This window comes from Pseudomonas sp. NBRC 111123, assembly GCF_001320205.1.
Lineage (GTDB): Bacteria > Pseudomonadota > Gammaproteobacteria > Pseudomonadales > Pseudomonadaceae > Aquipseudomonas > Aquipseudomonas putida_J.
On sequence record NZ_BCAZ01000001.1, the window covers coordinates 113318 to 169889 of the forward strand.

At 63.6% G+C, this 56572-nt stretch carries 53 protein-coding genes (2 of these 53 cut by a window edge); 25 read left to right on the top strand and 28 right to left on the bottom strand.

The window, feature by feature from the left end:
* The 3 genes from APH27_RS00515 to APH27_RS00525 all read right to left on the bottom strand — a co-directional run.
* Positions 1 to 364, bottom strand: the beginning of a protein-coding gene (locus APH27_RS00515; protein ID WP_027918129.1) for an SDR family oxidoreductase. 395 nt of this gene lie to the left of the window's left edge; 364 of the gene's 759 nt are visible here — the first part of the coding sequence; the start codon lies at positions 362 to 364; its stop codon lies beyond the left edge, outside the window.
* Positions 365 to 382: 18 nt separating this feature from the next.
* Positions 383 to 1093 (bottom strand): fumarylacetoacetate hydrolase family protein, encoded by a 711-nt coding sequence (locus tag APH27_RS00520; protein ID WP_060483714.1) that lies wholly within the window; start codon positions 1091 to 1093, stop codon positions 383 to 385.
* Positions 1094 to 1312: 219 nt separating this feature from the next.
* Entirely contained in the window at positions 1313 to 2653 is a 1341-nt protein-coding gene (locus APH27_RS00525) for an MFS transporter (protein ID WP_060483715.1), read from the bottom strand.
* A gap of 414 nt (positions 2654 to 3067) precedes the next feature.
* Here APH27_RS00525 and APH27_RS00530 point away from each other — a divergent pair, with 414 nt between their 5' ends.
* From APH27_RS00530 to APH27_RS00555, 6 genes are all read left to right on the top strand, one after another.
* On the top strand, positions 3068 to 3997 hold the full coding sequence (locus APH27_RS00530; protein WP_027918132.1) for an AraC family transcriptional regulator: 930 nt from the start codon (positions 3068 to 3070) through the stop codon (positions 3995 to 3997).
* Between the two features lie 10 nt (positions 3998 to 4007).
* Positions 4008 to 4940 carry a pca operon transcription factor PcaQ gene (gene pcaQ, locus APH27_RS00535; protein ID WP_027918133.1) on the top strand — a complete coding sequence of 311 codons (933 nt, stop codon included), beginning with the start codon at positions 4008 to 4010 and terminating at the stop codon, positions 4938 to 4940.
* A gap of 249 nt (positions 4941 to 5189) precedes the next feature.
* The gene (locus APH27_RS00540; RefSeq protein WP_027918134.1) at positions 5190 to 5945 is read left to right on the top strand and encodes an FKBP-type peptidyl-prolyl cis-trans isomerase; all 756 of its coding nucleotides are present in this window, start codon (positions 5190 to 5192) and stop codon (positions 5943 to 5945) included.
* Positions 5946 to 6223: 278 nt separating this feature from the next.
* The gene (locus APH27_RS00545; protein WP_027918135.1) at positions 6224 to 6664 is read left to right on the top strand and encodes a YkvA family protein; all 441 of its coding nucleotides are present in this window, start codon (positions 6224 to 6226) and stop codon (positions 6662 to 6664) included.
* 101 nt (positions 6665 to 6765) lie between these two features.
* Entirely contained in the window at positions 6766 to 7104 is a 339-nt protein-coding gene (locus APH27_RS00550; protein ID WP_060483716.1) for a helix-turn-helix transcriptional regulator, read from the top strand.
* Positions 7101 to 7469, top strand: coding sequence for a hypothetical protein (locus tag APH27_RS00555; protein ID WP_027918137.1), 369 nt, complete (start codon positions 7101 to 7103; stop codon positions 7467 to 7469). The genes APH27_RS00550 and APH27_RS00555 overlap by 4 nt, the downstream gene beginning before the upstream one ends.
* A 7-nt stretch (positions 7470 to 7476) precedes the next feature.
* Here the strand turns inward: APH27_RS00555 and APH27_RS00560 are convergent, their stop codons facing one another.
* Positions 7477 to 8529, bottom strand: a complete 1053-nt coding sequence (locus APH27_RS00560; protein WP_256250537.1) for an EAL domain-containing protein — start codon at positions 8527 to 8529, stop codon at positions 7477 to 7479.
* Positions 8530 to 8647: 118 nt separating this feature from the next.
* A complete protein-coding gene (locus APH27_RS00565) occupies positions 8648 to 10729 on the bottom strand; it encodes a carboxy terminal-processing peptidase (protein ID WP_177331622.1) in 2082 nt (693 codons plus the stop codon).
* Between the two features lie 142 nt (positions 10730 to 10871).
* Between APH27_RS00565 and APH27_RS00570 the strand changes: the two genes are divergently transcribed.
* Positions 10872 to 11834, top strand: a complete 963-nt coding sequence (locus tag APH27_RS00570) for an NAD(P)H-quinone oxidoreductase (protein ID WP_060483718.1) — start codon at positions 10872 to 10874, stop codon at positions 11832 to 11834.
* A gap of 104 nt (positions 11835 to 11938) precedes the next feature.
* Here APH27_RS00570 and APH27_RS00575 read toward each other — a convergent pair whose 3' ends face one another.
* The 6 genes from APH27_RS00575 to APH27_RS00600 all read right to left on the bottom strand — a co-directional run bounded on the left by APH27_RS00575 (position 11939) and on the right by APH27_RS00600 (position 17249).
* Complete coding sequence (locus tag APH27_RS00575) at positions 11939 to 12592, bottom strand: HAD family phosphatase (RefSeq protein ID WP_027918140.1); 654 nt, start codon at positions 12590 to 12592, stop codon at positions 11939 to 11941.
* A 14-nt stretch (positions 12593 to 12606) separates the two neighbouring features.
* A complete protein-coding gene (locus APH27_RS00580) occupies positions 12607 to 13596 on the bottom strand; it encodes an ABC transporter ATP-binding protein (RefSeq protein WP_060483719.1) in 990 nt (329 codons plus the stop codon).
* Between the two features lies 1 nt (position 13597).
* Positions 13598 to 14392 carry an ABC transporter permease gene (locus APH27_RS00585; RefSeq protein WP_060483720.1) on the bottom strand — a complete coding sequence of 265 codons (795 nt, stop codon included), beginning with the start codon at positions 14390 to 14392 and terminating at the stop codon, positions 13598 to 13600.
* Positions 14382 to 15221 carry an ABC transporter permease subunit gene (locus tag APH27_RS00590; protein ID WP_027918143.1) on the bottom strand — a complete coding sequence of 280 codons (840 nt, stop codon included), beginning with the start codon at positions 15219 to 15221 and terminating at the stop codon, positions 14382 to 14384. Before APH27_RS00590 ends, APH27_RS00585 begins: the two co-directional genes overlap by 11 nt.
* Positions 15218 to 16024, bottom strand: a complete 807-nt coding sequence (locus APH27_RS00595) for an alkaline phosphatase family protein (RefSeq protein WP_027918144.1) — start codon at positions 16022 to 16024, stop codon at positions 15218 to 15220. Before APH27_RS00595 ends, APH27_RS00590 begins: the two co-directional genes overlap by 4 nt.
* Before the next feature lie 160 nt (positions 16025 to 16184).
* Positions 16185 to 17249, bottom strand: coding sequence for an ABC transporter substrate-binding protein (locus APH27_RS00600; protein ID WP_027918145.1), 1065 nt, complete (start codon positions 17247 to 17249; stop codon positions 16185 to 16187).
* A 317-nt stretch (positions 17250 to 17566) separates the two neighbouring features.
* On the opposite strand from APH27_RS00600, the gene APH27_RS00605 reads away from it, so the two are divergent.
* Positions 17567 to 18280 (top strand): UTRA domain-containing protein, encoded by a 714-nt coding sequence (locus APH27_RS00605; protein ID WP_060483721.1) that lies wholly within the window; start codon positions 17567 to 17569, stop codon positions 18278 to 18280.
* A gap of 38 nt (positions 18281 to 18318) precedes the next feature.
* Here the strand turns inward: APH27_RS00605 and APH27_RS00610 are convergent, their stop codons facing one another.
* The 7 genes from APH27_RS00610 to minC form a co-directional block, all read right to left on the bottom strand.
* Entirely contained in the window at positions 18319 to 20472 is a 2154-nt protein-coding gene (locus tag APH27_RS00610) for a mechanosensitive ion channel family protein (RefSeq protein ID WP_060483722.1), read from the bottom strand.
* 44 nt (positions 20473 to 20516) lie between these two features.
* Entirely contained in the window at positions 20517 to 20684 is a 168-nt protein-coding gene (locus APH27_RS26525; protein ID WP_165837385.1) for a hypothetical protein, read from the bottom strand.
* A gap of 207 nt (positions 20685 to 20891) precedes the next feature.
* Positions 20892 to 22181, bottom strand: a complete 1290-nt coding sequence (locus APH27_RS00615; protein ID WP_027918148.1) for a M18 family aminopeptidase — start codon at positions 22179 to 22181, stop codon at positions 20892 to 20894.
* Between the two features lie 168 nt (positions 22182 to 22349).
* Positions 22350 to 22985: an RluA family pseudouridine synthase gene (locus APH27_RS00620; protein WP_027918149.1), complete on the bottom strand. Its 636-nt coding sequence runs from the start codon at positions 22983 to 22985 to the stop codon at positions 22350 to 22352.
* A 179-nt stretch (positions 22986 to 23164) separates the two neighbouring features.
* The gene (gene minE, locus APH27_RS00625) at positions 23165 to 23419 is read right to left on the bottom strand and encodes a cell division topological specificity factor MinE (protein WP_003252572.1); all 255 of its coding nucleotides are present in this window, start codon (positions 23417 to 23419) and stop codon (positions 23165 to 23167) included.
* Between the two features lie 3 nt (positions 23420 to 23422).
* Entirely contained in the window at positions 23423 to 24235 is an 813-nt protein-coding gene (gene minD, locus APH27_RS00630) for a septum site-determining protein MinD (RefSeq protein ID WP_027918150.1), read from the bottom strand.
* A gap of 100 nt (positions 24236 to 24335) precedes the next feature.
* Positions 24336 to 25100, bottom strand: coding sequence for a septum site-determining protein MinC (gene minC, locus APH27_RS00635; protein WP_060483723.1), 765 nt, complete (start codon positions 25098 to 25100; stop codon positions 24336 to 24338).
* A gap of 111 nt (positions 25101 to 25211) precedes the next feature.
* On the opposite strand from minC, the gene APH27_RS00640 reads away from it, so the two are divergent.
* Positions 25212 to 26147 carry a lipid A biosynthesis lauroyl acyltransferase gene (locus APH27_RS00640; protein ID WP_027918152.1) on the top strand — a complete coding sequence of 312 codons (936 nt, stop codon included), beginning with the start codon at positions 25212 to 25214 and terminating at the stop codon, positions 26145 to 26147.
* A gap of 146 nt (positions 26148 to 26293) precedes the next feature.
* Positions 26294 to 27442, top strand: coding sequence for a patatin-like phospholipase family protein (locus APH27_RS00645; RefSeq protein WP_060483724.1), 1149 nt, complete (start codon positions 26294 to 26296; stop codon positions 27440 to 27442).
* 337 nt (positions 27443 to 27779) lie between these two features.
* Here the strand turns inward: APH27_RS00645 and APH27_RS00650 are convergent, their stop codons facing one another.
* A complete protein-coding gene (locus tag APH27_RS00650; protein WP_027918154.1) occupies positions 27780 to 28610 on the bottom strand; it encodes a VacJ family lipoprotein in 831 nt (276 codons plus the stop codon).
* On the bottom strand, positions 28603 to 29901 hold the full coding sequence (locus tag APH27_RS00655; RefSeq protein WP_060483725.1) for a serine/threonine protein kinase: 1299 nt from the start codon (positions 29899 to 29901) through the stop codon (positions 28603 to 28605). The genes APH27_RS00650 and APH27_RS00655 overlap by 8 nt, the downstream gene beginning before the upstream one ends.
* Positions 29902 to 30090: 189 nt before the next feature.
* On the opposite strand from APH27_RS00655, the gene APH27_RS00660 reads away from it, so the two are divergent.
* On the top strand, positions 30091 to 30456 hold the full coding sequence (locus APH27_RS00660; RefSeq protein WP_060483726.1) for a hypothetical protein: 366 nt from the start codon (positions 30091 to 30093) through the stop codon (positions 30454 to 30456).
* Positions 30457 to 30584: 128 nt separating this feature from the next.
* Here APH27_RS00660 and APH27_RS00665 read toward each other — a convergent pair whose 3' ends face one another.
* Positions 30585 to 32153: a hypothetical protein gene (locus tag APH27_RS00665; RefSeq protein ID WP_060483785.1), complete on the bottom strand. Its 1569-nt coding sequence runs from the start codon at positions 32151 to 32153 to the stop codon at positions 30585 to 30587.
* Between the two features lie 197 nt (positions 32154 to 32350).
* On the opposite strand from APH27_RS00665, the gene APH27_RS00670 reads away from it, so the two are divergent.
* From APH27_RS00670 to APH27_RS00680, 3 genes are all read left to right on the top strand, one after another.
* Positions 32351 to 33211: a glycine betaine ABC transporter substrate-binding protein gene (locus tag APH27_RS00670; RefSeq protein WP_027918158.1), complete on the top strand. Its 861-nt coding sequence runs from the start codon at positions 32351 to 32353 to the stop codon at positions 33209 to 33211.
* 222 nt (positions 33212 to 33433) lie between these two features.
* Positions 33434 to 33745, top strand: coding sequence for a DUF485 domain-containing protein (locus tag APH27_RS00675; RefSeq protein ID WP_027918159.1), 312 nt, complete (start codon positions 33434 to 33436; stop codon positions 33743 to 33745).
* Positions 33742 to 35406: a cation acetate symporter gene (locus tag APH27_RS00680; RefSeq protein WP_027918160.1), complete on the top strand. Its 1665-nt coding sequence runs from the start codon at positions 33742 to 33744 to the stop codon at positions 35404 to 35406. The genes APH27_RS00675 and APH27_RS00680 overlap by 4 nt, the downstream gene beginning before the upstream one ends.
* A gap of 52 nt (positions 35407 to 35458) precedes the next feature.
* On the opposite strand, the gene APH27_RS25485 is transcribed toward APH27_RS00680, so the two are convergent.
* Positions 35459 to 35611: a DUF3309 family protein gene (locus tag APH27_RS25485; RefSeq protein ID WP_012271016.1), complete on the bottom strand. Its 153-nt coding sequence runs from the start codon at positions 35609 to 35611 to the stop codon at positions 35459 to 35461.
* 312 nt (positions 35612 to 35923) lie between these two features.
* On the opposite strand from APH27_RS25485, the gene APH27_RS00685 reads away from it, so the two are divergent.
* Entirely contained in the window at positions 35924 to 36733 is an 810-nt protein-coding gene (locus APH27_RS00685; protein WP_027918161.1) for an SDR family oxidoreductase, read from the top strand.
* 127 nt (positions 36734 to 36860) lie between these two features.
* Positions 36861 to 37043, top strand: a complete 183-nt coding sequence (gene csrA, locus APH27_RS00690; RefSeq protein ID WP_027918162.1) for a carbon storage regulator CsrA — start codon at positions 36861 to 36863, stop codon at positions 37041 to 37043.
* Between the two features lie 150 nt (positions 37044 to 37193).
* Here the strand turns inward: csrA and APH27_RS00695 are convergent, their stop codons facing one another.
* From APH27_RS00695 to mnmC, 5 genes are all read right to left on the bottom strand, one after another.
* Entirely contained in the window at positions 37194 to 37421 is a 228-nt protein-coding gene (locus APH27_RS00695) for a YheU family protein (RefSeq protein WP_003252629.1), read from the bottom strand.
* A gap of 55 nt (positions 37422 to 37476) precedes the next feature.
* Positions 37477 to 38661, bottom strand: coding sequence for an osmoprotectant NAGGN system M42 family peptidase (locus tag APH27_RS00700; protein WP_060483727.1), 1185 nt, complete (start codon positions 38659 to 38661; stop codon positions 37477 to 37479).
* A gap of 97 nt (positions 38662 to 38758) precedes the next feature.
* Entirely contained in the window at positions 38759 to 40504 is a 1746-nt protein-coding gene (ngg, locus tag APH27_RS00705) for an N-acetylglutaminylglutamine synthetase (protein WP_060483728.1), read from the bottom strand.
* Between the two features lie 3 nt (positions 40505 to 40507).
* The gene (locus APH27_RS00710) at positions 40508 to 42295 is read right to left on the bottom strand and encodes an N-acetylglutaminylglutamine amidotransferase (protein WP_060483729.1); all 1788 of its coding nucleotides are present in this window, start codon (positions 42293 to 42295) and stop codon (positions 40508 to 40510) included.
* Between the two features lie 408 nt (positions 42296 to 42703).
* Positions 42704 to 44671 (bottom strand): bifunctional tRNA (5-methylaminomethyl-2-thiouridine)(34)-methyltransferase MnmD/FAD-dependent 5-carboxymethylaminomethyl-2-thiouridine(34) oxidoreductase MnmC, encoded by a 1968-nt coding sequence (gene mnmC, locus APH27_RS00715; protein WP_060483730.1) that lies wholly within the window; start codon positions 44669 to 44671, stop codon positions 42704 to 42706.
* Between the two features lie 106 nt (positions 44672 to 44777).
* Here mnmC and pap point away from each other — a divergent pair, with 106 nt between their 5' ends.
* Together pap and APH27_RS00725 are read left to right on the top strand one after the other, a co-directional pair.
* Complete coding sequence (pap, locus tag APH27_RS00720; RefSeq protein ID WP_060483731.1) at positions 44778 to 46271, top strand: polyphosphate:AMP phosphotransferase; 1494 nt, start codon at positions 44778 to 44780, stop codon at positions 46269 to 46271.
* A 117-nt stretch (positions 46272 to 46388) separates the two neighbouring features.
* Complete coding sequence (locus APH27_RS00725) at positions 46389 to 47342, top strand: DMT family transporter (RefSeq protein ID WP_060483732.1); 954 nt, start codon at positions 46389 to 46391, stop codon at positions 47340 to 47342.
* A gap of 132 nt (positions 47343 to 47474) precedes the next feature.
* Here APH27_RS00725 and APH27_RS00730 read toward each other — a convergent pair whose 3' ends face one another.
* Positions 47475 to 48869 (bottom strand): class II fumarate hydratase, encoded by a 1395-nt coding sequence (locus APH27_RS00730; protein WP_060483733.1) that lies wholly within the window; start codon positions 48867 to 48869, stop codon positions 47475 to 47477.
* A 155-nt stretch (positions 48870 to 49024) separates the two neighbouring features.
* On the opposite strand from APH27_RS00730, the gene APH27_RS00735 reads away from it, so the two are divergent.
* The 7 genes from APH27_RS00735 to APH27_RS00765 form a co-directional block, all read left to right on the top strand.
* Positions 49025 to 49549, top strand: coding sequence for a DUF2059 domain-containing protein (locus tag APH27_RS00735; RefSeq protein WP_027918170.1), 525 nt, complete (start codon positions 49025 to 49027; stop codon positions 49547 to 49549).
* A 10-nt stretch (positions 49550 to 49559) separates the two neighbouring features.
* On the top strand, positions 49560 to 49856 hold the full coding sequence (locus APH27_RS00740) for a BolA family transcriptional regulator (RefSeq protein WP_027918171.1): 297 nt from the start codon (positions 49560 to 49562) through the stop codon (positions 49854 to 49856).
* A gap of 205 nt (positions 49857 to 50061) precedes the next feature.
* Entirely contained in the window at positions 50062 to 50994 is a 933-nt protein-coding gene (locus APH27_RS00745; protein ID WP_027918172.1) for a rhodanese-related sulfurtransferase, read from the top strand.
* A 3-nt stretch (positions 50995 to 50997) separates the two neighbouring features.
* The gene (locus APH27_RS00750; RefSeq protein ID WP_027918173.1) at positions 50998 to 51630 is read left to right on the top strand and encodes a DsbA family protein; all 633 of its coding nucleotides are present in this window, start codon (positions 50998 to 51000) and stop codon (positions 51628 to 51630) included.
* Positions 51623 to 53455 (top strand): ABC transporter ATP-binding protein, encoded by a 1833-nt coding sequence (locus APH27_RS00755; RefSeq protein WP_060483734.1) that lies wholly within the window; start codon positions 51623 to 51625, stop codon positions 53453 to 53455. Before APH27_RS00750 ends, APH27_RS00755 begins: the two co-directional genes overlap by 8 nt.
* Before the next feature lie 186 nt (positions 53456 to 53641).
* A complete protein-coding gene (locus APH27_RS00760) occupies positions 53642 to 56098 on the top strand; it encodes an EAL domain-containing protein (protein ID WP_060483735.1) in 2457 nt (818 codons plus the stop codon).
* A gap of 39 nt (positions 56099 to 56137) precedes the next feature.
* Positions 56138 to 56572: the 5' portion of a TenA family transcriptional regulator gene (locus tag APH27_RS00765; protein ID WP_060483736.1), read on the top strand. 351 nt of this gene lie beyond the right edge of the window; only the first 435 of its 786 coding nucleotides appear in the window; it begins with the start codon at positions 56138 to 56140; the stop codon falls past the right edge of the window.

Sequence of the window (56572 nt, forward strand, 5' to 3'; positions counted from 1 at the left end):
CGCACAGGAACACGCCGTCGACGTTGGTGGCGATGACGTTGCGCCAGTTCTCCAGCGGCAGCTCGTCGACCGGTACGGCGGGGGCGTTGATGCCAGCGTTGTTGAAGATCACATCGAGGCGGCCATGCACCTCTTCGATGGTGGCGAACAGTTGCTCGACGCTTTGTTCATCGCGCACGTCGGTGGGCACGGCCAGGGCTTGACCGCCCGCTGCCAGTGCCTGTTCAACCACCGCTTGCAGCGGCTCTGCGCGGCGCCCGGCGAGGACCAGGCTGAAGCCGTCCTCCAGCAGGGCGAGGGCGACGGCCCGGCCGATGCCGCTGCCAGCGCCGGTGACCAGGGCGATTTTCTTGTTCTGATTCATGTTGGAGCTCCGCAAGGTTCAGGCTGCGTTGGCTGTTTGCCCGGCAGGGCGGGGGCCGACGCGCAGGTGCAGTTCGCCGATGCCATCGATGCCTGCGTGGATCGTGTCGCCTGGGTTCAGTGGCGCGACGCCGGGTGGGCTGCCAGTCATGATCAGGTCGCCCGGGCGCAGAGGTAGCTGGCGGGACAGCCGGCTGATCACCTCGGCCAGAGCCCAGGTCTGCTGGCTCAGGTGGGCGCGCTGGCGCTCCTGGCCATTGACCTGCAGCCACAGCGAGGCATCCAGTGGCCAGGGGCATTCGCTGGCGGGGACGATGGCGGTCATCGGTGCCGAGGCTTCGAACACCTTGGCACCTTCCCAGGGCAGGCCCTCGGCCTTGGCCTTGCGCTGGTGATCGCGGCGGGTCATGTCGAGGCCCGCGGCAAAGCCGAACACGTGTTCCAGGGCATGTTCCGGAGCAATGTCGGCCCCACCCTTGGCGATGGCGGCTACCAGCTCGATTTCGTGGCAGAACTCATCGGTCTGCGGCGGGAAGGGCAGTTCGCCCTGTGCCTCGACCACATTGCTCGCGGGTTTCATGAAGAACACAGGCTCTTGTGGCGCCGGCCCGTAAGCCGCTGGCCAGGGGTAGTTACGGCCCAGGCAGAACACCCGGCCGACCGGGAAGCGCGCAGCGCTGCCGCGGATCGGCAGACTGACGATGGCCGGCGGGTTGAACAGGTAGGTCATGGGTGAATCCTCCGTACTGGAGTGGCCAGCGTAAGTCAGAGGCTGGCCGGCAAAGTTGGACGAAAACGGGGTTGGCTTGGACTATCCAAGTAACCTGCGCCGGCCTCTTCGCGGCTAAAGCCGCTCCTACAGGTACAGCGCTGTCCTCAGGCTTGGCGCTATCCCTGTAGGAGCGGCTTTAGCCGCGAAGGGGTCGGCATGGCCAATGCATTGCTTGGATCAGGCTGCAGTTTTCAGCTCGATGCGGTACAGCTTGCCGAGCAGCAGCGAGTAAGACAGGGTGCCCATCAACGCCACCCCACCGATGAACCAGAACGCCATGGCAAACGACCCGCTGGCATGCACGATCGCGCCAATCACGATCGGCGTGACGATGCCGCCGATGTTCGCCGCCAGGCTGGTGACCCCGCCGGTCAGGCCGATCAGTTGCTTGGGCGCCACTTCCGACACTGCTGCCCACGACGCCGAGGCGATGCCCTGGGCGAAGAACGCCAGGGTGAGGATGGCGATGCACAGCACATTGGAGTCGGTGAAGTTCACCAGCACGATCGACATGCCCAGCATCGAGCCCACCACCAGCGGCAGCTTGCGGGCGAACGACAGCGAGTAGCCCTTGCGGATCAGCAGGTCCGAGACGATCCCCGCCAGAAGGATGCCGACCGTGGCACCAATGAACGGCATGACCGCGAAGATGCCGACCTTGATCAAGGTCAGCTGGCGCTCTTCGATCAGGTAGGTGGGGAACCAGGTGAGGAAGAAGTACAGCGCCGAGGTGCTGGCGAACTTGCCCAGGCAGATGGCCCAGACCTGGCGATAGCGGAACAGCTCGGCGACCTGGCGCCAGTCGAAGCGGGTGCGCTCCTGGCTGCTCTTCACCAGCCCACCGCCGTCTTCGATGTAGGCCAGCTCTTCCTTGCTGACCTTCTTGCAGTTCAGCGGGTCGCGGTACAGCCACAGCCACACCACGCCGAACAGGATGCCGACCAGGCCGGTGCTGTAGAACACGTGGCGCCAGTCATAGGTGGTCGCCAGCCACAGCAGGGCGCCGGTGAACAGCGCGGTGCCCAGGTACTGGCCGCACACGTAGATGCTGCTGGCCATGCCGCGTTCGCGGGCGGGGAACCACACCGTGACCGCGCGGCTGTTGGCCGGGAAGGCCGGGGCCTCCATGGCACCGACTGCCAGGCGCAGGCCGAACAGCGAAGCGAAGCCGCTGGCCAGGCCTTGGGCCACGGTGACTGCCGACCAGCTGATCAGGGATACGCCGTAGGTCAGGCGCGAACCGAAACGGTCGGCGATGAAGCCGGCAGGTACCAGGGCCAAGGCGTAGGTCCAGGCGAAGGCGGAGAAGATAAGGCCCATCTCGACCTTGTCCAGGCCCAGGTCCTTGCCCATGAACGGCGCTGCGATGGAAATGTTCACCCGGTCGACGTAGTTGATGATGGTCGCCACCAGCAGCAGCGACAGCATGAACCAGCGGCGGCGGGTGGGCAGGCGCTGGGCAGGGGCCGCGTCCAGCGCGTACGACGACGCGGCGCGGGGGGTAGGCGTGCTCGACATGAGTCGACCTCGTTTGTTGTTGTTGGTAGAGGTTGGGCTGCAGTCCCTTTTCTAAGGTGGTCGTACAACATCTCGAATGCAACGGCTGTTTTAGACCGTTTTTTTCATACGAGGCGGGGGATGGTGGCCCTGTCCAAGAAAATCAGCGGGCAGGGTTTTGCTCGGATTTCATGCTGCAGGGCGCGATTTTTGAGGGTTGCACAGTTTTCTGGTTGCGCTGCTTTTTGTAGACGGGTTTAAATTGGTAAGTCTAGACATCGTACAACTTGGCTTTGCCTGCCCAGGCCTCTCACGGGCAAGCCCGCTCCCACAGGTACTGCGCAGTCTTGAAGCCCTGTGGAGACCTTGTGGGCGCGGGCGTGCCCGCAAAGAGGCCTGGACAGGCAGCGCCACACACCGATTGGAGCAAGCTGAATGCCCCCCAAACGCGAGGTCCCGACCTACGTCATGCAGCAGCGCAGCGAGCTGATGGATTTCTACATCCGCGATCAGCGCGGCCGCCCCGCCGAGACCGCGCCGCATCGTCACGAGTACTTCCAGATTCAGGTCAATTTGGGTGGTGACACGGTGCAGCATATTGGCAGCGTGCAGCGCCCCTTCAGGCGCAACACCCTGGCCTTCATCCTGCCGCACCGGGTGCATGTGATTCCGCACCCGGCAGACAGCGACTTCGTGGTGATCAATTTCTCCCAGACCTTCCTGCTGCCGCACCTGGCCTGCGACCCGATGGACCTGGAAGAGGTGTCGATCCTGCAGGCGCCGGAACTGTCACCGTTCCGCTTCCAGGAGCATCTTGATTTCTGCCTCGATGAGGCCGACTTCGCCGAGGTGCGGCAGCTCCTCGAACGCATGCGGGCGCTGGACGGCAACCGCCGCTTCGGGAGCCGCGAAATGCTCAAGGGCCTGTTGCTGCAGCTGATCGGCCAGGTCTGCGGCCTGTACGCCGAGCCGCTGCGCGAACTGGCCGACAGCAATGCCGCCCAGCTCAGCCGCCGTGCCGCGCTGGGCCGCATGAGCGAGTACCTGCGCCGGCATATCGACGACCCCGACCTGAACCTGCATAAAGTCGCCGCCGCTACCTACCTGTCGCCGACCTACCTGACCCACTGGTTGCGCAAGGAAATCGGCAAGACCTTCAGCGAGTTGGTACTGGAGCGGCGCATGCACACTGCGCGCAACTACCTGCTCAATGGCAGCCGCCCGGTGGGCGAGGTGGCGCGGCTTTGTGGCTTCGCCGATGAAGCCTACTTCTCCCGGCGCTTCCGCCAGATCCACGGCCTGCCACCGGGGCAGTTCCGCCGCCAGCAGCGCGACCCGGATACGCCGCAGGTTGCGATGCGGTAAGCTTGCCGGCATGAACCTCGACACCCGCATCAAGTACCGCCACCTGCTGTGTTTCCTGGAGATTGCCCGGCAGGGCAGCCTGGCCAGGGCGGCCGATATTCTGGCGATCAGCCAGCCAGCGATTTCCAAGACCCTAAAGGAGCTCGAGGACCTGCTCGAAGCGCGCCTGTTCGAGCGCAGCCGCCAGGGCGTTGAGCTGACCCCGGCCGGCACCCGCTTCATGCGTTATGCCGGGCCCAGCGTGCAGGCACTGCGTGATGGCGTCAGCAGCCTGCGCGGTGAAGCGCGGGCACCGTCGCAGGTGCGCATTGGCGTGCTGTCGACGGTCGAGGGGCTGCTGATGCCCGAGGTGCTGTGCCGGCTGCATCAGCGCCACGACGCTTTGGTGATCAGCGTGGTGACTGGGGTCAGTGCGCAGTTGCTCGGGCAACTGCACCTGGGCGAGCTGGAACTGGTGGTCGGGCGCATGACCGACAGCCCGCAGATTCAGGGGCTGTCATTCGAGCATCTGTACAGCGAGTCCATGGCCGTGGTCGTGCGCCCCGGCCACCCCTTGCTCGCGAGCGCACCCGTGGAGCGGCAGCGGGTCGGGCAGTATCCATTGGTGCTGCCACCACCTGGCACCACCATCCGCCAGCATGCTGACAGCCTGTTCGTGCAATGCGGGATCCAGATGCCGGCGCAGCGCCTGGAGACCTTGTCGCTGGCGTTGAGCCGGCGTTATTTGCTGGGTAGCGATGCGTTGTGGGTGGCGCCGCGTGATGCGGTACTGCTCGACTTGCGCCGAGGGGAGTTGGCGGAGCTCGACCTGGGCGTGAGTGAACCGGGTGGTTCGGTGGGGATCTGCCGTAATGCGGCCTTGCCGTTGAGCTTGCCGGGGCAATGGGTTTGCGAGGTGCTGCGCGAGCTCGCCGAGCAGTATCGCGAGGGGCGGTACCCTTGAGGAGCCGGGGACAACCTCACCCTCACACCAGCTCAGAACCTGCAGAAATAAAAAGCCACAAAAACCCGGAAAACCCGCCACAAACGGTCAATACTGGCCAATGGCTGTAAAGCTTCCATGAAGAAGCCTTTACCTACTGAACTTCCTTACGAAAACCCGCTCTTATGCCGGTAGCCATTGGTGATGGCCGCCTGATAAGCTCGCGGCTTTACCCTGATTGCCCTTATGGCGCATGAACAAGGAAATAGCATGAAACAGCATCGTCTGGCGGCTGCGGTTGCCCTGGTAGGCCTGGTACTGGCTGGCTGCGATCAACAAGCCAGCAGCCCCGAGCTGAAGACTCCGGCACAGAAAGCCTCCTACGGTATCGGCCTGAACATGGGCAAGAGCCTGGCTCAGGAAGGCATGGAAGACCTTGATTCGAAAGCGGTCGCCCTCGGCATCGAAGACGCCGTTGGCAAGAAGGAGCAACGCATCAAGGACGAAGAGCTGGTAGAAGCCTTCACCGCGTTGCAGAAGCGCGCTGAAGAGCGCCTGGCCAAGGCCAGCGAAGAAGCCGCCAGCGCTGGCAAGAAATTCCTCGAAGAAAACGCCAAGAAACCTGGTGTGGTCACCACCGCCTCGGGCCTGCAGTACGAAGTGGTGAAGAAGGCCGACGGCCCACAGCCGAAGCCGACCGACGTGGTCACCGTTCACTACGAAGGCAAGCTGATCGATGGCAAGGTGTTCGACAGCTCGGTCGAGCGTGGCAGCCCGATCGACCTGCCAGTCAGCGGTGTGATCCCAGGTTGGGTCGAAGGCCTGCAGCTGATGCACGTTGGCGAGAAGTACAAGCTGTTCATCCCGGCTGAGCTGGCCTACGGTGCCCAGAGCCCGAGCCCGCTGATCCCGGCCAACTCGGTCTTGGTGTTCGACCTGGAACTGATCGCCATCAAAGACCCGGCCCAGCTGCAAGGTGGCGAAGCGCCGGAAGCTGAAGCCCCGGCCGAAGCACCTGCCAAGTAATACTGCCGGTACCTGCACAACGCCCCGTTCTGACGGGGCGTTGTCGTTTCTGGGTGATCATTTGCCGAACCTCATGCGGCTGGCATTGTCCGAGCAAGAGCAGTGTGAAGAAGCCGGAAGCTTCTGACGCAAATCGTTTGCGGATCTGAAACGACTGTGTAAAAAACGCCCGATCTGACCGGGGCCCTTGCCTTGTGGGCGCCTGCCGTCTCAAACTTCGCCCTGTTCACAAGGTTATCCACAATAAATGTGGATAACCTGTCCCTGCCGGAGGCTCCATGAGCGCACCCTGGAATTTTGCCCGTTTCCTGCCTTTGGCCGAGCGCCTGCTCAGCCGTGGCCGGTTGCCGGCCTTGCTGTTCGCAGTGGCCCGCAAAGGCCCGCGCATCGGCCAGTTGCGTAATGACGTCAAGCTGCTGCAGTCGCTGTGCCTGGCCTGGTGGCGCGGTGAGTATCGAGCCATCAGCCCCAAGGCGCTGGTGACCATCGTCGCGGGCCTGCTGTACTTCGTCAGCCCTATCGACGCCATCCCTGACTGGATCCTGGGGGTCGGCTTTCTCGATGACATCGCCGTGCTCGGCTGGGTACTGAAGACCGTGGCCGATGAACTGGCGCGCTTCAAGGCCTGGCGCGACAGCCAGGCGCCCGAGCGCCTGCGGGTGGTCGAGCGCTTGCCCGACACCCCCGAAGCGCTGCGCCTGGAGCGCAATACGCACTGAAAAAGAGCAAGTCCCCACAGACTCCCGCGCTTGGTAATATAATTGGCATAAGCGTTATGCCTACGGATTACATGCAGTAATCCTTACGTAAGGGGGTTGTAATGGGTATTCAGGTTATTAGCCGGGACGGTCAGCCCGAGTACGCAGTCGTGCCCTGGGAGCAATATCAGGCGCTGCTCAAGGCAGCCGGGCAGGCACCCGCAGAGGGGGTTGCCGAGTCCGCGCAACAGAGCACCCCGCCAGCCAGCCTTCCAGCGTTCAGTGAAGTGGCTCAATTGCGCCAGGCCAAAGGCATCGCTCCTGAGCAGTTGGCGCGTAATGTCGGGGTCAGCCCGGCTTACCTGGCCATGATCGAATCGGGCGAGCGCCAGCCGGATGCTGCGATCCGCCGTGCCCTGGCTTGGCATCTTGGGGTGGCTGGCTGGAGCGAGCCGTCATGAGCCAGGTCAGGATCAGCCGTCAGCATTGGCAAAACCTGCTGGACGAGCTTGACCTGGCCCGCCGTCAACGGCACCTGCTCACCTACCGTGCGCTGATCGAGCGGCTGCAGTTGCCCAGCCCGGCCATGCAGACCCTGACCGCCGCGCTGGAATACCTCGCCGTGCTCGATGCCCGTGCCGAGCAGCCGCTGCGCAGCTCGCTGGTGATCAGCCAGGGTGCCAGCCGTTTGCCGCGCACCGGCTTTTTCGAATGCGTGGAGCGCCTGGGGCGGTTCTCGGGGCCGGTCGATGGCATGGAGGCGGCGTCCTGGCATGCCTCCGAGGTTGTCAGGGTGTTCGAGTACAGCTATCCCGAGACGGCCTGATGCACCCCTAAGCCTGACGCGATTCCTGTCGGAGCGGCCTTGTATCGCGAAACGGCTGCGCAGCAGCCCCGGCGGCGCATGCAGTGACGCTGAAACCCTGGGGCTGCTGCGCAGCCCTTTCGCGATACAAGCCCGCTCCTACAACAGGCAATGCATTCCTGTGAATGAATCCGCAAGACCGGCCATGGGTATCTACCACTTCCAATGCGTCCAGGTGCTGGTGCCGACCAAACAGCTCCAGTAGCTGCCCAAGCGTGGCGTCGAGCCGTACCCTTGGCTGTTCGGCCATCGGTACACTCATCAGCGCTGGCAGCTGTCGGCTCTCCCGTACTCCCAACTCCTGTGGCCGCCCCAGCAGGTAGCCCTGTACCAGGTCCACACCCATCTCGGTCAACACCGCCAGCTCTTCCGGCAACTCGATCCCTTCGGCAATCACCTGTGCTTTCGACGCCCGGGCAATTTGCAGAATGGAGCCGACGAACTCGCGCTTGAGCGGGTCGCGGTGAATGCCATCGATGAAATGGCGGTCGATCTTGACGTACTCCGGGCGCAGCTCCGACCACAGGCGCAGGCTCGAATAGCCCGCACCCAGGTCGTCCAGGGCAATGGAAAAGCCCATGTCACGGTAGTGGTGCAAGGCGTTGGACAGCAGCTGGAAATCGTCGGTCGGGGTCTGCTCGGTCAGTTCGATCACCACCCGGCTCGGTGCCAGCCCTACGTGCTCGAGCAGCTTGAGGGTGAGCCCGGAAGGGTAGTGTGGTTCCAGCAGCGATTCGGGCGAGATGTTGAGAAACAGCTTGCCGTCGAGGCCTTGCTCGCTGAAACGCCGGCATGCGCTTTCCCGGCACGCAGCCTCCAGTTCGGTGAGTTGACCAGCCTGGCGGGCAATGGCGAACAGGTTCAAAGGTGAGTGCAGCGGGCTGTTGGACGGGCCACGGCTCAAGGCCTCATGAGCGAACACGCGCCGCTCGCTGATGCAGACGATCGGCTGGAACAGGCTGTGAATGCTGCGCTGAGCCAGAATGGCGCTCAAGGCACTGAGCTGTTCGGCGACGGTCATGACGGTATCCTGAAAATGAAAGGGCCGGGCGTTCGCACGCCCGGCCCCTCTATTTCACGACAGCGCGATGACTGTTTGATGACAGGTCACATTAATCTGCCATCACTGTCGAGGTGCCTTATTTCTTGGCTACCTTGGTGCTCGCGCTCAGGTAGTCGATCAGGATGCGCCCGGTCTCCGAGAGGTAGGCGTCATCTTCCGGCTTGGTATTTTCATCCTCGGCCGGCAGGGCATCCTCGTCCTCTTTCTTCAGCTCCTTGAGTGGCTCTTCGCCCTTGGCCTTGCGACGGGTGTTCTCCAGTGCCAGTTGCTTGGCCTCGACGTCGTCGTGGCGGGCACGGCGTTCCTGCTCGTTGAGGCTGACGGTCTTCTCGTCCATCAGCTTCTTGGTCAAGGCCAGGCGGTCGCGGATGTAGATGAACTCTGCATCCTTGTCGCTACGTGCTTCATGTTGTGCCTTGAGCTGCGCCAGGAACGGCTTGAACGGGTCGGACGCCGGCTTGACCACCGGGCGGATGGTATCCCACGGCATGGCCTCTGGCAGGGCGCTTTCGCCGATTTCCTTGGTGTCGATGATCGACGGGTAGTCGATATCCGGGAGCACGCCCTGGTGCTGGGTGCTCTGCCCTGAAACCCGGTAGAACTTGGCCAGTGTCAGCTTCAGTTCGCCATGGTTGAGGGGCTGGATGGTCTGTACGGTGCCTTTGCCGAAGGTCTGGCCACCGATGATCAGCGCACGGTGATAGTCCTGCATGGCGCCGGCGAAGATCTCCGAAGCCGAGGCAGACAGGCGGTTGACCAGCAGCGCCAGCGGGCCTTTGTAGAAGGCGCCCGGGTTTTCGTCTTCGAGCACGTCGACGCGGCCGTCGCTGTTGCGTACCAGCACGGTCGGGCCTTTCTCGATGAACAGGCTGGTCAGCTCGGTGGCTTCCTGCAGGGAGCCGCCACCGTTGTTGCGCAGGTCGATGACCACGCCGTCTACCTTTTCCTTTTGCAGCTCGGTGAGCAGTTTCTTCACGTCGCGCGTGGTGCTCTTGTACTCAGGGTCACCGGCACGGTAGGCCTTGAAGTCCAGGTAGAAGGCCGGGATCTCGATGATGCCGAGCTTGTAGTCACGCCCGTCCTGCTTGAGCTTGAGCACCGACTTCTTCGCCGCCTGCTCTTCGAGCTTCACGGCTTCGCGGGTGATCGAGACGATCTTGCTGGTCTGGTCGCTTGGCGCATTGCTGGCCGGGATCACTTCCAGGCGCACCACCGAGCCTTTCGGGCCACGGATCAGCTTGACCACTTCGTCAAGGCGCCAGCCGACCACGTCGACCATTTCCTTGTTGCCCTGAGCGACGCCGATGATCTTGTCGGCCGGTGCCACCTGCTTGGTCTTGGCGGCCGGGCCTGCCGGCACCAGGCGCACGATCTTGACCTGGTCGTTGTCGCTCTGCAGCACCGCGCCGATGCCTTCGAGCGACAGGCTCATGTTGATGTCGAAGTTTTCAGCGTTATCCGGCGACAGGTAGTTGGTGTGCGGGTCGTAGGACTGGGCGAAGGTGTTGATATAGGCCTGGAAGATATCCTCGGCACGGGTCTGGTCCAGGCGCGCCAGCTGGTTCTTGTAGCGCTTGGTCAGAGTTTCCTGGATCTGCTTCGGCTCTTTGCCAGCGATCTTCTGGCGCAGCACCTCGTCCTTGACGCGTTTGCGCCACAGGTCGTCGAGCGCGGCCTGGTCCTTCTCCCACGGTGCATCCTTGCGGTCGATCAGCAAGGTTTCCTTGGTGGTGAAGTCCATCTTGTCGACGCCCTTGGCCAGTTCGGCCAGGGCGAAGTCCAGCCGCTGCTTGACGCGGTCGAGGTAGCGCTTGTAGATGGTGAAGCCGGGGTCGAGGTTGCCGCTTTTGAGGAAGTCGTCGAACTGCGTCTTCCACTTGTCGAATTCGGCGATGTCGGCTGCGGTGAAGTAGCTGCGGGCCGGGTCGAGCAGCTTGATGTAGCTGTCGTAGATGATCACCGAGCGGGCGTCATCGAGCGGCGGCTTGCTGTAATGGTGGCGCTTGAGCAATTCCACCACGTTGAGGCTGGCGACGATTTCGTCACGATCCGGCTGCAGGCTGTCCCACTTGTTGGCGGCCGCCGCATTGCCGCCGAGCGTAAGGCTGCCCAGGCCAACCATCAGGGCCAGGGCGGTGCTAGGTAGGAAATGCTTCATGCTGATTCGACGTGGAGGCAATTGATCACGCATAGTAGGCCGTCTTTTCCGTTCGCCGGTTCCATCGGAGCCGGGCAAATACTGCAAAAAGCCTGAGGAGTGGCTCCTCAGGCTCAGTCTGTGATTCAACTATGGAGGCACTGTGAAGGCATTGCAAGGCGTTGACGGACATGTGGCCTGGGTCGAGGCCGAACGCCCGGCCTGTGACGCGGGCCAAGTGCGCATTCGAGTGGCTGCTGCGGGGCTGAACCGAGCCGATCTGCTGCAGATGAAGGGTCTGTACCCACCGCCGCCAGGCGCCAGCCCGTACATGGGCCTGGAGTGTGCCGGGGTGATCGAAGAGGTTGGTGCCGGCGCTGACTGGCGTGTGGGCGACCGCGTTTGTGCGTTGCTGGCCAGCGGCGCCATGGCCGAAGAAGTGGTGGTCGATGCCCGCCATGTGTTGCCGGTGCCAGAGGGCCTGAGCCTGCACGAAGCGGCGGCGCTGCCGGAGGTGTACGCCACGGCGTGGTTGAACATCTTCCAGCTGGGCAAGGTGAAGGCCGGTGAAAAGGTGTTGGTGCATGCCGGTGCCAGTGGTGTGGGCTCGGCGGCGATCCAGTTGTGCAAGGCCTTCGGCAGCCCGGTATGGGTCAGTGTCGGTTCCCAGGATCGCCTGGACTACTGTGCAGCGCTGGGCGCAGCCGGTGGCGTGGTGCGTAACGAGAACCTCGAGGCACTGGAAGGCTTCGGGCCGTTCGACGTGATTCTGGACCCGGTGGGTGCCAGCTACGGCGAGCTCAACCTGAAGCTGTTGGCCCGTGACGGGCGTTGGGTGATCATCGGCTTGATGGGCGGGCGCAAGTTCGAGCTGGACCTGGCCCAAGTGCTGGGCAAGCGCCTGGAAATCACCGGCTCGACCCTGCGCAACCGCGATGACGGCTTCAAGGCCGAACTGCTGCGTGAATTGCAGCAGCAGGTATGGCCGCTGTTTGCCGAAGGGCGGTTGTCGGCGCAGTTGGTCGATACCTACCCGGTCGAGTTTGCCCAGGCGGCGTATGCGGAGCTTGAGACCAATCAGGTATCCGGCAAGCTGGTCATGGTTATCGACCCAAGCCTGGCATAAGCAGGCACGGCCTCTTCGCGGGTGAACCCGCTCCCACCAGGAACGGTGATCCCTGTAGGAGCGGGTTCACCCGCGAAAGGGCCGGTACAGGCAATGCAAGATATTCAGGACCAGGTCAGAATCGGCCAGCCATTGGTCTGTGCATGCTCACGCAACACCGCATCCGGGTTCACCACATGCGGATGATCCACCTTCAGCAACAGCGGCAAATCATTGCGCGAGTCGGAATAGAAACTCGCCCCTTCCAGGTTCTCCTGCTCCTGGTCCAGCCATTCCAGCAGCCGGGTGATCTTGCCCTCGCGGTAGGTCAACACCCCGTGGGTCTTGCCGGTATACACCCCGTTCACCGCTTCAAGCTCGATCGCCAGGTACTCGTCCACCCCCAGGCGCGCCGCAATCGGCCCGACCAGGTGCGTGCCTGAAGCAGAAATGATCAGGATGCGATCGCCCCGCTGGCGATGCTCGGCTATGCAGCGGCAGGCGTCGCCGTAGATGATCGGCTCGATCACGTCTTCGACCCACGGCTCCACCAGGTGCTCGACTTCCTCCAGCGTGCGCCCGGCAATCGGCTCCAGGCTGAACGCCATATAGTCTTCCATCCGCAGGTGGCCCTTGCCGTAAGCCTCCATCAGTTCATGGTCGCGGCGCAGGAATTCCTTGCCGTCGACCCAGCCCAGCCGGGCCATCTGTTCACTCCACAGCGACGCGCAGTCGCCGTGGATCAGGGTTTCGTCCAGATCGAAAATTGCCAATGCCATGATGGTGATTCTCCTTAGGCCACTTCGCGCAGCGCCGTGGGGTCGATCGACAGGGAAACGCGCTTGCCGTCGGCATGCAGGTCGTCAGGCGAACGATTGAGCACGTCGACCACCAGTTCCACCTCACGCACTTGTACGCGGTAGCGGATGACGTTGCCAAGCAGGCTGTGACTGCGCACCTCGGCGTCCAGTTCACCGTTGACACCCAAGGTGATCGACTCCGGGCGAATGGCCAGGCGGCCGGCCACCGGGCGCTGCAGCAGGCGGCTGGCGCTGTCGGCGTCGAGCAGGTTGTAGTTGCCGATGAAGCCGGCGGCGAACAGGTCGACGGGCGCTGTGTAGAGGGTTTCAGCATCGCCGCTCTGGACGATGCGCCCCTGGTTCATCAGGAAGATGCGGTCCGACATTGTCAGTGCCTCTTCCTGGTCGTGGGTGACGAAGATAGTGGTCAGCCCCAGCTCGCGCTGGATCGCACGGATCTGCTCGCGCAGGTGCTTGCGGATGCGCGCATCCAGCGCCGACAACGGCTCGTCGAGCAGCAGCAAGCGCGGGCGGGTGACCAGCGAGCGGGCCAGGGCCACGCGTTGGCACTGGCCACCAGACAGCTGGTGCGGGTAGCGCCCGGCGAAACTGCCCAGCTCCACCAGGTCCAATGCTTCGCGCACGCGCTGCAGGCTTTCATCGGCCTTGACCTTTTGCATGCGCAGGCCAAAGGCGACGTTCTGTTCCACAGTCATGTTGGGGAACAGCGCATAGCTCTGGAACACCATGCCGATGCCGCGTTTTTGCGGGCTTAGCGGCACGATGTCGTGGCCGTCGAGAAGGATGTTGCCACCGTCCACCGGGGTCAGGCCTGCGATGCAGCGCAGCAGGGTGGACTTGCCGCAGCCGGAGGGGCCGAGCAGGGTGACGAACTGGCCGCGTTCGATCTGGCAGTCGATGTTCTCGAACACCGGGCTGCCGGCGTAGCTCTTTTGCAGGTTCTGTACGCTGACGAAGCTCATGTCAGGTTTTGTCCTTGTTCAGGCGGTTGGCGACCCAGGTCAGCACCAGCACGAAGGCGAAGTAGGAGATCACCAGCGCGCTGTTGAAGTGGCCGCTGCTGTTGCGCATGTTGTTCAGGTACACCTGCAGGGTCTCGTAACGGGTACCGACCAGCAGGTTGGCGAACACGAACTCGCCGAACAGGAACGAGAACGACAGCAGCAGCGCCACCATCAGGCCCTTGCGCAGGTTCGGCAGTACCACCAGCAAGGCGGCCTGCCAGGTGCTGGCGCCGAGCAGCTGGGCGGCATCCATCAGGTCGCGCAGGTTGATCGCCTGCAGGTTGTTGGTGATCGCCCGGTACATGAATGGCAAGGCGATGGTGAAGTAGCAGCCGATCAGGATCCACGGCGTGCCGACCATCGCCATCGGGCCGCTGCCATAGAGCTGCAGCAGACCCACCGATGACACCACCGGCGGTACCGCGAACGGCAGCAGGATAAGGATGTTCATCAGCGCGTCGAGTTTCGGGAAGTGGTAGTGGACCACGAACAGCAGCGGCAGGATCAGCACCACCGACAGCAGCAGCGCGCCCAGGCACACCAGCAGCGACTGGCCGAACGCGGCCAGGAAGCGTGGCTCGCTCCACAGCGCGATGTACCATTTGAAGGTCAGGCCGCTGGGCAGCAGGCTGGCCGACCAGCTGGTGGCCAGCGAGTAGAGCAAGGTGCCGGCCAGCGGCAGCAGCAGGATCAGGAACAGCAGGTACACGACCACGCGGTGGTACAACCCGGCGGAAGACTTTTCAGCGCGCATGGTAGCTCCTCTTGAGCAGCCATTGATGGACCACCGTGACCAGCGTCATCAACCCCACCAGCACCACCGCCAAAGCGCTGGCCAGGTTCGGATCGAGGCTGATGTCCCCGGCCACCAGGCCGGCAATGCGGATCGGCAGCACGTTGAAGTTGCCGGTGGTCAGGGCATACACGGTGGCGTAGGCGCCGAGGGCGTTGGCCAGCAGGATGACGAAGGTGCCCAGCAGTGCCGGGGTCAGTACCGGCAGGCCGATGTGCCGCCAGAACTGCCAGTGGCTGGCGCCGAGCAGCGCGGCCGATTCACGCCAGTCTTCGCGCAGGGCGTCGAAGGCGGGGTAGAGCAGCAGTACGCCGAGCGGGATCTGGAAATAGGTGTACACCAGGATCAGGCCGCTCTTGGAGTAGATGCTGAAGTCTTCCAGCAGGCCGATCTGTTTCAGCAGCAGGGTCAGCGCACCGTTGAAGCCGAGCAGGATGATGAAGGCGAAGGCCAGCGGCACCCCGGCGAAGTTGCTGGTCATGTTGGCGAAGGCATTGACGAAGTCGCGCAGCTTCGAGTCGACCTGGCGCAGCGAGTAGGCGCCGAGGGTGGCGATGACAATGCCGAACAGGCTCGACCAGAAACTGATCTCCAGGCTGCGTTGCAGCGCCTGCAGGTAGAACTTCGAGGCGAACACCTTGCTGAAGTTGTCCACGCCCCAGCCCGCTTCCGATTGCAGGCTGTTGATGGCGACCCAGGCCAGCGGGGCGATCTGGAAGATGACGAAGAACACCGCGAACGGCAGCAGGCAGAGCAAGGCCAGGTAGCGGCCACGGTTGCCGGCCCTCACGTGAGCAGCTCCCGGCAGACAGTCTTGTCGTGTGCCGCACCGAGCAGCTCGCAGATGGTCCCGCACAGTTCGGTCTGCAGCGGCTTGGCGGCCGGGTCGAGGCTGAAGGCGTCGCCGAACACGAACAGCGGCACCTCACGCTCCTCGGCCAGCAGGCCGTTGTGCGAGCGGTCGTTGTTCATGCCGTGGTCGGCGGTGACCAGCACCTGGTAGCCCTCTTCGAGCCAGCCCGGCAGGTAGTCGGACAAGAGGATGTCGGCGCTGCGTGCGGCATTGCGGTACTGGCTGCTGTCCAGGCCATGGCGGTGGCCGACATCGTCGATGCTCATCGGGTGCACCAGGAGGAAGTTCGGCGCATGCCGGCGACGCAGGTATTCGCCGTCGGCCAGCAGGTGCGAATCAGGGTAGCGATCGTCCCAGTAGAACAGGCCGTGCTGGATTGGCAGCTTTGGCGCGTGGGTGTGGCGGTCGCGTTGCGGGTCGAACGGGGAGCGGTTGTACAGCTCGCTCATCCAGTGATAAGCCGCCGCGGCAGTACCCAGGTTGGCTTCCCGGGCGTAGTGGAACACGCTGCGCTGGTTGGACAGGCGGTTGATGTTGTTGTGCACGATGCCACTGTCGATCGGTGCCACACCTGTGAGGATGCACTCGTAAAGCGGCCGTGACAGCGACGGCAATTCGCATTCCACGCGGTACAGCGCGGCGCGGTCGGCCTCGACATAGGCGTGCAGGTGGCCCATGGCGTGGTGGGCGACCTGGTAGTTGAGGCCGTCGAGCAGGACCAGGATGACGTTGTGATGCATGGTGGCTCCAGTCTTGAATCGCGTTGGCCTCTTCGTGGCGTTTCGGCGCCCCGACAAGCTCGCGCCCACAGGGATATCACAGGCTCAGGGGCAGTGATTCACCTGTGGGAGCGGGCTTGCCCGCGAAAGGGCCGGGTCAGGGATTACAAAAGCTAGCCCTTTATTCCATCTCGATGATCACTTGCTCCTGCCACTTCTGTGGCAGTGCCTTGGAGGTCGCTTCCCAGGCCGCGGCATCCTTGATCGGTTGCGCTGCCTTGTACTGCTCGTTGGGCAGCAGCTTGGCCTGCACATCCTCCGGCAGCTTCAGGTGCTCGGCACGGATTGGTCGCGCATGCCCCTTGGCCAGGTTGATCTGCCCGGCGTCGCTGAAAATGTACTCGCGCGCAAGCTTCGCCGCGTTCGGGTGCTTGGCGTACTTGTTGATCACGGTGGTATAGCCCGAAATCACCGAACCATCGGACGGGATCAGCACCTCGAAGCGTTTCGGGTCGATCTGCTCGCGATAGCTCAGGCCGTTGAAGTCCCAAACCACACCGACTTCCACCTCGCCCTTCTCCAGGGTCTGGATGGTCGGGTTGGCCAATGACAGGCGTTTCTGCTGGGCCAGTTTGGTGAACAGTTGCAGGCCAGGCTCGATGTTCTTTTCGTCACCCTTGTAGGCGATGGCCGCAGCCAGAACGCCGTTGGCGGCCTGGGCAGCGGTGCCGACGTCACCGATCGCGACCTTGTACTTGCCTTTTTCCAGGTCGTGCCAGCTGGTCGGGCGATCGCCTTCCTTGACCAGGTCCTTGTTGATGATGAAGGCAATGGTGCCGGTATAGGCCAGCGCCCAGTGGCCGTCCTTGTCCTTGGCCCACTCAGGCACCTGGTCCCAGGTGCTCGGCTTGTACGGCTGGGTCACGCCCTTGCTGGCGGCGATCGGGCCGAAGGCGGCACCGACGTCGCCGATGTCGGCGCTGGCGTTGTCCTTCTCGGCTTCGAACTTGGCGATTTCCTGGGCCGAGCTCATGTCGGTGTCGCTGTGCTTGAGGCCGTACTTGCTGGCCAGATCGTCCCAGGTGCCTTTCCAGTTGGCCCAGGCATCGGGCATGCCGACGCTGTTGACGTTGCCTTCCTTGCGGGCGGCGTCTTCCAGGGCCTTGAGGTCGGGGCCGGCGGCCATCGCCGAGGTACACAGGGTAATGGCCGAGCCGAGCAGTGACGCCATGAACAACTTTTTCATCCGAAGCTCCTTGGGTGGGTGCCTTTAGCGATCGTTGTTATGAGTGAAGCTGTTATTGCTGACCGTTGGTCTAGGTCAGCAAAGCTTGAGCCAAGGTAGGCCGCTTGCGTGACAGTTTGATGTAGGGCAGGGCCAACACAGGCCTTGAAGCTACAGCGTAGACCACCCAATCACCCCGGCTCTGCTGGCTTGGCGCGTTTCTGGCAGTGCCTGGCCGAAGCCTGTGTCACAGGATGTTCATCAGCCCTGCCTAGGCTTGCACTATTCTCCAAAGGCCCCGTCATGGGGCTGGACTAGTCCAGATAGGTAACCTTTTGATGCAGTCGACGCCACCGCGTGCGGTAACAGCCATCTGCCATGCGCTGCAAGAGCAGATCGAGCACGGCCTGCTGGCGCCGGGCGGCAAATTGCCGGCTGAACGCAAGCTCAGCGAAGTGTTCGACACCACACGCATAACCTTGCGCGAGGCGCTGGTGCAGCTGGAAGCCCAGGGCTTGATCTACCGCGAAGAACGGCGTGGCTGGTTCGTCGCACCGCAGCGGCTGACCTACGACCTGATCGAGCGTAGCCATTTTCATGCGATGGTGCGGGACCAGGGGCGGGTGGCCATTACCGAATTGCTCTCGGCGCGCCTGCAGCCGGCTTCGGCGGCGATCTGCGCGCGCCTGCAACTGCCGGCGCTGTCCAGCGTGGTGCGGATCTGCCGCTTGCGGCGCATTGATGGGCGGGCAGTGCTGTATGCCGAGCACTATCTGAACCCGAAGTACTTCCCCGGGATCCTCGATCAGGACCTGGCGCAGTCGCTGACCGAGATCTACGGGCGGGTGTATGGCATCCAGTACGGGCAGGTGTGCTTTGAAATCCTGCCGACCGCCTTGCCGGTGGAGGCGGCGGGGGCATTGAAGGTGTCGGTGGGTAGCCCAGGTTTGCACATCACCCGGGTCAACAGCGACCAGCATGGGCGCCTGATCGACTGTGACCTGGAATATTGGCGGCACGATGCCATTCGCATCCGCGCCCATGCTGGCTGAGGTGTTGGATTCTTCGCGGGCTTGCCCGCGAAAGGGCCCTAACTGGAAGAACTCTTTTCTGCCATCCCGCCACCGCCGGCGGTGACCACCTGCACCGACAGGCGCGGCGTCGCCAGGTCCAGCCCGGCCGCATCGAGCTGACGCTTCAGCGCCAGGTTGAATGCCCGTGACACTTCCCATTGCTTGATCGGCGCGGTCTTGAACCGTGCCCGCAGGATTGCCGAGCCCGACTCGAAACTCTCCACCCCCTGCAATTCCAGAGGCGACCAGATATTGCGGCGCATCAGCGGGTCGTTGCGCAGTTTTTGCCCCACTTCGCGGATCAGTGTGATCGCCTGGTCGATGTTCATGCTGTGCGGGATGGCCACGCGGAAGATCGCATAGCCGAACTCGCGGGAGTAGTTCTTGATGCTCTTGATCTCGCTGAACGGGATGGTATGCACGATGCCATCGATGTCACGCAGGCGCACGGTCCGGATAGTCAGGCCCTCGACCGTGCCCAGGTGGCCGCCGACATCGACGTAGTCATCGATCGCCAGCGAGTCTTCGATGATGATGAACAAGCCGGTGATCAGGTCGGCCACCAGCGACTGTGCGCCAAAACCGATGGCCAGGCCGATCACACCGGCACCGGCCAGCAGCGGCGTGACGTTCATGCCCATGTTGGCCAGGGCGACGATCACCGCGATGATGAAGATCACCACGAACATCACGTTGCGGATCAGCGGCATCATGGTCTGCGCGCGGGCGTTGGCCAGGCCCCGGCGCGAACGCACCAGGGCATGGTGCACCGCGGTGTCGGCGAGGATCCATACCAGCCAGGCGACGATCAGTGTGCCGGCCAGGCCCAGCAGGCGCACGCTCACCTCATGGCCGTCACCCTCGGCGAAGCTGATCATCGACAGCCCCCACACGCGCAGCCCCAGTTCGATGAAAACCAGCCAGATGAACAGATGCACCAGCAGGTAGCCGAAGTTGCGCAGGCGCTCGGCATACACCGCCTGGCGCTTGCTGGCGCGTTTGGGGTTGGCGGCGTGCCGGCGCACCAGGCCGTTGAGCACCATGCACACCACCACCAGCACGGTGCACATCAGTGACTGGCGCAGGGCGGTACTGGTATCTCCGGCGGAAATGAAGGTGGCGAACAGCGACACGGCCACCAGGATCAGCGCCGGCACGAACCAGAAACTGCCGAGGATTTCGATGGTGTCGCTCAGGGTGCGCCGGGTCAGGCGCCGGGCCAGCGGCTGGTTGCGGATCAGGTGGGCGATCGGCCGACGGAAGCGCAGGATGAACAGGCCGGACGAAAGCGCCGCAATGACATTGGCCAGTGTCGCCAGCGCATGGGCCAGGTGAGTACCCAGGGCGACCAGCATGCGCGGGTCGCTCATGGCCTCGCCAAAGGCGGCGAAGCTGCCGATCAGCCACAGCGGGCGGAAGGCCCGGTGGCGCAGGATGTGCAGGGCGCGGTGGCGATGGGGGCCGTCGAGCAGCGAGAAGGCGATCACGCAGATGGCCGAGAAGCAGGTCCCGACCACCAGTGCATAGGCCAGCACCATGGCCAGCGACTTGCCCAGCGACGGAGGCAAGGCGAAGCTCAGGTACACGGTGAAGATCAGTGCCACCAGCCACGGCCCCAGCTTGCGCAGGGCAAAGCGCACCAGGTCCCAGGTGCGCGGGTGTTGCGGCAGTTCCTCGGTCAGGCCGAAACGCACCCGCACGCGGTGGCCCACCCAGTTGAAGGCATAGGCCAGCAGGCTCCATACCGCAATGACAGCGGCGAAGCCGAACAGGATGGCCGGCCACTGATGCACCGGCACGATCAGCTCGGACAGTTCGGCCTGGGCCTGTTCGATTTCCTGCGACCAGCGGTAGAACGGGCTGGAGTCACCGCTGAACTGCTTTTCAAAGTCGTGCAGGGCGCCGCCGATCAGGCCCAGAACACCCTGTTCGACGGTGGGTTGCGATTGCTGGGTGGCGTCGCGCAGCTTCTTCAGGTCGGCCAGCAGCTTGGCGCGTTGCTGGTCGTTTTCGAGGTTCTTGATCACCTCGTCCAGCGATTTGCCCAGTGGCTCGGTGGCTTCGGGCTGGGCGGGGGCGCTGGAGCCCAACAGGCTGGGCAAGCCCGCCGCCTGTAACGGGGACATGAAGATGAACAGCAGCAGGGCTAGGCAACGCAGAAAGGCTGGCACCGGGAAATCTACCTCAGGTCAAACGATTGACCGAGTGTAGAGGTTTATGTCGGCAGTTTCTCCAGGATCGTCCAGCAGGTGAGGCCAAAAATGCCCAGCGTGCCGATCCACATCATCAGCACGCCGATATTGCGCTCGCGCATGCTGAAGCCGATGGTCAGCAGCATCAGGAACAGAAACACCGGCACGAACAGTGAAAGGAAAGGGGACATGGGCAGCGGTCCTTCTGCTTTGGGAGCCATACAACAAGCATAGCGGGTTGGGCAGAAGGGGGATTGATCCTGAGCAGCAATTGGCCTGAGGAATTCTCGGGCTGCTGTGCAGCCCTTTCGCGACACAAGGCCGGTCCTGCAGCGGCTATGCGATTTCTGTCGAAGCGGCCTTGTGGTGCGAAAGGGGTGCACAGCACCCCCAGGATCTCAAGGCAGCTCGCGGCTCCGGTAGAACGCCGACAGCACCTTCACCAGGTGCGCCAGGTCATGGCTGCCGCACAGTTCACGAACCGAATGCATGGCAAAGGTCGGCAAGCCGATATCTACCGTACGCACGCCAAGATGGCTGGCCGTGATCGGCCCGATGGTCGAACCACAACCCATGTCGCTGCGTACCACGAAACTCTGCACCGGCACTTCCTCGGCCATGCACAGGTGGCGGAAGAACCCGGCGGTTTCGCTGTTGGTGGCGTAGCGCTGGTTGTTGTTGACCTTGATCACCGGCCCGGCGTTGAGCTTGGGGCCGTGGTTGCCGTCGTGCTTGTCGGCGTAGTTGGGGTGCACGCCGTGGGCGTTGTCGGCCGAGACCATCAGCGAGCGCTGGATGGTACGCACGTAGGCATCGCCGTCCGGCAGCAGGCGCTGCAGCGTCTGTTCGAGCATAGGGCCGTCGGCACCGCAGGCCGAGCAGCTGCCGACTTCTTCATGGTCGTTGCACACCAGCACGCAGGTCTCGTCGCTGTCGGCGGCCAGCAGCGCCTGCAGGCCGGCATAGCACGACAGCAGGTTGTCCAGGCGGGCGCCGGCGATGAAGTCACCGTTAAGGCCGATCAGCGCAGCGTCCTGGGTATCGTAGAAGCTCAGCTCGTAATCCAGCACGACGTCGGCGTTGAGGTCATGCTCGCGGGCCAGTTGCTCGGTGAGCACGGCGCGAAAGTCGATGCGCTCGTCACCGGCCACCTGAGCCAGAATGGGGGGCAGTTCGTTCTGCGGGTTGATCTGCCAGCCTTCGTTGGCGGTGCGGTTCAGGTGGATGGCCAGGTTGGGAATGATCGCGATCGGCAGCTTGAAGTCGATCAGCTGGCTCTCGACCTTGCCGTCACGGCGGAAGGTGACCCGCCCGGCCAGCGACAGGTCGCGGTCGAACCACGGCGCAAGCAGCGCGCCGCCATACACTTCCACACCCAGTTGCAGGAAGCCCTGGCGCTGCAGTTCGGGCTGCGGCTTGACCCTCAGGCACGGGCTGTCGGTGTGCGCACCGACCATGCGGATGCCGTTCAGCAGCGGCGGCTGCTTGCCCAGCTTGAGGGCGATGATCGAGGAGTCGTTGCGGGTAACGTAGTAGCGTCCACCAGGCACCGTGGCCCAGCTGTCACGCTCGTCCAGGCGCTGGTAGCCGGCCGCCTCCAGGCGCTGGGCCAGGCTGGCGGTGGCATGGAAGGGCGTCGGGGAGGCCTTGAGGAATTCAATCAGGCCGGTATTCAGTGCTTCGCGCATAACTCACTCCAGACAGCAGTGGCGCGAGTTTAGCCTATTGAGTCGACAATTTGTGTCGGCCTCTTCGCGGCTAAAGCCGCTCCCACTGGGACCGCACTGCTCTCAAGGCTGTGCAATACCTGTGGGAGCGGCTTCAGCCGCGAAGAGGCCGCTACAGGCCCAGCAAGATCAGAACGGGGCAGGGCACTCGAACTTCAAGCGCTCGCCGCTGACCGGGTGGGTGAAGCTCAGCATCGAGGCATGCAGGCACAGCCGCTCATGGGCCGCCAGCGCCTGGGGGTTGGCATACAGGCGGTCACCCAGCAGAGGATGGCCGATCGACAACATGTGCACGCGCAGCTGGTGCGAGCGGCCGGTGATCGGTGTCAGCTCGACCCGGCAATGATCCCCGCAGCGCTCGACGATGCGCCAGAAGGTCAGGGCGTGCTTGCCCTGTTCATGGTCCACCACGTGCCGTGGCTTGGTGGGCGGGTCGTAGCGCAGCGGCAGGTCGATGCTGCCGCTGTCCAGCGCCGGTTGGCCCCAGCACAACGCGGTGTAGGCCTTTTCGGTTTCGCGGTCGTGGAACTGGCGCGACAGCTCGCGGTGGCTATCGGCATCGCGGGCCAGCAGGATGATGCCGGAGGTTTCCCAGTCCAGGCGGTGCACGATCAGCGCGTCCGGGTAGCCGTTTTCCTGCAGGCGGGTGATCAGGCAGTCCTTGTTGTCTTCGGCACGGCCGGGGACCGACAGCAGCAAAGTCGGCTTGTTGATCACCAGAATGGCGGCGTCTTCATGGAGGATCTGGATGTTGGACAGCGGCATTGCAGGGTCTCGGTCAAATCGGGAAAAACCATTGGGGCCGCTTTGCGGCCCTTTCCGACCGGTCCGACGCCCCGGCAAGGCCGCTCCTACAGGGAATACGCGATTCCTGTTGGAGCGGCCTTGCCGGGGCGCCGGACGAGTCGGAAAGGGCTGCAAAGCAGCCCCAACTTTCAGCCGGATCAGCGATCAGGCAAGGTGATGTTCAGCTCCAGAATCGAGCAGCTGCCCTGGTTTTCCAGCTCGATGTGCACATCGTCGTTGCCGATGTTCACGTACTTGCGGATCACTTCCAGCAGTTCTTTCTGCAGCGCCGGCAGGTAGTCCGGCTCGCTGCGTTGGCCGCGCTCGTGCGCCACGATGATCTGTAGACGCTCTTTCGCTACCGACGCGCTGGTCTGTTTCTGCCTGCCACGAAAGAAGTCAAAAAGGTTCATGGTTTATTTGCTCCCGAAAATGCGCTCGAAGAATCCCTTCTTCTGTACATCGATGAAGCGCATCGGCTTCTCTTTGCCCAGCAGGCGGTCGACCGCGTCGCTGTAGGCCTGGCCGGCATCGCTCTGATCGTCGAGGATGACCGGGATACCCTGGTTGGAAGCCTTGAGCACGGCTTGGGACTCGGGGATCACGCCCTTGAGCTTGATCGACAGGATTTCTTCGACGTCGGCGACGCTGAGCATTTCGCCCTTCACCACGCGCTCGGGGTGGTAACGGGTGATCAGCAGGTGTTCCTTGATCGGCTCTTCGCCGTTCTCGGAGCGGCGCGACTTGCTCGACAGGATGCCCAGCATGCGGTCCGAGTCACGTACCGAGGAGACTTCCGGGTTGGTCACGACGATGGCTTCGTCGGCGAAGTACATCGCCAGGTGGGCGCCTTTCTCGATACCGGCCGGGGAGTCGCAGATGACGTACTCAAACTGCTCTTTCAGGTCCATCAGGACCTTTTCCACGCCTTCCTGGGTCAGCGCGTCCTTGTCGCGGGTCTGGCTGGCGGCCAGCACGAACAGGTTCTCGAGGCGCTTGTCCTTGATCAGGGCTTGCTGCAGGTTGGCTTCGCCGTTGACCACGTTGACGAAGTCATACACCACGCGGCGCTCGCAGCCCATGATCAGGTCGAGGTTACGCAGGCCCACGTCGAAGTCGACGATGACCGTCTTGTGGCCGCGCAGTGCGAGGCCGGTGCCGATGGCGGCGCTGGTGGTGGTCTTGCCCACACCCCCCTTGCCGGAAGTAACGACGAGAATCTTGGCCAAGGTGTTTCACCCCTAAATAAGTCGGGACACGTGTCCCAGCAAAAAGCAAAAAAACGGCAACAGATAAAAAAGTTGCTCTAAAAATGACGGCAAGTATCCGTTAAAGACGGGTGATGTTCAACACGTCACCGGACAGGCTGACTTGCACGCCGGCGCCCCACAGCGGGTCGCGGCGCAGGTCTTCGCACACCTTGTACTGGCCGGCGATCGAGACCATTTCGGCGGTCATCTGCTGGCAGAAGATACGCGCCTTGGTATTGCCTTTGATCCCGGCCAGGGCACGGCCGCGCATGGCGCCGTACACATGGATGTTGCCATCGGCGAGAAGTTCCGCGCCCGGGCTGACCGAGGCGGTGACGATCAGGTCGCCACCCTGGGCGTAGATCTGCTGGCCGCCACGCACCGGTGAAGTGATGATGCGGGTCGGGCGCACCTCTTGCACAGGCTCCGGGGCTGGCACAGGAGCCTGTGCCGGTTCGGGTTTCTTCACCTCGGGCTCAGGTTCCAGCGGCCGCTCGCGCGCGCCAGACGGCGGCAGCACCGGCAGGTCGATGGCGATCGCCGCGGCGATGTCCTCGATGCGGTTGGCGCGGATCGCCAGGGTTCGCAGGCCATGGTGGCGGCAGATACGCATCAGCCCGGGCAGGTCGATCGCCCCTTCGTCGGCTGGCAGCTTGTCCAGCGCCAGCACCAGCGGCGTATTGCTGAAGAAATTGGGGGCCTGGGCCACTTTCGCTGCCAGCTGGCGGTCGAGGGCTTCCAGGTCGTTGCGCCCCAGTTCCAGCACAGTGATGGCGAGCATGCTGCCCTTGAGCTGGAACACGGAGGCGGTGTCGGGTGTGTGGTTTGGGCTCATGGTCTGCATAGACGGCTTGTTGCGAAAAAAGTGCCCTGACTTATAACGATAAGACCGGTCGGCCGCAACCGGTGCCGATCCGATGTAGAATGCCCGGTCTTTGTCTTGCCGGAAGCTTCAATGGAACGCCCGCGTTTTCGACCCTACTTCCTCCACCCGCGATTCTGGGGCCTGTGGCTTGGCCTGGGCCTGCTGTGGCTGGTGGTGCAGTTGCCTTACCGTGCCCTGCTGTGGCTCGGCAGTGCCCTGGGCGCGCTGATGTACCGTGTGGCCGGCGAGCGCCGGCGCATTGCCGCGCGCAACCTCGAGCTGTGCTTCCCGGAGCTGTCCGACGACGAACGGCGGCGCCTGCTCAAGGCCAACTTCGCTTCCACCGGTATCGCCTTCTTCGAAATGGCCATGAGCTGGTGGTGGCCAAAGGCCCGCCTGGCGCGCCTGGCTCACATCGAAGGCCTCGAACACCTGCAGGCTGCGCAGCAGGCCGGGCAGGGCGCCATTCTGATGGCGGTGCACTTCACCACCCTGGAAATCGGCGCCGCGCTGCTTGGCCAGGCCCACACCATCGACGGCATGTACCGCGAGCACGGCAACCCGCTGTTCGACTTCATCCAGCGCAGTGGCCGTGAGCGGCATAACCTCGATTCGCTGGCGGTGGAGCGTGATGACGTACGTGGCATGCTCAAGCTGCTGCGCTCGGGCCGGGCGATCTGGTACGCACCAGACCAGGACTACGGCGCCAAGCAGAGCATCTTCGTGCCGTTGTTCGGTATTCCGGCGGCCACGGTCACCGCGACCACCAAGTTCGCCCGTCTGGGCAAGGCGCAGGTGATTCCGTTCACCCAGAAGCGCCTGGAGGACGGAAGCGGCTATCGTCTGGTCATTCACCCGCCACTGGAGGGCTTCCCCGGTGAGAGCGAAGAGGCCGATTGCCTGCGCATCAACCAGTGGGTCGAAGGCGTGCTGCGTGAATGCCCCGAGCAGTACCTGTGGGCGCACCGGCGCTTCAAGTCGCGGCCTGAGGGCGCGCCGCGGCTGTATGACAAGAAAAAACGCTGAACTTTGTGTTGCCTGTACCGGCTCTATCGCCGGCAAGCCAGCTGCCACAGGTACACCACTGGCCTTGAAAGCTGTGTGATACCTGTGGGGGCCGGCTTGCCGGCGATTGGGCCGGGCCTGAAAACAGCTGATCCAGGAAGGAATCCATGGCGCCACCTCCGGTAACCGGTCTGATCCTTTCTGGCGGCGGCGCCCGGGCCGCCTATCAGGTCGGCGTTCTCGCCGGCATTGCCGAGCTGCTGCCACCCGGCGCCCGCAACCCGTTCCCGGTCATCGTCGGCACTTCGGCCGGCGCCATCAATGCAGTGACCCTGGCCAGTGGCGCCACCCGCTTCAACGACGCCGTGCAGCGCCTCACCACGTTCTGGCAGAACTTTCGCAGCCATCTGGTCATCCGCAGTGACTGGCCCGGCGTGGTGCGCCAGGCCAGCCGCTTCGTCGGCCACAGCCTGCTGGGAGTCGGTGGCCAGGTGCCGGTGGCCTTGCTCGACAGCAGCCCCTTGCGGGGGCTGTTGGCCTCGCACCTGGACCTGGATGGCATCGGCCACGCCATCGCCGCCGAGCAGCTACAGGCCGTCGCCGTGACCGCATTCGGCTACGAAAGCGGCCAGGCGGTCACCTTCTACCAAGGGCGCGGCACCATCGACGCCTGGCTGCGCCACCGCCGCATCGGTGTGCCTACGCCGTTGACCATCGATCACCTGCTGGCCAGCGCCGCGATCCCGCTGCTGTTTGCACCGGTGCGCCTGGGCGACGAGTATTACGGCGACGGTGCGGTGCGCCAGTCGGCGCCCATCAGCCCGGCCCTGCATCTGGGTGCCAGCCGGGTGCTGGTGGTCGGGGTCAGTGGCAACCCGCAGCGCCCGGCGGCGCCGATGCCAGTGCAGCGCAGGTTCAGCGGCCAGCAGCCGAGCCTGGCGCAGATCGGCGCGCACATGCTCAACAGCACCTTTATCGACAGCCTTGAAGACGACATCGAACTGCTGCAACGGCTCAACCACCTCAGCCGGATGTTGCCAGCGCACCTGGATGCACGGGGCCTAGGGCTGGCACCGATCGAGGTGCTGGTGGTGGCTCCAAGCCAACCGCTGGATGAGATTGCAGCGCGGCACCGGCGCGAGCTGCCGGCGGCGTTGCGCCTGTTCCTGCGTGGCCCGGGCGCGACCCGGACCAGCGGGGCAGGGGTGCTGAGCTATCTGTTGTTCGAGGCCAGTTATTGCAGCGAGCTGATCGAACTGGGGCGGCGCGATGCCCTGGCCAAGAAGCGCGAGTTGTGCCAGTTCCTGGGCATTTGATGCCGCCTGTATTGGCCTCTTCGCGGCTAAAGCCGCTCCCACAGGTACTGCGCAGGTCACTGGCCTGAGGTGACCCCTGTGGGAGCGGGTTTACCCGCGAAGAGGCCAGGCCCGCTTATGTATTGGCCTCTTCGCGGCTAAAGCCGCTCCCACAGGTACTGCGCAGGTCACTGGCCTGAGGTGATCCCTGTGGGAGCGGGTTTACCCGCGAAGAGGCCAGGCCCGCTTATGTATTGGCCTCTTCGCGGCCAAAGCCGCTCCCACAGGTATTGCGCAGGTCACTGGCCTGAGGTGATCCCTGTGGGAGCGGGGTTACCCGCGAAGAGGCCAGGCCCGCTTATTCGGCGATCTGCAGCTTGCGCGCCTGGGTATACACATACCGCACTTTCTCGTACTCGAACGGTGAGTTGAGCTGCCCATAGCGGAATTTGGTGGTGTAACGCTTGTCCACCACGCGCAAGGCAAAGATCTCCGGGTGGTCTTTGGTGGCCTCGGCCACGTTCAGGTAATTGACCGCCTGCTCGCCGGCATAGTCCACCACCAGCCCGGTGGTGTCGCGCAGGTTCGAGGGGCCGAGCACCGGCAACATCAGGTACGGCCCCTCCGGCACGCCATAGAAGCCCAGGGTCTGGCCAAAGTCTTCGCTCTGGCGCGGCAGGCCCATGCTGGTGGCCGGGTCCCACAAGCCGCCCACACCGATGATGGTGTTGAACATCAGCCGCGCGGTGATTTCTGCCGAGCGCTTGGCCTTGAGCTGCAGCACGCTGTTGAACAGGTTCGGCACGTCACCCAGGTTGTTGAAGAAGTTGCTCACCCCGGTGCGTACGAAGCTGGGGGTGACGTACTGGTAGCCGTTGACCAGTGGCAGCAGCACCCATTGGTCGAGACGGTAGTTGAAGTGATAAATGCGCCGGTTCACCGATTCCAGCGGGTCGTACACGTTCAACGCTTCCAGGGTGGAACGTTCGAATTCGCGCTGGTCGAGCCCAGGGTTGAATTTCAGTTCGCGCAGGGGGTCGATGAAGCCATCGGCCTCGGGCGAAAGCGGTGCGGGGCCGGCCACCTGCGGGTCGGCTTCGATCACGCTGGCCCGTGGCGCGGTTTCCGCGGCCAGGGCATTGCCGGCGACGACTAGCAGTGCGGTGGCGAGGAGGAATTTGTTAGCCACGGAAGAACTCCAGCATGGCGTCGCTGTTGACGCGGTAATTGAGGTTGCCGCAATGGCCGCCATGGGGGTAAAGGGTCAGGCGATCGCCAAACACCTTGCGCAGGAAACCGATGTCGCCGGGGCCGAGGATGACGTCGTCGGCGTTGTGCATCACGGCGATCTTGTCGCTGTTGTGCAGGTAGTCTTCCAGCGCATACAGGCTGACCTGGTTGACCAGCTGCAGGATGCTGTTGCCATCGGTGCGGGCGCGCCACATAGGGATCACCTGCTCGGTCATGTAGCAATCGAAGTCGCATTGCAGCGCACGCTTGAAGAACGGCGTCAGGCTGCTGCCCTCGGTGATCGGGAACTTCGGTGGAATGATCAGGCCGCGGCGGTTGATCAGGTCGGAGGTGAAGGCGATGTCGGCCGCCGAGAAGCGGAACGAGGTGCCGATGAGCATGGCCATCTGTTCGTTGGACAGGTGCTGTTTCGACTGCTGGAAGTCGTACAGCAGGGCGTCGTTGAGGTCGATGTAGCCCTTGTCCTGGAAGTAGCGGGTGAGCTTCTCCAGCATCAGTTCATAGAACGTTGTGCTGCGGTCGATGCCCTTGACCTGGGTCTGCACCAGTTTGTCGAGGTTGTTGATCGAGGTGTACAGGTTGACGGGTGGATTGAGCAGCAGCACGCGCTTGAAGTTGAAGCTGCGCCGGGTTTCGTCCAGGTGGCTGACGAATGCGGCGTCCAGCGCGCCCAGGCTGTAGCCGGTGAGGTAGTACTCGCTGACCGGCAGGCGCGGGTGCTGGGCACGCACGGCTTGCATCACCCGGTACATGTCTTCGGCGTCTTCCTGGCTGACCCCGGGGGTGGCGAAGCGCGAGGCGGCGCTCATGAAGTCGTAGCTGGTCGGCGACGACAGCTGCACCACGTGGAAGCCGGCCTGGTAGAACAGCTTCTTGAGGTATTCGTTGATGCTGCTGGAGTAGGGCGCACCGGTACCGGCAATAATAAAGATCAGCGGTGCCTCGTGGTCCTGACGCGCCAGTCGGTACTTGAGCTTCTTCACCGCCCAGAAGTTGTCGGGCAGGGTGAACTCGCGCTCCGGGCGCAGGTTCAGGCTGTAGTCGGACTGGTCGATGTCATCGTCGCTGGGCAGGGTTGGGCGCTGCTCCGGCGGCGTGGTGGCGATGGTCGCCTCGAACGGGTTGGTCAAGGGGTAGCCGTAGCTCGCGGCGTCGATATCCCGCGCCGAAGCGGCCGCAGCCATGAGCAGGCCGCCAAGAAGGGCGGCGAGGCGCCAAAATCGAAGCATGTATTCCCCCAGAAGGTTCAAGGTCGTGCAGTACGCAGGCTAGGACCACGGCTGCCTTGGCAAAGTTGCCAAGTGCGGGGGCCTTTGGTGTGCTTGTTATCTGCAACATAGCTGCAGGGTTGTGATTTTGCCTTAGAACTGTGCTTGGGTGATCATGGATGATTTCGATTACCGCTATTGGAGAATGGGATGTCTCGATCGCTGCCGGCCGCTCTACTGCTGATGTTTCTGGCGCTCTGGCTCGCGGCCAGTTATGGCGTGCGCTATGGGTTGATGGAAGATGGACAGTGGGTCGGGTTGTGCGCGGTGCCAGGCGACCACTGGCAGTGCCAGGTACGCGCGCTGCTGGGGTTGGGCATTCACTTCCAGGTGATGGCCTGGGCCGGGCTCGGGCTGGCCTTGCTCGCGCAGGCAGTTACCGGGCGCGTCGGGTGGTGGCTGGCGGTGCTGGCGCTGGTGTTCGGCATTCCTGCCCTGGTGCTGTATACCGCCAGCATTGCGGTGTTCGTGGTGGTGCTGGCGGGGTTGCGGCTGGTGCGGCAAACCGTTGCCTGAAGAAATGCACAATCTCTGTAGGAGCGGCCTTGGGTCGCCAAAGGGCCGCAGAGCGGCCCCAGGATATCAGCGGCGACGCCGAGAATGCTGGGGCCGGTACGCGGCCCATTCGCGACGCAAGGCCGCTCCTACAAGCGTTTGGCAAACCGCACACTCTGCCAGAGCGCTGCAGTCATCAACACACTGACCACCGCCCAGCCCCAGGCCTGCTGATTCTCCAAACCTTCCCGATACAACTGCGGCAACACCCCGGCACCGACGATGAACGCCAGCAACGCCACCTCCGCTCGCCGTGAAGCCACCGGCCTCAGCAGGTACACCACCGCCGGCAATGCCAGCGCCACGCTCGGGAAGCTGCGGTAGCGCGGGTCGAACACCATCGCCAGCATGCTCACCGCCGCGGCAAACCCCGCCGCCAGCAATAGCCATCCCGCCCGCGCCTGTAGCCAACCGAACAGTCGCTCGCGCCAGCCTGTGCGGTGCACCAGGGCCAAAGCTGCATGGGCCAGCACCAGCAGGTTCAACCCGGCCAGCACCACTGCCCACAGCCATTCCCCGGCAAACCGCGCATGGGTGCGCATCAACTCGCCCCACAAACCCAGGCAGCCCGCGCCAAAGGCGGCCAGCAGCGGTAGCAGCAAGGCCGCCAGCGGTGTAGCAGGGCGCCCGGCCATCAGCAGCGTGGCCACCATCAACAGCACGCTTGCCAGCCACCACTGCGGCCAGTAATGCAGGTTGCTGACCGGCCCTTCGAGCACTCCCTTGTCCTGGCGGTCGGCATCGTAGAGCCCCCAATAACCACCCACAGCGCCTTCGCTGGCGCGCTTCCACGGCTGATCGAACGCTTCGATCAGGTTGTAGTGCCAACCATTGGCCTCGGCCATGCTGACGAACCCCCGAATGAAACGTGCCTCGTTGGCCCGGCTGGGGACGGCGGTCTCGCGTTGGCGGCCTTCGCTGGGCCAGCCGGTTTCGCCAATGAAGATGTCCTTGGGCGCAAAGCGGGTGCCGAATGCCCGCCGTACCTCGGCGACATGCACCAGGGCGTCGTCGATACCGCGCGGGTCGTCTTCCCAGTAGGGCAACAAGTGGATGGTCAGAAAGTCCACTGCTGGCGCCACCTGCGGGTGCTGCAACCAGAATTCCCAGACATCGGCGTAGGTCACCGGCACCTTGACCTGGCTTTTCACCGTGTTGATCAGCGCGGCCAGCCGCTCGCCGGTGACTTCCTTGCGCAGCAGCGCCTCGTTGCCGACGATTACCGCGCTGACCACGTCCGGGTTGGCATTGGCGGCGGCGATCAGCGCGGCTACCTCCTTCTCGGTGTCGACCGGGTTGGCGTTGACCCAGGCCCCGAGCATCACCTTCAGGCCATGCTTGCGTGCCAACGCCGGGATTGCCTCAAGGCCGGTCATGGAATAGGTGCGGATGCACTGGAATCGCTCGGCCAGCAACGCCAGGTCGGCGTCCATGCGCGCAGGGCGCAGGCGGAAGGGCTGGTCGAATGGCGACTGGTCCTTGTCGAACGGCGTGTACGACGCGCACTGCAGTTTATGCGTGGGGCTGGCTGCGTCGGGCAGCACGACGGGCTTGCCCAGCCCGTACCAGAGCGCCCCCAGGCCGAGCAGGGCAAGCAGGCAGGCGAGCAGGTACAACGGCAGCAACAAGCGGGAAGCATCAGGCATCGGGCGGTCCATCGTCAGGCGCAAAACGTTAGATAGTAGCCCGGCGCCAATCCTTTGGCATGCAAGGATCGCGCAGGCCGGCGTAGGCCGATGCCGCTAATGGCACAGTGCTGTCGCATATGGGGCAGGTACAGGTCGCAGTGGGAGCAGGTCGACCTTTGTTGCAGGAAGATGATGCAATCTCCAAGACCTGACGAGGGGATGCTTTGATGGCTACTTTTACAAGAATGCGCCGTTTCCTGGGTGTGGGCACCGCCCTGGTATTGGCCATGGGCGCTGCACAGGCCATGGCCAAAGAAGTAAGCATTGGTTACGTGGATGGTTGGGCCGACAGTGTGGCGACCACCAACGTGGCCGCGGAAGTAATCAAGCAGAAACTCGGCTACGACGTGAAGCTGCAGGCGGTTGCCACCGGCATCATGTGGCAGGGTGTGGCCACCGGCAAGCTCGACGCCATGCTCTCGGCCTGGCTGCCGGTAACCCACGGTGAATACTGGGCCAAGAACAAGGACAACGTGGTCGACTACGGCGCGAACTTCAAGGATGCCAAGATTGGCCTGATCGTCCCCGAGTACGTCAAGGCCGTGAGCATTGCCGACCTCAAGACCGACAGCAGCTTCAAGCAAAAGATCGTCGGTATCGATGCCGGCTCCGGGGTGATGATCAAGACCGACCAGGCGATCAAGGACTACGACCTGACCGGGTACAAACTGCAGGCCAGTTCCGGCGCGGCGATGACCGCCGAGCTGGGCCGCGCGTATGCCAAGCAACAGTCGATTGCAGTGACCGGCTGGGTGCCGCACTGGATGTTCGCCAAGTGGAAGCTGAAGTTCCTCGAAGACCCGAAAGGCGTGTATGGCGCGGCTGAGACCGTGAACAGCATCGGCAGCAAGGAGCTGGCGACCAAGGCACCGGAAGTGGCGGACTTCCTGAAGAAGTTCAGCTGGCAGTCCAAGGATGAGATCGGCGAGGTGATGCTGGCGATCCAGGAAGGCGCCAAGCCTGAGGCGGCGGCCAAGGACTGGGTGGCCAAGCATCCTGATCGCGTGAAGGAGTGGACTGGCAAGTAACTGCCGCTAGGGCCAGTTTTGATTCATCGCGGATAAATCCGCTCCTACAGGGGCATGCAACGCCTGTAGGAGCGGATTTATCCGCGAAAGGCCCCTCTGTTTGTTACGCAATCGGTAAAACACCGTTGCATCTAAGACTAAGGTCGTCTGGTTGGCGTCCAACAGCTGCATAAAGTAAGGGTGTGGGTTCCATCCCCTACCTGTGCTGCTAGGACAAAAACAATGAACGACAGCATTTACCTCTCGATACAAAACAGCCCGCGCTTCAAGGAGCTGGTCAGCAAACGTGAACGGTTCGCCTGGATACTTTCGGCGATCATGCTCGGCCTCTACTGTGCCTTCATCCTCCTGATCGCCTACGGTCCTCAGATTCTGGGCGCCAAGCTCAGCCCTGACTCGTCGATTACCTGGGGTATTCCCCTGGGCGTCGGCCTGATCGTTTCGGCATTCGTCCTGACCGCCATCTACGTGCGCCGCGCCAACGGCGAGTTCGATGAGCTGAACAAGGCCATCCTGAAGGAGGCGCAACAATGATTCGCCACGCCAAAGCCTTGGCCGTACTGGCCTGCGGAGCCTTCGCACCCGCCGTGTGGGCCGCCGATGCCCTGACCGGCGAGGTGCAGAAACAACCGCTGAACGTCCCGGCGATCGCCATGTTCGTGGCCTTCGTCGCCTTCACCCTCGGCATCACCTACTGGGCTTCCAAACGCAACAAGTCGGCGGCGGACTACTACGCTGCCGGTGGCAAGATCACCGGTTTCCAGAACGGCCTGGCGATTGCCGGTGACTACATGTCGGCGGCCTCGTTCCTGGGTATTTCCGCCCTGGTGTTCACCTCCGGCTACGACGGCCTGATCTATTCGATCGGGTTCCTGGTCGGCTGGCCGATCATCCTCTTCCTGATTGCCGAACGCCTGCGCAACCTCGGCAAGTACACCTTCGCCGACGTCGCCTCTTACCGTCTCGGGCAGAAGGAAATTCGCACGCTGTCGGCCTCCGGTTCGCTGGTGGTGGTGGCGTTCTACCTGATCGCGCAGATGGTGGGCGCGGGCAAGCTGATCGAGCTGCTGTTCGGCCTGGACTACCACGTCGCGGTAATCCTGGTGGGTATCCTGATGTGCCTGTACGTGCTGTTCGGCGGCATGCTGGCCACCACCTGGGTACAGATCATCAAGGCGGTGCTGCTGCTGTCCGGTGCCAGCTTCATGGCACTGATGGTGATGAAGCACGTCGGCTTCGACTTCAACACGCTGTTCTCCGAAGCGATCAAGGTGCACGCCAAGGGCGAGGCAATCATGAGCCCGGGCGGCTTGGTCAAGGACCCGATCTCGGCATTCTCGCTGGGCCTGGCGCTGATGTTCGGTACCGCTGGCCTGCCACACATCCTGATGCGCTTCTTCACCGTCAGTGACGCCAAGGAAGCGCGCAAGAGCGTGCTGTACGCGACCGGCTTCATTGGCTACTTCTACATCCTCACCTTCATCATTGGCTTCGGTGCAATCCTGCTGGTCAGCACCAACCCGGAATTCAAGGACGCCGCTGGCGCCCTGATCGGTGGCAACAACATGGCGGCGGTGCACCTGGCCGATGCCGTGGGTGGCAGCGTGTTCCTCGGCTTCATCTCGGCCGTGGCCTTCGCCACCATCCTGGCAGTGGTGGCCGGCCTTACCTTGGCCGGTGCCTCGGCGGTTTCCCACGACCTCTACGCCAGCGTCTGGCGCAAGGGCAAGGCCAACGACAAGGACGAGATCCGCGTGTCGAAGATCACCACCATCGCCCTTGGCGTGCTGGCGATCGGCTTGGGTATCCTGTTCGAGAAGCAGAACATCGCCTTCATGGTCGGCCTGGCGTTCTCCATCGCCGCCAGCTGCAACTTCCCGGTGCTGCTGCTCTCGATGTACTGGAAGAAGCTGACCACCCGTGGCGCCATGATTGGCGGCTGGCTGGGCCTGGTGAGTGCGGTTGGCCTGATGATCCTTGGCCCGACCATCTGGGTGCAGATCCTTGGTCATGAAAAAGCCATCTACCCGTACGAATACCCAGCGCTGTTCTCGATGATCATCGCCTTCGTCGGTATCTGGTTCTTCTCGGTCACCGACAAGTCCAAGGCCGCGGATGACGAGCGTGCCAAGTTCTTCCCGCAGTTCGTCCGCTCGCAGACCGGCCTGGGGGCTTCCGGCGCCGTTTCGCACTGATCCATCCGGCAATGAAAAACCGCGCCTCGGCGCGGTTTTTCGTTTGTGCCGGCTAGATCATGCCTAACAACAACAGCACCAGCAGAATCACCAGCACCACGCCGACGATGCCGGATGGGCCATAGCCCCAGCTGCGCGAGTGCGGAAAGACCGGTAAGCCACCAATCAGCAGAAGGATCAGGATGATGATGAGAATCGTGGTCATGACGGAGTCCTTGCGTGGTTGAGGGTCAAGGGCCTCGGATTGCTGGCCTCTTGCTAATTCGGACTGCTGCCGCTTGCGAAAGATTCCATTTGAATACTGCCTGTGCCGGCCTCTTCGCGGCTAAAGCCGCTCCCACAGGGATCACCTCAGGCCTGAGGCCAGTACAGTACCTGTGGGAGCGGCTTTAGCCGCGAAGAGGCCGGACCTGACCACGCAGTCATGCCTGCCTATTCACTATCCTGATGAACCCTGCCACCCACGAAGGCCTTGATTAGACTCGTTGCACAACCTGTCAGAACAAGGCGTGCCACCATGCAAAACCGCATCATGATCACTGGCGCCGGCTCCGGCCTCGGCCGCGAGATCGCCCTGCGCTGGGCGCGCGAGGGCTGGAGCCTGGCGCTGGCCGATGTCAACGAAGCGGGCCTGCGCGAAACCCTGGAAATGGCAAGGGCTGCAGGCGGCGATGGCTTCGTCCAGCGCTGCGACGTGCGCGATTACAGCCAGCTCACTGCCCTGGCCCAGGCCTGCGAAGAAAGGTTCGGCGGCATCGATGTGATCGTCAACAACGCTGGTGTCGCCTCGGGCGGTTTCTTCGCCGAGCTGTCGCTGGAGGACTGGGACTGGCAGATCGCGGTCAACCTGATGGGCGTGGTCAAAGGCTGCAAGGCGTTCCTGCCGCAGCTCGAACGCAGCAAGGGGCGCATCATCAACGTGGCTTCGATGGCGGCCTTGATGCAGGGGCCGGGGATGAGCAACTACAACGTTGCCAAGGCTGGTGTGCTGGCGCTGTCGGAAAGCCTGCTGGTGGAGCTGCGCCAGCTTGAAGTGGCGGTGCACGTGGTATGCCCGTCGTTCTTCCAGACAAACCTGCTCGACTCCTTCCGCGGGCCGAACCCGGCGATGAAGGCTCAGGTCGGCAAACTCCTGGAGGGCTCACCGATCAGTGCGGCAGATATTGCTGACTACATCCATCAACAAGTCGCCGCGGGTGAGTTCCTGATCCTGCCCCATGAGGCCGGGCGCCAGGCCTGGCAACTCAAACGGCAAACCCCGGAGCGGCTGTACGACGAGATGGCGGACATGGCGTTAAAGATGCGGGCCAAGGCGCAACCGCGCTGATTGCAGGCGTTGTCTGTAGGAGAAATTACCTGGCCTTGTAGGCCTGCTCTGAATTGCTGGCGAAGTATTGTCCAGACGAATATCCCCAAGCACTCTGCGACTTTTCCTGTTGCGAGGAGGCCGGAGCATGTTGGTGATTGGGCGTGAAGTAGGCGAAGTCATCACTGTGGGTGACGATATTCGGATCAAGATAGTGGAGTCGCGCAATGGCATGGTGCGTTTTGGCGTGGAAGCACCACGCAATGTGTCGGTGCACCGGGCCGAAGTCTATCGGCGCATCAAGGCGGCGGCAGAGCGCAAGGCTGATTGACCTGCGCCGGCCCATGTAGGAGCGGCCTTGCGTCGCTAAGCGCTGCACAGCAGCCCCAGTATTCTCGGCGTCGCCGCTGATATCCTGGGCCGCTTTGCGGCCCATTCGCGACACAAGGCCGCTCCTGCAGCACCTGCGAACGGCTCGATGTCAGTCGAGCAGTTCGCGGGGCACATCATGCTTGGCGAGCAACTGGCACTGCTGGCTCTCCAGGTCGAAGAGGATGAACGCCTGGCCCTTGGCCAACGCCTGGCGCACCCGCAGCACGCGGGTTTCCAGCGGGGTGTCGTCGCCGTTGTCGGTGCCATCGCGGGTAACGAAGTCCTCGATCAGGCGGGTCAGTGTTTCGGCTTGCAGTTGGTCGTAGGGGATCAGCATGGGCAGCGCACGGTCTTGTTCATCAGGCCTTGCATGCTACGCGATTCTGCGCCCATCAGCTTTTGTTTCCTACCAGGCTGTCCACGGCCGGCACCCGGGTGTCGCTCTCCATCTGCGCATCGTGCTCCAGCTGGTGGCTGAAGCGCTCGAGCGAGGCATTGGCCGGTTGCGAATCGCTGGCGAACACTGGTGGGCTGAGCAGGTAGGCCGAGAGCAGGCGGCTGAGCGCGGCCAGGCTGTCGATATGGGTCCGCTCGTAGCCGTGGGTTGCATCGCAGCCGAACGCCACCAGCGCGGTACGGATGTCATGTCCGGCAGTCACGGCCGAGTGCGCATCGCTGAAGTAATAGCGGAACAGGTCGCGGCGTACCGGGACATCCTGGTCGCCGGCCAGCTTCAGCAAGTGGCGTGACAGGTGGTAATCGTACGGCCCGGAAGAATCCTGCATGGCCACGCTCACCGCATGCTCGCTGGAGGCCTGGCCGGGGGCGACCGGGGCGATGTCGATGCCGACGAACTCGCTGACATCCCAGGGCAGGGCAGCGGCAGCGCCAGAGCCGGTTTCTTCGGTGATGGTGAACAACGGGTGGCAGTCGATCAGCGGTTGACGGCCACTTTCCACCACTGCCTTGAGTGCCGCCAGCAGGGCTGCCACGCCTGCTTTGTCGTCCAGGTGGCGAGCGCTGATGTGGCCACTTTCAGTGAACTCCGGCAGCGGGTCGAAGGCGACGAAGTCACCGATGGCAATGCCGAGTGCTTCACAGTCGGCGCGGGTGGTGCAGTAGGCGTCCAGGCGCACCTCGACGTGTTCCCAGCTGACCGGCATCTGGTCGATCGCAGTGTTGAAGGCGTGGCCGCTGGCCATCAGCGGCAGCACGCTGCCGCGGAACACGCCGGTGTCGGTGAACACGCTGACCCGGCTGCCCTCGGCGAAGCGGCTTGACCAGCAGCCCACCGGCGCCAGGGCCAGGCGGCCGTTGTCCTGCAATTGGCGTACGCTGGCGCCGATGGTGTCGAGGTGGGCCGACACGGCGCGGTCGGGCGAACTCTGGCGGCCCTTGAGAGTGGCGCGGATGGTGCCGCGGCGGGTCAGCTCGAAGGGAATGCCCAGTTCATCCAGGCGTTCGGCCACGTAGCGCACGATGGTGTCGGTGAAACCGGTCGGGCTGGGGATGGCGAGCATCTCCAGGAGGACGCGCTTGAGGTAGTCGAGGTCGGGTTCGGGGAGTCGTTCGGTCATGGGGATTCCTCGTTTCCTGTACTGGCCTCTTCGCGGGTGAACCCGCTCCCACAGGAATCTCACATCCCCTGAGAACGGCGAAGAGGCCATTGATGTGTCATGCCAGAGGCCGGCTATGAGGGAACAGCAGGTCGACAAACCGTTCAGCCGTCGGCTGCGGTTCGTGGTTGGCCAGCCCGGCGCGCTCGTTGGCTTCGATGATCACGTAATCCGGGTGCTCGGCATCGCGGACCATGAAGTCCAGGCCCACCACCGGGATTTCCAGCGCTCGCGCCGCACGCACCGCCGCATCGGCCAGTACCGGGTGCAGGCGTTCGGTCACGTCCTCCAGTGTGCCACCGGTATGCAGGTTGGCCGTGCGCCGCACCGCCACGCGCTGGCCGGCCGGCAGCACATCGTCGTAGCCCAGGCCCACGCCGTGCAGGGTACGCTCGGTCTCGTCATCCAGCGGTATGCGGCTTTCGCCACCGGTAGCCGCCTGGCGCCGACGACTCTGTGCCTCGATCAGCTGGCGGACCGTGTGCTTGCCATCACCGATTACCTGGGCCGGGTGGCGAATCGCCGCTGCCACCACTTCATAACCAATCACCAGGATGCGCAGGTCGCTGCCGGCATGGAAGCTTTCCAGCAGCACGCGGCTGTCGAAGCGGCGGGCATTTTCCACGGCCTGGGTCACTTCCTCGATGCAGGTCAGGTTGACCGCCACGCCCTGGCCCTGTTCGCCATCCACCGGCTTGACCACCACCGCGCCATGCTCGTCGAGAAACGCCAGGTTGTCGTCGGCATTGCCGGCCAGCTGCTGCGCCGGCACCTGCAGCCCGGCGTTGTGCAGGGCCTGTTGGGTCAGGCGCTTGTCCTGGCACAGGGTCATGGTCACGGCGCTGGTCAGGTCGCTCAGCGACTCGCGGCAGCGAATGCGGCGACCACCGAGGCTGAGGGTGAACAGGCCACCAGCGGCATCGTCAACCTGTACCTCGATGCCACGGCGCAAGGCCTCGTCGACGATGATGCGGGCGTAGGGATTGAGGCCGGCTTCCGGGCCGGGGCCAAGAAACAGTTGCTGGTTGATGCCATTCCTGCGCTTGACCGCGAAGGTCGGCAGGTTGCGAAAACCAAGCTTCTCGTACAGGCGTTTGGCCTGGCGATTGTCGTGCAGCACCGACAGGTCCAGATACGTCAGGCCACGGCTCATGAAGTGTTCGATCAGGTGGCGCACCAGCACCTCGCCAACGCCCGGGCGGGTGCACTGCGGGTCTACGGCGAGGCACCACAGGCTGCTGCCGTGTTCGGGGTCGTCGAACGCCTTGCTGTGGTTCAGCCCCATGACGCTGCCGATTACCGCGCCGCTGTCTTCATCCTCGGCCAGCCAGTACACCGGGCCACCGAGGTGGCGCGGGGTAACCCGTTCGGGGTCGACCGGCAGCATGCCGCGCGCCTGGTACAGGGTATTGATCGCCTGCCAGTCGCCGGGGTTCTGTGCCCGGCGCACGCGGAAGCCGCGAAACACGCGCTGCGCCGGGCGGTAGTCGGTGAACCACAGGCGCAGGGTGTCGGAGGGGTCGAGAAACAGCTGCTGCGGGGCTTGCGCCAGCAACTGCTGGGGCGCCGCCACGTACAGGGCGATGTCGCGCTCGCCGGGGCGTTCGTCCTGCAGCGCGGCGGCAAGGCTGGCGGCGTCCGGGTAGGTGTGGCCGATCAGCAGGCGGCCCCAGCCACAGTGCAAGGCCCGCGGCTGGTCGTGGGGCTCGCTGCCGTCGCCGGCCAGGCGCGCCTGCAGGCGCTCGTAGGACGGCGCCTGGCCGCGCAGAAGGCGCTGACCGTAAGCGATTTCGTGGGCTTTCATCGGTCAGATTCCTTGTTCGCTGAGCCACAGGTTCAGGGCCGCCAGCTGCCACAGCTTGGAGCCGCGCAGCGGGGTGAGCTGGCCGTGTGGGTTGCTCAGCAGGCGGTCGAGCATGGCCGGGTTGAACAGCCCACGGTCCTGGCTCGGGTCGGTCAGCAGGTCGCGCACCCAGCCCAGGGTCGCACCTTCCAGGTGCTTGAGGCCGGGCACCGGGAAGTAGCCCTTCTTGCGGTCGATCACTTCGTGGGGGATTACCCGCCGCGCGGCCTGCTTGAGCACCTGCTTGCCACCGTCGGGCAGCTTGAAGCGTGCCGGAATGCGCGCTGACAGCTCGACCAGGCGGTAGTCGAGGAACGGCGTGCGTGCTTCCAGGCCCCAGGCCATGGTCATGTTATCGACCCGTTTGACCGGGTCGTCCACCAGCATCACCGTGCTGTCCAGGCGCAGTGCCTTGTCCACGGCATCGGGTGCGCCAGGGCGGGCGAAGTGCTCGCGGACGAAGTCGCCCGCAGCGTCGGTTTCCAGCAGCCAAGGGGCCTGGACGGTGTCGCGGTACTCGTCATGGCTGCGGTCGAAGAAGGCGTCACGGTAGGCGGCGAAGGCATCCTCGGCGCCGTCCACTTTCGGGTACCAGTGGTAGCCGGCGAACAGCTCATCGGCGCCCTGGCCGCTCTGCACGCCTTTGCAATGCTTGGCCACTTCCCGCGACAGCAAGTAGAAGGCGATGCAGTCATGGCTGACCATCGGCTCGCTCATGGCGCGGAAGGCGGCTGGCAACTGCTCGATGATCTCGTGCTCGGCGATGCGCAGCTGGTGGTGGCGGGTACCGTAATGCTTGGCGATCAGGTCGGAGTACTGGAACTCATCGCCGCGTTCGCCGCCGGCATCCTCGAAGCCGATGGAGAAGGTCGACAGGTCATCCACGCCAACTTCGCGCAGCAGGCCTACCAGCAGGCTGGAGTCGACACCGCCAGACAGCAGCACACCAACGTCCACGGCTGCGCGATGGCGGATCGCCACGGCATCGCGGGTGGCGTCGAGCACGCGGGTGGTCCAGCCCTCCAGGTCGAGGTCGCGCTCGTCCGGGTTGGGGCCATAGTGCAGCTGCCACCAGGTCTGACGTTCGATTTCACCGTGGCGGTCGATGCGCATCCAGGTGCCGGGTTCGAGCTTCTGCACGTTGGCCAGCAACGTGCGTGGCGCTGGCACCACGGCATGGAAGTTGAGGTAGTGGTTGAGCGCCACGGGGTCGATCATCGGGTCGATGTCGCCACCCTTGAGCAGCGCCGGCAGGGTCGAGGCGAAGCGCAGGCGTTCGCCGTTGCGCGACAGGTACAGCGGCTTGACGCCCAGGCGATCGCGGGCCAGGAACAGGCGCTGGTTGTCGCGCTCCCAGATGGCCAGGGCGAACATGCCATTGAGCTTGGGCAGCAAGGCCGCGCCCCAGGCGTGGTAACCCTTGAGCAACACCTCGGTGTCGCCTTCGGACCAGAAGCTGTAGCCCAGGTCCTGCAGCTCCTGGCGCAGTTCGGGGAAGTTGTAGATGGCGCCGTTGAAGGCCAGCGACAGGCCCAGAGTGTTGTCGACCATCGGCTGCGCCGAGCCGTCGGACAGGTCCATGATCTTCAGTCGGCGATGGCCGAGGGCGATCGGGCCTTGGCTATGGAAGCCCCAGGCGTCTGGGCCTCGGGGCGCCAGGTGATGGGTTATGCGCTCTACCGCAGCCAGGTCGGCTGGGCGAGGGGCTTGGTCGATGGGGGTGAAACGCAACTCTCCAGCTAATCCGCACATAAGTCCTTACCGGTTTTTCCGTTGGGGAATGAGTGCCCCGGATTAGGGCACCCTGTAAGGAACTGACCTGCGTGGTTTGTGGGAGTTTTAGATCGATCTGTTATAAGCAGTGGTGGGGGTGGAAGTGTTTGACGATCGTTCTGTGTGGGCATCGAGATCGAGCGCCGCCCGCGCGGCGCATCGCGGATGAATCCGCTCCTACATTTGTTGCAACGTGCCGAACCTGTAACGCCATGGTTGCCAGCCCTGGCGCAAGGCTTGAGCCCTAGAAACGGCTGACAACCATGGCCTTACAGGCATGGCCACGTTGCAACAAATGTAGGAGCGGATTCATCCGCGATGCGCCGCGCGGGCGGCGCTCGGTTTCACAGGCGTTGCAAACGTATCGTCATACCGCGCCCACCCTTCTCACTGCCCGCGAATCAGCTTGCGCAACATGAACCGATTGGGATGGCAGGCCTCAGCCACCGCCCGCGGCAACGGCAACGGCTCACCACTGGCCCAGGCGGCAATCAGCTCGCCACTCAACGGCGCCGTGATCAACCCCCGCGAGCCATGCCCACTGTTCACATACAACCCTTCCAGCCAAGGGCACGCCACCTCCGGCACCTGCCGCGCATCCTTGCCGAGCACCGCATAAGCCTCGGCGAACAGCGCCGGGTCGGCCAGCGGCCCGACAATCGGCAGGTAATCCGGGCTGGTGCAACGAAACGCCGCACGGCCTTGCAACTGCGTGGCGTCGAGGGCCTCTGCACCCAGGCGCGAGGCCAGGTCGGTAGAAATCTCTTCCAGCAACGCCAGGTTGCCCTGGTGTTCCGCTACCGTCGGGGTCAAGTCGTCGCTGTGGAAGTCGAAGCTGGCGCCCAAGGTGTGTTCATCATGGCGGGGCGGTGCGACGTAGCCATCGGCACAGACCACGGTGCGCAATGCACGGCTGGCCTCCGTGGCCGGCAGGCGGGTGATCTGCCCACGAATACGCTTGAGCGGCAGCTGCGCGCAGGGCGCAAAACGGCGCACATCGGCAGCCCCGGCCAACACCACCAGCGGTGCGCTGGCCAGCAAGCGCTCACCTTCCCACGCCTGCCACAGGCCGTCGGCCCTGCGTAGTTCGAGCACATCCTGGTGGAGTTGAACGCGAATGTTCGGGTGCTGCAGCTGCGCCTGGCACAAGGCGGGTGGGTGCACCCAGCCACCTTGCGGGTAGAACAGGCCACCGGCCGGCAGCGCCACCCCGGCAATGGCTTCGGCTTCAGCCTGCTTCAGTGCACGCAGCAGGCTGCTGTCGAAGGCTTCGGCAAGCTTGGCCTGGCGCTCGCCTTCCTTGCTGTCGAAGGCCAGCTGCAGCACGCCGCAAGCGTCCCAGTCCTGGCCGCGCTGCAACTGCTCCAGCTGGCGCCGGGTGTAGCCGAAACCGGCCAGGATCATCTGCGACAGGGCGGTGCCATGGGCGGACAGTTTCAGGTACAGCACGCCCTGTGGGTTGCCCGAAGCCTCCTGCGCGGGTGCCGCGTGGCGCTCCAGCACCGTTACCTGCCAGCCGCGTGCGGCCAGGCTGGCAGCACTGGCACTGCCCGCCAGGCCGGCCCCGATCACCAGTGCCTGGCGCGGGCCTGCCACGGGGGCAGGGCGGGCGTACCAGGGTGCGGCGACGGCCGCGGATGGATGCCCGGTGTATACACCACTCATCACCTCCCACTTCTTGCCGATGCCGGGGATCTTCTTCATGGTGAAACCGGCATCGATCAGCCCGCGGCGTACCCAGCCGGTGGTGGTGAAGGTCCCCAGTGCGGTACCGGCGTGAGCCAGGCGTGCCAGGTGCGCAAACAGCTCGGGGGTCCACATGTCGGGGTTTTTCGCGGGTGCGAAGCCGTCGAGGAACCACACGTCGATGCGCGCGTCGAGCTGCGGCAATTGCTCCAGTACGTCACCTATCAGCAGGGTCAGGGTGACCCGGCCGTTGTCGAAGCTGAACTGCTGGAAGCCGGGGTGAACCGCCACGTACTGTGCCAGGAACGGCTCGGTGAAGGCCGCCATCTCGGGCCACAGGCGCACGGCGCGGGCCATGTCGTCATGGCCGAGCGGGTACTTCTCGACACTGATGAAATGCAGGCGCGCATCGGCATGGGCCTGTTCGGCGAACAGCTGCCAGGCGCAGAAGAAGTTCATGCCGGTGCCAAAGCCGGTCTCGCCGATTACCAGGCAGCCATGTGGCGCCAGGTCGGCGAAGCGCTGCGCCAGGCGGGTCTGCTCTAGGAACACGTAGCGGGTTTCGTCGGTGCCTTCGTTTTTTGAGAAGTAGACGTCGTCGTACTGCCGCGAGTGGGGGCGGCCCTGGTCGTCCCAGTCGATCTGGGCGTGTTGAAGAAGGGTGGACATGGTCGGCTCGGTTGCAGCGGATGTGCGGATTTTATGTCATCTACCGGGTTTGCACAGGTACAACGCAAATCCGCTAGTCTTGCTTATCCAATGAAGGAGCCAGTGCATGTTCGAATCCGCGGAAATCGGTCACAGCATCGACAAGGAAACCTACGACGCAGAAGTCCCCGCATTGCGCGAGGCGCTGCTCGAAGCCCAGTACGAACTCAAGCAACAGGCGCGGTTCCCGGTGATCGTGCTGATCAACGGTATCGAAGGCGCCGGCAAGGGCGAAACGGTCAAGCTGCTCAACGAGTGGATGGACCCGCGCATGATCGACGTGCTCACCTTCGATCAGCAGACCGACGAAGAACTGGCCCGGCCACCGGCCTGGCGCTACTGGCGTGCGCTGCCGCCCAAGGGGCGGATGGGCGTGTTCTTCGGCAACTGGTACAGCCAGATGCTCCAGGGCCGGGTGCATGGCCACTTCAAGGATGCCGTGCTCGACCAGGCGATCACCGGTGCCGAACGGCTCGAAGAGATGCTTTGCGACGAAGGCGCGCTGATCATCAAGTTCTGGTTTCACCTGTCCAAGAAGCAGATGAAGGCGCGCCTGAAATCGCTCAAGGACGACCCGCTGCACAGCTGGAAGATCAGCCCGCTGGACTGGCAGCAGTCGGAAACCTATGACCGTTTCGTGCGCTTTGGCGAGCGCGTGCTGCGCCGCACCAGCCGCGACTATGCACCGTGGCATATCGTCGAAGGGGTCGACCCGAACTACCGCAGCCTGGCGGTGGGGCGCATCCTGCTGGAAAGCCTGCAGGCGGCCCTGGCCAACAACCCCAAGGGCAAGCACCAGGCCAACGTCGCCCCGCTGGGCCAGAGCATCGACAAACGCAGCCTGCTCGGCGCGCTGGACATGACCTTGCGCCTGGACAAGCACGACTACCAGGAACAACTGGTCACCGAGCAAGCCCGCCTGGCCGGCTTGCTGCGTGACAAGCGCATGCGTCGGCATGCCCTGGTGGCGGTGTTCGAAGGCAACGACGCCGCTGGCAAGGGCGGTGCCATCCGCCGCGTGGCGGCAGCGCTTGACCCGCGCCAGTACCGCATTGTGCCGATTGCCGCGCCCACTGAAGAAGAGCGCGCGCAGCCGTACCTGTGGCGGTTCTGGCGGCACATTCCGGCGCGTGGCAAATTCACCATCTTCGACCGCTCCTGGTATGGCCGGGTACTGGTGGAGCGGGTGGAGGGCTTCTGCAGCCCGGCCGACTGGATGCGCGCCTACACCGAAATCAACGATTTCGAAGAGCAACTGGTGAATGCCGGCGTGGTGGTGGTCAAGTTCTGGCTGGCGATTGACCAGCAGACCCAGCTGGAGCGCTTTGAAGAGCGTGAGCAGATTCCGTTCAAGCGCTACAAGATCACCGAAGACGATTGGCGCAACCGTGAAAAGTGGGACGATTACACCCAGGCCGTGGGTGACATGGTCGATCGCACCAGCAGCGAAATCGCACCTTGGACGCTGGTCGAAGCCAACGACAAGCGCTGGGCGCGGGTGAAAGTGTTGCGCACAGTCAATGAAGCCTTGGAGGCGGCCTTCGCCAAGCACAAGAAATGACCAGGCATGCCATCAGGGAATGACCCGATGAATTTATTTCCCGGTAGTTTCCTCCGGGCCTGTGCCTCAAGCCCTTAGAATTCGGTTACCCCCACCACGGGCTTATTCGAGGACTGTATGCATACAACTTCCGGCCGTTGGGGCTACGGCCTGTTTCTGGCACTGCTGACCGCGCTGCTCTGGGGCATCCTGCCGATCAAGCTCAAGCAGGTGCTGCAGGTGGTCGACCCGATGACGGTCACCTGGTACCGCCTGCTCGTCTCCGGCGGCGTGCTGTTCGCCTGGCTGGCGGCCCAGCGGCGCCTGCCTTCGCTGCGCAAGCTGGCACCCAAGGGCAGGGCCCTGATCGTGGTGGCCGTGTTCGGGCTGATGGGTAACTACGTGTTGTACCTGATCGGCCTGAACCTGCTGAGCCCCGGCACCGCACAGCTGGTGGTGCAGATGGGGCCGGTGCTGTTGCTGGTGGCCAGCGTGCTGGTATTCAAGGAGCGTTTCAGCCTGGGGCAAGGCATCGGTTTGCTGGTGCTGCTGGGCGGTTTTGGCCTGTTCTTCAACCAGCGCCTCGAAGAACTGCTGACCTCACTGGGTGCCTATACCACGGGGGTGCTGACCGTTCTGCTGGCCACCAGCATCTGGGTGTTCTATGCCCTGAGCCAGAAGCAGCTGCTGACGGTGTGGCATTCGCAGCAGGTGATGATGGTTATCTACCTGGCCTGCGCGGCATTGCTGACGCCGTGGGTGCATCCGCTGGAGGCACTGCGATTGACCCCGGTGCAGGGTTGGCTGCTGCTGGCCTGCTGCCTGAACACCTTGGTGGCCTATGGCGCGTTTGCCGAGGCGCTGGCGCATTGGGAGGCATCGCGGGTGAGTGCCACGCTGGCGCTGACGCCGCTGGTGACTTTTGTGGCGGTGGCGCTGGCGGCTGTGGTGTGGCCGGAATATGTTCAGGCCGAGGACATCAATGCCTTGGGGTACGTGGGAGCGATGACCGTGGTGGTGGGGTCGAGCCTGGTGGCCTTGGGGCCGTCGCTGGTGGCCGGGTGGCGGGCCAGAAGAGCGCGCCTGGCCTAAGTTGATGTGTTGTCTGTGCCCGCCTCTTCGCGGGTAAACCCGCTCCCACAAGGAACCCAAAGGCTTGAATCTGGTGAAATCCCTGTGGGAGCTGGTTTACCCGCGAAAGGGCCGGCACAGGCGATGCCTCATTCAGCCCTTGCCACCGGGCGCCAGCATGTTCTCCGGCCTCACCCACTGGTCGAACTGCTCATTGGTCAGGTACTTCAACGCCAGCGCCGCCTCGCGCAAGGTCTTGCCCTCGCCATAGGCCTTCTTGGCAATCTCCGCCGCCTTGTCATAGCCAATATGCGGGTTCAACGCCGTCACCAGCATCAGCCCACGCTCCAGGTGCGCCGCCATCTGCTCGGCATCCGGTTCGATCCCGGCCACGCAATGCTGCTGGAAGTTGCGACAACCATCGGCCAGCAGCTCGACCGACTGCAGCAGGTTGTGGATGATCACCGGCTTGAACACGTTCAGTTGCAAGTGCCCCTGGCTCGCGGCAAAGCCGATCGCCGCATCGTTGCCCAGTACCTGGCAGGCCAGCATCGACAGCGCTTCGCACTGGGTCGGGTTGACCTTGCCCGGCATGATCGAGCTGCCTGGCTCGTTGGCCGGCAGGCGCACTTCGGCCAGCCCCGCACGTGGGCCCGAGCCGAGCAGGCGCAGGTCATTGGAGATCTTCATCAGCGCCACTGCCAGGGTCTTCAGCGCACCTGCCAGGCTGGTCAGCGGCTCATGGCCGGCGAGGGCGGCGAACTTGTTGGGGGCGGTGACGAAGGGCAGGCCGGAGAGGGCGGCCAGTTCGGCGGCCACGGCTTCGGCAAAACCATGCGGGGCGTTCAGCCCGGTGCCCACGGCCGTACCGCCCTGCGCCAGCTCGCACACCGCCGGCAAGGTGGCGCGGATGGCGCGCTGGGCGTAGTCGAGCTGGGCGACGAAGGCCGAAACTTCCTGGCCGAAGGTGATCGGCGTGGCGTCCATCATGTGCGTGCGGCCGGTCTTGACCAGCTTGCTGTGGCGCGCCGACAGCTCGGCCAGCCCCGATGAAAGCTCGGCGATCGCCGGCAGGAGTTTTTCATGCACCGCCTGGGCGGCGGCGATGTGCATGGCGGTGGGGAAGCAGTCGTTGGAACTCTGCGAGCGGTTCACGTGATCGTTGGGGTGCACTGGCGCCTTGCCACCGCGGCCCTTGCCGGCCAGCTCGTTGGCGCGCCCGGCGATCACCTCGTTGACGTTCATGTTGCTCTGGGTGCCGCTGCCGGTCTGCCACACCACCAGCGGGAACTGGTCGTCGTGTTCGCCGTCGAGCACTTCGTCGGCGGCCTGTTCGATCAGGCGGGCGATGTCGGCGGGCAGGTCGCCGTTGCGGTCGTTGACCCGCGCAGCGGCTTTCTTGATGAGTGCCAGGGCGTGCAGCACCGCGAGCGGCATGCGTTCCTTGCCAATGGCAAAGTTGATCAGCGAACGCTGGGTCTGCGCGCCCCAGTAGGCGTGCTCAGGAACTTCGACCGGGCCCAGGCTGTCTGTCTCGATACGGCTCATGCTGCGTTCACTCCTTTGTCAGTCAGAATCAGCAGTTTAGGCCCTCATGCGTGCGAGCGGTTCATTCGCTCGTCGTGCCACTTGAGCGCTGCGACCCTGCGGGAGCAGAATGCTCTACTCTGAGGTACCGCCTCCCCCTCCTTGAAGGAAATGCAATGACCCGTCTTCGTGTCCTTTGTGCTGCCGTTGCCCTGGCCTGTGCCAGCGGCCAGGTACTCGCTGCCACCGCCAGCCACAACGCTGCCGCCGAGAAATTCCTGACCCTGGCCAATGCCGACAAGCTGGGCACTCCGGTGTACATGCAGGTGCAGCAGATGTTTGCCCAGCGTTTCGCCCAGACCAAGGCCCCGGCCTCCAAGCAACCGGTGCTCGAAAGCTACCAGGCCAAGGCCAACGCCGCGCTGGACAACGCCATTGGCTGGAACAAGCTGAAGCCGAAGATGGTCGACCTGTATACCCAGACCTTCACCGAGCAAGAGCTCAAGGACCTGGTCAAGTTCTACGAGTCGCCGCTGGGCAAGAAGGTCCTGCGTGAAATGCCGAAGGTCACCCAGCAGTCGGCCCAGCTGACCCAGACCAGCCTGGAACCGGCCGTGCCGGTGGTCAACAAGCTGCTCGACGACATGACCAAGGAGCTGGACCCGAACGCCGGCAAGGCCGCCGCCCCGGCCAAGAAGTGAGCCATAACCGATGAGCATGCAGCAACGCATCGAGCAGCAACTGGCCGCGCTGGCCCCGCAACACCTTGAAGTGCTCAACGAAAGCCACATGCACAGCCGTGGCCAGGAAACCCACTACAAGGCGGTGATCGTCAGCGAGCAGTTTGCCGGGCTCAACAGCGTCAAGCGCCACCAGAAGGTCTACGCCACCATGGGTGAGCTGATGGGTGAGATCCACGCCCTGGCGATCCACACCTACACGGCCGAGGAGTGGGCCAAGGTGGGCGTGGCACCGGCCTCGCCAGTGTGTGCTGGCGGCGGGCACTGAATCCTTTCCGTCGTTCTGGTACAATCCTGCAAAATCCGAGGGCCGCTTTGCGGCCCTTTCGCGACACGAGGCCGCTCCTACAGGAATACGCATTCCCCTGTAGAAGCGGCCTTGTGTCGCGAAAGGGGCGCGTAGCGGCCCCATGCTTTTTTAATTCAAACCCGGTCCGCCCCTTACGAGGGCAACCACCTGGAGATCCACCTGAATGTCCCAAGCTATCGTCGTGGCGGCGCTGTACAAGTTCGTCACGCTTGAAGACTACGTCGAGCTGCGTGAACCGCTGCTCAAGGCCATGCTCGAAAACGGCGTCAAAGGCACCTTGTTGCTGGCCAACGAAGGCATCAACGGCACCGTTTCAGCCACCCGCGAAGGCATCGACGGCCTGCTCGCCTGGCTGCGCAACGACCCTCGCCTGGTCGATGTCGACCACAAGGAATCCTACTGCGACGAGCAGCCGTTCTACCGCACCAAGGTCAAGCTCAAGAAAGAGATCGTCACCCTCGGCGTGCCGGGTGTCGACCCGAACAAGGCCGTCGGCACCTATGTCGAGCCCAAGGACTGGAACGACCTGATCAGCGACCCCGAAGTGCTGCTGATCGACACCCGCAACGACTACGAAGTGGCCATCGGTACCTTCAAGGGCGCCATCGACCCGAAGACCGAGACCTTCCGGGAGTTCCCCGAGTACATCAAGGCCAACTTCGACCCGAGCAAGCACAAGAAGGTGGCAATGTTCTGCACCGGTGGCATCCGTTGCGAAAAAGCGTCCAGCTACATGCTCGGTGAAGGCTTCGAGGCGGTCTATCATCTTAAGGGTGGCATCCTGAAATACTTCGAGGAAGTACCTCAGGAAGAAAGCCTTTGGGACGGCGACTGCTTCGTCTTCGACAACCGCGTCACGGTGCGCCATGACCTGAGCGAAGGCGAGTACGACCAGTGCCATGCGTGCCGCCACCCAGTCGATGCCAAGGACCGCGAGTCCGAGCACTATTCGCCAGGCGTGAGCTGCCCGCACTGCTGGGACACCCTGAGCGAAAAGACCCGGCGCAGCGCCATCGACCGGCAGAAGCAGATCGAGCTGGCCAAGGCCCGCAACCAGCCGCACCCGATCGGTTACAACTACAAAGCCGAGGCTTGAGCCATGACTGCCCGCCTGATCTATGTGATGGACCCGATGTGCTCCTGGTGCTGGGGTTTCGCGCCAGTGGCCGCAGCCCTGGTCGCACAGGCCGCCGAGGCGGGCGTCAGTACCCGGCTGGTGCCGGGTGGCCTGCGCAGTGGCGGCAGCGCGCTGGATGGCTCGACCCGCAAGTACATCCTCGAGCACTGGCAGGCGGTGGCCGAAGCCACCGGGCAGCCGTTCCGTTTCGACGGCGCCATGCCTGACGGCTTCGTCTACGACACCGAGCCGGCCTGCCGCGCCTTGGTCACTGCCCGCGAACTGGAGGCCGAGCGCGTGTGGCCGCTGCTGGCGCTGATCCAGCGTTCGTTCTATGAACAGGGTTTGGATGTCACCCGCGCCCCGCAACTGGTCGAGTTGGCCGTGCAGGCCGGCTTCGACCGCGAGCGCTTCGCTCAGCATTTCGCCAGCCATGACATCCGCGCCGCCACCGCAGCCGACTTCAGCTGGGTACAGGACCTGGGTATCGCCGGCTTCCCGACCCTGCTGGCCGAACGCAATGGCCAGCTGGCACTGCTGACCAACGGCTACCAGCCGCTGGACAGCCTGCAGCCGCTGCTTGGCCGCTGGTTGCAGCAGGCCGTCTGTGCTTGATCTGCCAGGGTCGCCAGACCCTGTGCCAGGGAAGCCTGCCGCTGTGCCCGATCGCCTGAGCTGGGCGGAAATCCGCCGCTTGGCCCTGCATCACAAGAAAAACCTCTGGACCGCCAACCTGGTGGCCGTGCTGGCGGCCTGCTGCAGCGTGCCGATCCCGCTGCTGCTGCCGTTGCTGGTCGACGAAGTGCTGCTGGGCCACGGCGATGCCGCACTGAAATGGATGAATCACCTGCTGCCGAGCGGCTGGCAGGTGGCGGCCGGCTATATCGGCCTGATGCTGGCGGCCACGCTGTGCCTGCGCCTGTCGGCGCTGGCCTTCAACGTGGTGCAGGCCAAGCTGTTCGCCGGGCTGGCCAAGGATATCGTCTACCGCCTGCGCATTCGCCTGATCGAGCGCCTCAAGCGCATTTCGCTCAAGGAATACGAAAGCCTCGGCAGCGGCACCGTGACCACTCATCTGGTCACCGACCTGGATACCCTCGACAAGTTCGTCGGTGAAACCCTGAGCCGCTTCCTGGTGGCCATGCTGACGCTGACCGGCACGGCGGCGATCCTGATCTGGATGCACTGGAAGCTGGCGTTGCTGATCCTGCTGTTCAACCCGTTGGTGATCTACTTCACCGTGCAGTTGGGCAAGCGCGTCAAGCACCTGAAAAAGCTCGAGAACGACAGCACTTCGCGCTTTACCCAGGCATTGTCGGAAACCCTGGATGCCATTCAGGAAATACGCGCCGGCAACCGCCAGGGCTACTTCCTCGGGCGCCTTGGCCTGCGCGCCCGTGAAGTGCGCGACTATGCCGTGGAGTCGCAATGGAAGAGCGATGCCAGTGGGCGCGCCAGTGGCCTGCTGTTCCAGTTCGGTATCGATATCTTCCGGGCGGCGGCGATGCTGACCGTGCTGTTCTCCGACCTGTCGATTGGCCAGATGCTGGCAGTGTTCAGCTACCTGTGGTTCATGATCGGCCCGGTGGAGCAGCTGCTCAACCTGCAATATGCCTACTACGCCGCCGGCGGTGCGTTGAGCCGGCTGAACGAGCTGTTGTCGCGGGCCGACGAGCCGCAGTATGCGGCTGCCAGCGACCCGTTCGCCGGTCGCGAAACGGTGGGCATCGAGGTGCGCGACCTGCGCTTCGCCTACGCCGATGAGCCGGTACTCGACCAGTTGAACCTCGCCATCGCCCCTGGTGAAAAGGTGGCGATCGTCGGTGCCAGTGGTGGCGGCAAGAGCACTTTGGTGCAGTTGCTGCTGGGGCTGTACAGCGCCCAGGCCGGGAGCATCCGTTTTGGCGGTGCCAGCCTGCAGGAAATCGGCCTTGAAGCCCTGCGCGAGAACGTCGCTGTGGTGCTGCAGCACCCGTCGCTGTTCAACGACAGTGTGCGCGCCAACCTGACCATGGGCCGCGAATGCACCGACGAGGCTTGCTGGCAGGCACTGCGCATTGCCCAGCTGGATGCCACCATTGCCGCCTTGCCGCAAGGGCTGGACAGCGTGGTCGGCCGTTCGGGGGTGCGCCTTTCCGGTGGCCAGCGCCAGCGCCTGGCGATTGCCCGCATGGTCCTGGCCGAGCCCAAGGTGGTGATTCTCGACGAGGCTACCTCGGCGCTGGATGCCGCCACCGAGTACAACCTGCACCAGGCATTGGCACGTTTCCTCAGTGGCCGGACCACGCTGATCATCGCCCACCGTTTGTCGGCGGTGAAACAGGCTGACCGTGTGCTGGTGTTCGACGGTGGGCACGTGGCCGAAGATGGCGACCATCAGCAGCTGATTGCCGAGGGTGGGCTGTATGCCAAGTTGTATGGGCATCTGCAGCAGACCTGAGCTGAGCTACAAGCTATAAGCGGCAAGCCTCTAGCAGACAGTCACCACTCCACGGGTCTTCTTTCCCTTGTGGCTTGTAGCTTGAGGCTTGCAGCTCGAAATTTCCCTCCACGTAGATGGCAAATGGCCTACGCTGTGCTTGTCTGGGTTGAGTTCAAGTCTTATCTGCTCTGCGACAGGGACTAAATGAAGGGAAATCGCACTCAAGAAGCGCCAAGGTTGGTAGGTATCATCTGGCCCTTCATCGCCGTTGTCGTGTTCCAGGTATTGCTGGGTAGCCTCAGCCTTTATGCGTTGTCGGCGGTCCGTGCCTATGTGGCCGGCGAAAGCCTGTGGTCCAAGGCGCAGAAAGACGCCATCTATTACCTCAACCTGTACGCCGATGACCGCGACGAGCGCACCTTTCTGCGCTATCGCCAGGTCATGGCCGTGCCCCAGGGCGATCACGAGCTGCGCGAACTGCTCGATCAGGCCAGCCCTGACCTGGAAGGCGCCCGTCAGGCCGTGCTGCAGGGCGGCAACCACCCCGACGACGTCGACCGCATCATCTGGTTCTACCGCAACTTCCGTCAGATCAGCTATATGCAGACGGCGATCGAGTACTGGAACATCGGCGATGACTACCTCAAAAAGCTTGATGTACTGGCCAACGAGATGCACGACGGTTTCGCCGTTGGGCAGGTTGGCATCGCCCAGCTCAATGAGTGGAAGGGCCGCATCGTCGCGATCAACGAAGGTGTCACGCCAGCCGCCAGGGCGTTCAGTGATGCCTTGGGCGAAGGCTCGCGGATGCTGTTGCGGGTGCTGCTGGTCACCAATCTGTTGACCGCGCTGTTCCTCATCACCATCGCCTGGCGCCGTTCGAGCAAGCTGCTGGCCCAGCGTCAGGCGTTCGCCAGTGCCCTGAGGGAGGAGAAAGAGCGGGCACAGATCACCCTGGAGGCGATTGGCGATGCGGTGATCACCGCTGATGTCGACGGTAATATCGGCTACATGAACCCTGCTGCCGAGCAGCTGACCCACTGGCAGTCCGGCCAGGCGCAGGGCTTGCCGCTGGGGGCGCTGTTCAGCCTGCTCGACGAGCAGGAGCAGGGCGAAGGCTGCACGCTGGTTGAACAGGTGCTCAGTGGCAGCCTCAAGGGCGGCGCCGAGCATGCCCGGCTGATCCAGCGCCTGGATGGCAGCACGGTATCGGTCAACCTGGTCGGCTCGCCGATCATCAACAACGACCAGGTGGCCGGTATCGTACTGGTACTGCACGACATGACCCAGGAGCGCCAGTACATCGCCAACTTGTCGTGGCAGGCCACCCATGACGCCTTGACTGGCTTGGCCAACCGCCGCGAATTCGAATATCGCCTGGAGCAGGCGCTCAATGGCCTGGTGCGCCAGGCCGGGCGGCATTCGCTGATGTTCCTCGACCTCGACCAGTTCAAGCTGGTCAACGACACCTGCGGCCATGCGGCCGGTGACGAGTTGCTCAGGCACATCTGTGCAGTGCTGCAGTCGGGGCTACGGGAAGGCGACACGCTGGCACGCCTTGGGGGCGACGAATTTGGCGTGCTGCTGGAAAACTGCCCGGCCGAACAGGCCGAGCGCATCGGCGAAAACCTGCGCCAGGCCGTGCAGAGCCTGCATTTCGTGTGGAAGGGCAGGCCGTTCGTGACCACCGTCAGTATCGGCCTGGTGCACATGGCCCAGGCGCCGGGCACGCTCGAGGCTTCGCTGCGCGCTGCCGACATGGCCTGCTACATGGCCAAGGAAAAGGGCCGTAACCGAGTGCAGGTGTACCACGCCGACGACAGCGAATTGTCCATGCGCTTTGGCGAAATGGCCTGGATCCAGCGCCTGCATGTGGCGCTGGAGGAAAACCGCTTCTGCCTCTATTGCCAGGAAATCGCCGCGCTGAAAGCTGCCGAAGGCCCAGGCCATATCGAAATCTTGCTGCGCCTGCACGACGAAAGCGGTCGCACCATCCTGCCGGACAGTTTCATCCCGGCCGCCGAGCGCTATGGCCTGATGACGGCCCTGGATCGTTGGGTTGTGCGCAGCGTGTTCCAGGTCATCCGCCAATGCCTGGACGAGGGCCGGGACGGGCCGCTGGCGATGTGCGCGATCAACTTGTCGGGTACCAGTATCGGAGATGACAATTTCCTCGAGTACCTGCAGCGGTTGTTCGTCGAATACGCCATCCCACCACGCATGATCTGCTTCGAGATCACCGAGACCAGTGCCATTGCCAACCTGGGCAGCGCCATCCGATTCATCAACGAATTGAAGGGCCTGGGTTGCAAGTTTTCTCTGGACGACTTCTGTGCCGGGATGTCGTCATTTGCCTATTTGAAACATTTACCCGTCGACTTCTTGAAGATCGACGGAAGTTTTGTCAAAGATATGCTGGATGACCCGGTCAACCGTGCCATGGTCGAGGTGATAAATCACATCGGCCATGTCATGGGCAAGCGGACTATCGCCGAGTTCGTCGAAACACCGTTGATCGAGCAGGCCTTGCAGGAGATTGGCGTGGACTACGCCCAGGGCTATCTGATTGAACGACCGCAGGTGTTTACCTGTGACAGTCTGCAGCGCCAACGGATTGCTGCGCGGCCCTTGCTGCATCGGGCGCCAGGTACTTTTCGCTGAGAACACGTCCGCAAAATCACAAGGATCAAGGAGCTGAAAGTGATTGATGCATTCGTACGTATCGGGCCCTTGATGGACCCGGCCAGTTATCCCCAGTGGGCCCAGCAGCTGATCGAGGATTGTCGTGAAAGCAAGCGCCGGGTGGTTGAGCACGAGTTCTACCAGCGCCTGCGTGATGGCCAGCTGCGCCAGTCGACCATTCGCCAGTACCTGATCGGTGGCTGGCCGGTGGTCGAGCAGTTTTCCCTGTACATGGCCCACAACCTGACCAAGACCCGTTATGCCCGCCACCCAGGCGAGGACATGGCGCGGCGCTGGCTGATGCGCAACATCCGTGTCGAGCTCAACCATGCCGACTACTGGGCCCACTGGTGCCAGGCCCATGGCGTGCACCTGCACGAGCTGCAGGCCCAGGATGTGCCGCCGGAACTGAACGGGCTCAACGATTGGTGCTGGCGCGTGTGCACCACCGAG

Coding starts and splice junctions, on each gene's coding strand:
- APH27_RS00520 (WP_060483714.1), bottom strand. CDS start 1,093: ATGACCTACCTGTTCAACCCGCCGGCCATCGTCAGTCTGCCGATCCGC.
- APH27_RS00525 (WP_060483715.1), bottom strand. CDS start 2,653: ATGTCGAGCACGCCTACCCCCCGCGCCGCGTCGTCGTACGCGCTGGAC.
- APH27_RS00530 (WP_027918132.1), top strand. CDS start 3,068: ATGCCCCCCAAACGCGAGGTCCCGACCTACGTCATGCAGCAGCGCAGC.
- pcaQ (WP_027918133.1), top strand. CDS start 4,008: ATGAACCTCGACACCCGCATCAAGTACCGCCACCTGCTGTGTTTCCTG.
- APH27_RS00540 (WP_027918134.1), top strand. CDS start 5,190: ATGAAACAGCATCGTCTGGCGGCTGCGGTTGCCCTGGTAGGCCTGGTA.
- APH27_RS00545 (WP_027918135.1), top strand. CDS start 6,224: ATGAGCGCACCCTGGAATTTTGCCCGTTTCCTGCCTTTGGCCGAGCGC.
- APH27_RS00550 (WP_060483716.1), top strand. CDS start 6,766: ATGGGTATTCAGGTTATTAGCCGGGACGGTCAGCCCGAGTACGCAGTC.
- APH27_RS00555 (WP_027918137.1), top strand. CDS start 7,101: ATGAGCCAGGTCAGGATCAGCCGTCAGCATTGGCAAAACCTGCTGGAC.
- APH27_RS00560 (WP_256250537.1), bottom strand. CDS start 8,529: ATGACCGTCGCCGAACAGCTCAGTGCCTTGAGCGCCATTCTGGCTCAG.
- APH27_RS00565 (WP_177331622.1), bottom strand. CDS start 10,729: ATGAAGCATTTCCTACCTAGCACCGCCCTGGCCCTGATGGTTGGCCTG.
- APH27_RS00575 (WP_027918140.1), bottom strand. CDS start 12,592: ATGGCATTGGCAATTTTCGATCTGGACGAAACCCTGATCCACGGCGAC.
- APH27_RS00580 (WP_060483719.1), bottom strand. CDS start 13,596: ATGAGCTTCGTCAGCGTACAGAACCTGCAAAAGAGCTACGCCGGCAGC.
- APH27_RS00585 (WP_060483720.1), bottom strand. CDS start 14,392: ATGCGCGCTGAAAAGTCTTCCGCCGGGTTGTACCACCGCGTGGTCGTG.
- APH27_RS00595 (WP_027918144.1), bottom strand. CDS start 16,024: ATGCATCACAACGTCATCCTGGTCCTGCTCGACGGCCTCAACTACCAG.
- APH27_RS00600 (WP_027918145.1), bottom strand. CDS start 17,249: ATGAAAAAGTTGTTCATGGCGTCACTGCTCGGCTCGGCCATTACCCTG.
- APH27_RS00605 (WP_060483721.1), top strand. CDS start 17,567: ATGCAGTCGACGCCACCGCGTGCGGTAACAGCCATCTGCCATGCGCTG.
- APH27_RS26525 (WP_165837385.1), bottom strand. CDS start 20,684: ATGTCCCCTTTCCTTTCACTGTTCGTGCCGGTGTTTCTGTTCCTGATG.
- APH27_RS00615 (WP_027918148.1), bottom strand. CDS start 22,181: ATGCGCGAAGCACTGAATACCGGCCTGATTGAATTCCTCAAGGCCTCC.
- APH27_RS00620 (WP_027918149.1), bottom strand. CDS start 22,985: ATGCCGCTGTCCAACATCCAGATCCTCCATGAAGACGCCGCCATTCTG.
- minE (WP_003252572.1), bottom strand. CDS start 23,419: ATGAACCTTTTTGACTTCTTTCGTGGCAGGCAGAAACAGACCAGCGCG.
- minC (WP_060483723.1), bottom strand. CDS start 25,100: ATGCAGACCATGAGCCCAAACCACACACCCGACACCGCCTCCGTGTTC.
- APH27_RS00640 (WP_027918152.1), top strand. CDS start 25,212: ATGGAACGCCCGCGTTTTCGACCCTACTTCCTCCACCCGCGATTCTGG.
- APH27_RS00645 (WP_060483724.1), top strand. CDS start 26,294: ATGGCGCCACCTCCGGTAACCGGTCTGATCCTTTCTGGCGGCGGCGCC.
- APH27_RS00655 (WP_060483725.1), bottom strand. CDS start 29,901: ATGCTTCGATTTTGGCGCCTCGCCGCCCTTCTTGGCGGCCTGCTCATG.
- APH27_RS00660 (WP_060483726.1), top strand. CDS start 30,091: ATGTCTCGATCGCTGCCGGCCGCTCTACTGCTGATGTTTCTGGCGCTC.
- APH27_RS00665 (WP_060483785.1), bottom strand. CDS start 32,153: ATGGACCGCCCGATGCCTGATGCTTCCCGCTTGTTGCTGCCGTTGTAC.
- APH27_RS00670 (WP_027918158.1), top strand. CDS start 32,351: ATGGCTACTTTTACAAGAATGCGCCGTTTCCTGGGTGTGGGCACCGCC.
- APH27_RS00675 (WP_027918159.1), top strand. CDS start 33,434: ATGAACGACAGCATTTACCTCTCGATACAAAACAGCCCGCGCTTCAAG.
- APH27_RS00680 (WP_027918160.1), top strand. CDS start 33,742: ATGATTCGCCACGCCAAAGCCTTGGCCGTACTGGCCTGCGGAGCCTTC.
- APH27_RS25485 (WP_012271016.1), bottom strand. CDS start 35,611: ATGACCACGATTCTCATCATCATCCTGATCCTTCTGCTGATTGGTGGC.
- APH27_RS00685 (WP_027918161.1), top strand. CDS start 35,924: ATGCAAAACCGCATCATGATCACTGGCGCCGGCTCCGGCCTCGGCCGC.
- csrA (WP_027918162.1), top strand. CDS start 36,861: ATGTTGGTGATTGGGCGTGAAGTAGGCGAAGTCATCACTGTGGGTGAC.
- APH27_RS00695 (WP_003252629.1), bottom strand. CDS start 37,421: ATGCTGATCCCCTACGACCAACTGCAAGCCGAAACACTGACCCGCCTG.
- APH27_RS00700 (WP_060483727.1), bottom strand. CDS start 38,661: ATGACCGAACGACTCCCCGAACCCGACCTCGACTACCTCAAGCGCGTC.
- ngg (WP_060483728.1), bottom strand. CDS start 40,504: ATGAAAGCCCACGAAATCGCTTACGGTCAGCGCCTTCTGCGCGGCCAG.
- APH27_RS00710 (WP_060483729.1), bottom strand. CDS start 42,295: ATGTGCGGATTAGCTGGAGAGTTGCGTTTCACCCCCATCGACCAAGCC.
- mnmC (WP_060483730.1), bottom strand. CDS start 44,671: ATGTCCACCCTTCTTCAACACGCCCAGATCGACTGGGACGACCAGGGC.
- pap (WP_060483731.1), top strand. CDS start 44,778: ATGTTCGAATCCGCGGAAATCGGTCACAGCATCGACAAGGAAACCTAC.
- APH27_RS00725 (WP_060483732.1), top strand. CDS start 46,389: ATGCATACAACTTCCGGCCGTTGGGGCTACGGCCTGTTTCTGGCACTG.
- APH27_RS00730 (WP_060483733.1), bottom strand. CDS start 48,869: ATGAGCCGTATCGAGACAGACAGCCTGGGCCCGGTCGAAGTTCCTGAG.
- APH27_RS00735 (WP_027918170.1), top strand. CDS start 49,025: ATGACCCGTCTTCGTGTCCTTTGTGCTGCCGTTGCCCTGGCCTGTGCC.
- APH27_RS00740 (WP_027918171.1), top strand. CDS start 49,560: ATGAGCATGCAGCAACGCATCGAGCAGCAACTGGCCGCGCTGGCCCCG.
- APH27_RS00745 (WP_027918172.1), top strand. CDS start 50,062: ATGTCCCAAGCTATCGTCGTGGCGGCGCTGTACAAGTTCGTCACGCTT.
- APH27_RS00750 (WP_027918173.1), top strand. CDS start 50,998: ATGACTGCCCGCCTGATCTATGTGATGGACCCGATGTGCTCCTGGTGC.
- APH27_RS00760 (WP_060483735.1), top strand. CDS start 53,642: ATGAAGGGAAATCGCACTCAAGAAGCGCCAAGGTTGGTAGGTATCATC.